The organism is Bradyrhizobium sp. AZCC 1678, from assembly GCF_036924765.1.
Taxonomy (GTDB): Bacteria; Pseudomonadota; Alphaproteobacteria; order Rhizobiales; family Xanthobacteraceae; genus Bradyrhizobium; species Bradyrhizobium algeriense.
Genome location: NZ_JAZHSE010000001.1, coordinates 965,396 through 1,021,424 on the forward strand (window position 1 = coordinate 965,396; position 56,029 = coordinate 1,021,424).

Annotated in this window: 54 protein-coding genes, 1 tRNA gene and 2 pseudogenes (1 of these 57 only partly in view); 23 read left to right on the forward strand and 34 right to left on the reverse strand. The window is 62.5% G+C overall.

The window, feature by feature from the left end:
* Both lpdA and V1294_RS04610 read left to right on the forward strand, forming a co-directional pair.
* Positions 1–679: the final stretch of a dihydrolipoyl dehydrogenase gene (lpdA, locus tag V1294_RS04605; protein WP_334488145.1), read on the forward strand. The gene continues 725 nt to the left of window position 1, outside the view; 679 of the gene's 1,404 nt are visible here — the last part of the coding sequence; the start codon falls outside the window, past its left edge; its stop codon occupies positions 677–679.
* Between the two features lie 163 nt (positions 680–842).
* Positions 843–1,373 carry a hypothetical protein gene (locus V1294_RS04610; RefSeq protein WP_334495442.1) on the forward strand — a complete coding sequence of 177 codons (531 nt, stop codon included), beginning with the start codon at positions 843–845 and terminating at the stop codon, positions 1,371–1,373.
* Positions 1,374–1,642: 269 nt separating this feature from the next.
* Here the strand turns inward: V1294_RS04610 and V1294_RS04615 are convergent, their stop codons facing one another.
* A complete protein-coding gene (locus V1294_RS04615) occupies positions 1,643–2,233 on the reverse strand; it encodes a DUF4337 domain-containing protein (protein ID WP_247782600.1) in 591 nt (196 codons plus the stop codon).
* A 149-nt stretch (positions 2,234–2,382) separates the two neighbouring features.
* On the opposite strand from V1294_RS04615, the gene V1294_RS04620 reads away from it, so the two are divergent.
* Positions 2,383–2,571, forward strand: a complete 189-nt coding sequence (locus V1294_RS04620; protein ID WP_334495444.1) for a hypothetical protein — start codon at positions 2,383–2,385, stop codon at positions 2,569–2,571.
* 132 nt (positions 2,572–2,703) lie between these two features.
* On the opposite strand, the gene V1294_RS04625 is transcribed toward V1294_RS04620, so the two are convergent.
* Positions 2,704–3,675 carry a tyrosine recombinase XerC gene (locus V1294_RS04625; RefSeq protein ID WP_334504487.1) on the reverse strand — a complete coding sequence of 324 codons (972 nt, stop codon included), beginning with the start codon at positions 3,673–3,675 and terminating at the stop codon, positions 2,704–2,706.
* 119 nt (positions 3,676–3,794) lie between these two features.
* Here V1294_RS04625 and V1294_RS04630 point away from each other — a divergent pair, with 119 nt between their 5' ends.
* A complete protein-coding gene (locus tag V1294_RS04630; RefSeq protein WP_334495445.1) occupies positions 3,795–6,005 on the forward strand; it encodes a primosomal protein N' in 2,211 nt (736 codons plus the stop codon).
* Positions 6,006–6,159: 154 nt separating this feature from the next.
* Here the strand turns inward: V1294_RS04630 and V1294_RS04635 are convergent, their stop codons facing one another.
* Positions 6,160–6,636: a septal ring lytic transglycosylase RlpA family protein gene (locus tag V1294_RS04635; protein WP_334488158.1), complete on the reverse strand. Its 477-nt coding sequence runs from the start codon at positions 6,634–6,636 to the stop codon at positions 6,160–6,162.
* 654 nt (positions 6,637–7,290) lie between these two features.
* On the opposite strand from V1294_RS04635, the gene V1294_RS04640 reads away from it, so the two are divergent.
* The 6 genes and pseudogenes from V1294_RS04640 (at position 7,291) to V1294_RS04665 (ending at position 14,225) form a co-directional block, all read left to right on the forward strand.
* A complete protein-coding gene (locus V1294_RS04640; protein WP_334488160.1) occupies positions 7,291–7,851 on the forward strand; it encodes a F0F1 ATP synthase subunit delta in 561 nt (186 codons plus the stop codon).
* Positions 7,851–9,380, forward strand: coding sequence for a F0F1 ATP synthase subunit alpha (atpA, locus tag V1294_RS04645; RefSeq protein WP_334488163.1), 1,530 nt, complete (start codon positions 7,851–7,853; stop codon positions 9,378–9,380). Before V1294_RS04640 ends, atpA begins: the two co-directional genes overlap by 1 nt.
* 141 nt (positions 9,381–9,521) lie before the next feature.
* A complete protein-coding gene (locus V1294_RS04650; protein WP_334488164.1) occupies positions 9,522–10,403 on the forward strand; it encodes a F0F1 ATP synthase subunit gamma in 882 nt (293 codons plus the stop codon).
* A gap of 55 nt (positions 10,404–10,458) precedes the next feature.
* On the forward strand, positions 10,459–11,901 hold the full coding sequence (gene atpD / locus V1294_RS04655; protein WP_334488165.1) for a F0F1 ATP synthase subunit beta: 1,443 nt from the start codon (positions 10,459–10,461) through the stop codon (positions 11,899–11,901).
* Positions 11,902–12,009: 108 nt separating this feature from the next.
* Positions 12,010–12,417: a F0F1 ATP synthase subunit epsilon gene (locus V1294_RS04660; protein ID WP_334488167.1), complete on the forward strand. Its 408-nt coding sequence runs from the start codon at positions 12,010–12,012 to the stop codon at positions 12,415–12,417.
* Positions 12,418–12,636: 219 nt separating this feature from the next.
* A pseudogene (locus V1294_RS04665) lies at positions 12,637–14,225 on the forward strand (adenylate/guanylate cyclase domain-containing protein).
* A 7-nt stretch (positions 14,226–14,232) separates the two neighbouring features.
* On the opposite strand, the gene V1294_RS04670 reads toward V1294_RS04665, so the two are convergent.
* The 17 genes from V1294_RS04670 to V1294_RS04750 form a co-directional block, all read right to left on the reverse strand.
* A complete protein-coding gene (locus V1294_RS04670; RefSeq protein ID WP_442895422.1) occupies positions 14,233–15,333 on the reverse strand; it encodes a Do family serine endopeptidase in 1,101 nt (366 codons plus the stop codon).
* Positions 15,334–15,492: 159 nt separating this feature from the next.
* Complete coding sequence (locus tag V1294_RS04675) at positions 15,493–15,816, reverse strand: hypothetical protein (protein WP_334488175.1); 324 nt, start codon at positions 15,814–15,816, stop codon at positions 15,493–15,495.
* An 85-nt stretch (positions 15,817–15,901) separates the two neighbouring features.
* A complete protein-coding gene (locus tag V1294_RS04680) occupies positions 15,902–16,402 on the reverse strand; it encodes an Hsp20/alpha crystallin family protein (RefSeq protein ID WP_334488177.1) in 501 nt (166 codons plus the stop codon).
* An 88-nt stretch (positions 16,403–16,490) separates the two neighbouring features.
* Positions 16,491–16,943: an Hsp20 family protein gene (locus V1294_RS04685; RefSeq protein WP_334495447.1), complete on the reverse strand. Its 453-nt coding sequence runs from the start codon at positions 16,941–16,943 to the stop codon at positions 16,491–16,493.
* A 754-nt stretch (positions 16,944–17,697) separates the two neighbouring features.
* Positions 17,698–18,195, reverse strand: a complete 498-nt coding sequence (locus V1294_RS04690; protein WP_334495449.1) for an RNA pyrophosphohydrolase — start codon at positions 18,193–18,195, stop codon at positions 17,698–17,700.
* Positions 18,196–18,342: 147 nt separating this feature from the next.
* Positions 18,343–18,849 (reverse strand): RNA pyrophosphohydrolase, encoded by a 507-nt coding sequence (locus V1294_RS04695; protein ID WP_108520585.1) that lies wholly within the window; start codon positions 18,847–18,849, stop codon positions 18,343–18,345.
* A gap of 196 nt (positions 18,850–19,045) precedes the next feature.
* Complete coding sequence (locus tag V1294_RS04700) at positions 19,046–20,245, reverse strand: divergent polysaccharide deacetylase family protein (RefSeq protein WP_334495452.1); 1,200 nt, start codon at positions 20,243–20,245, stop codon at positions 19,046–19,048.
* A gap of 124 nt (positions 20,246–20,369) precedes the next feature.
* Positions 20,370–21,734, reverse strand: a complete 1,365-nt coding sequence (locus tag V1294_RS04705) for a S41 family peptidase (protein WP_334488188.1) — start codon at positions 21,732–21,734, stop codon at positions 20,370–20,372.
* Positions 21,731–23,110: a murein hydrolase activator EnvC family protein gene (locus tag V1294_RS04710; protein ID WP_334495454.1), complete on the reverse strand. Its 1,380-nt coding sequence runs from the start codon at positions 23,108–23,110 to the stop codon at positions 21,731–21,733. The genes V1294_RS04705 and V1294_RS04710 overlap by 4 nt, the downstream gene beginning before the upstream one ends.
* 40 nt (positions 23,111–23,150) lie before the next feature.
* Entirely contained in the window at positions 23,151–23,633 is a 483-nt protein-coding gene (gene rlmH / locus V1294_RS04715; protein WP_334495457.1) for a 23S rRNA (pseudouridine(1915)-N(3))-methyltransferase RlmH, read from the reverse strand.
* A 113-nt stretch (positions 23,634–23,746) separates the two neighbouring features.
* Positions 23,747–24,100 carry a ribosome silencing factor gene (gene rsfS / locus V1294_RS04720; protein ID WP_108520572.1) on the reverse strand — a complete coding sequence of 118 codons (354 nt, stop codon included), beginning with the start codon at positions 24,098–24,100 and terminating at the stop codon, positions 23,747–23,749.
* Between the two features lie 229 nt (positions 24,101–24,329).
* The gene (locus V1294_RS04725) at positions 24,330–24,959 is read right to left on the reverse strand and encodes a nicotinate-nucleotide adenylyltransferase (protein ID WP_334488194.1); all 630 of its coding nucleotides are present in this window, start codon (positions 24,957–24,959) and stop codon (positions 24,330–24,332) included.
* A 31-nt stretch (positions 24,960–24,990) separates the two neighbouring features.
* Positions 24,991–26,283 carry a glutamate-5-semialdehyde dehydrogenase gene (locus V1294_RS04730; RefSeq protein WP_334495459.1) on the reverse strand — a complete coding sequence of 431 codons (1,293 nt, stop codon included), beginning with the start codon at positions 26,281–26,283 and terminating at the stop codon, positions 24,991–24,993.
* 117 nt (positions 26,284–26,400) lie between these two features.
* Positions 26,401–26,991, reverse strand: a complete 591-nt coding sequence (locus V1294_RS04735) for a GNAT family N-acetyltransferase (RefSeq protein ID WP_334488196.1) — start codon at positions 26,989–26,991, stop codon at positions 26,401–26,403.
* Positions 26,992–27,156: 165 nt separating this feature from the next.
* Positions 27,157–28,299, reverse strand: a complete 1,143-nt coding sequence (gene proB / locus V1294_RS04740; protein ID WP_334495461.1) for a glutamate 5-kinase — start codon at positions 28,297–28,299, stop codon at positions 27,157–27,159.
* Positions 28,300–28,392: 93 nt separating this feature from the next.
* Positions 28,393–29,445 (reverse strand): GTPase ObgE, encoded by a 1,053-nt coding sequence (gene obgE, locus V1294_RS04745; protein WP_108520815.1) that lies wholly within the window; start codon positions 29,443–29,445, stop codon positions 28,393–28,395.
* A 147-nt stretch (positions 29,446–29,592) separates the two neighbouring features.
* Positions 29,593–30,075 (reverse strand): MaoC family dehydratase, encoded by a 483-nt coding sequence (locus V1294_RS04750; protein ID WP_334495463.1) that lies wholly within the window; start codon positions 30,073–30,075, stop codon positions 29,593–29,595.
* A 219-nt stretch (positions 30,076–30,294) separates the two neighbouring features.
* On the opposite strand from V1294_RS04750, the gene V1294_RS04755 reads away from it, so the two are divergent.
* Positions 30,295–31,209, forward strand: a complete 915-nt coding sequence (locus V1294_RS04755; protein ID WP_334495465.1) for a DMT family transporter — start codon at positions 30,295–30,297, stop codon at positions 31,207–31,209.
* 183 nt (positions 31,210–31,392) lie between these two features.
* On the opposite strand, the gene V1294_RS04760 is transcribed toward V1294_RS04755, so the two are convergent.
* The 3 genes from V1294_RS04760 to rplU form a co-directional block, all read right to left on the reverse strand.
* Positions 31,393–31,989, reverse strand: a complete 597-nt coding sequence (locus V1294_RS04760; RefSeq protein WP_334495468.1) for a GNAT family N-acetyltransferase — start codon at positions 31,987–31,989, stop codon at positions 31,393–31,395.
* 125 nt (positions 31,990–32,114) lie between these two features.
* On the reverse strand, positions 32,115–32,384 hold the full coding sequence (gene rpmA, locus V1294_RS04765; protein ID WP_028348532.1) for a 50S ribosomal protein L27: 270 nt from the start codon (positions 32,382–32,384) through the stop codon (positions 32,115–32,117).
* A gap of 104 nt (positions 32,385–32,488) precedes the next feature.
* Complete coding sequence (gene rplU / locus V1294_RS04770; RefSeq protein ID WP_108520557.1) at positions 32,489–32,959, reverse strand: 50S ribosomal protein L21; 471 nt, start codon at positions 32,957–32,959, stop codon at positions 32,489–32,491.
* A 373-nt stretch (positions 32,960–33,332) separates the two neighbouring features.
* Between rplU and V1294_RS04775 the strand changes: the two genes are divergently transcribed.
* Positions 33,333–34,433 (forward strand): ROK family protein, encoded by a 1,101-nt coding sequence (locus V1294_RS04775; protein ID WP_334488207.1) that lies wholly within the window; start codon positions 33,333–33,335, stop codon positions 34,431–34,433.
* Between the two features lie 193 nt (positions 34,434–34,626).
* On the opposite strand, the gene V1294_RS04780 is transcribed toward V1294_RS04775, so the two are convergent.
* Positions 34,627–35,490: an alpha/beta fold hydrolase gene (locus tag V1294_RS04780; protein ID WP_334495470.1), complete on the reverse strand. Its 864-nt coding sequence runs from the start codon at positions 35,488–35,490 to the stop codon at positions 34,627–34,629.
* A 126-nt stretch (positions 35,491–35,616) separates the two neighbouring features.
* Here V1294_RS04780 and V1294_RS04785 point away from each other — a divergent pair.
* Positions 35,617–35,706: transfer RNA gene (locus tag V1294_RS04785), tRNA-Ser, on the forward strand.
* 154 nt (positions 35,707–35,860) lie between these two features.
* Here the strand turns inward: V1294_RS04785 and V1294_RS04790 are convergent.
* The 6 genes from V1294_RS04790 to V1294_RS04815 form a co-directional block, all read right to left on the reverse strand.
* Complete coding sequence (locus V1294_RS04790; RefSeq protein WP_334495473.1) at positions 35,861–38,431, reverse strand: hypothetical protein; 2,571 nt, start codon at positions 38,429–38,431, stop codon at positions 35,861–35,863.
* 507 nt (positions 38,432–38,938) lie between these two features.
* Positions 38,939–39,658, reverse strand: coding sequence for an ABC transporter ATP-binding protein (locus V1294_RS04795; RefSeq protein WP_334495474.1), 720 nt, complete (start codon positions 39,656–39,658; stop codon positions 38,939–38,941).
* On the reverse strand, positions 39,655–40,893 hold the full coding sequence (locus V1294_RS04800) for an ABC transporter permease (RefSeq protein ID WP_334495475.1): 1,239 nt from the start codon (positions 40,891–40,893) through the stop codon (positions 39,655–39,657). Before V1294_RS04800 ends, V1294_RS04795 begins: the two co-directional genes overlap by 4 nt.
* A gap of 5 nt (positions 40,894–40,898) precedes the next feature.
* The gene (locus tag V1294_RS04805) at positions 40,899–42,104 is read right to left on the reverse strand and encodes an efflux RND transporter periplasmic adaptor subunit (RefSeq protein ID WP_334495476.1); all 1,206 of its coding nucleotides are present in this window, start codon (positions 42,102–42,104) and stop codon (positions 40,899–40,901) included.
* Between the two features lie 16 nt (positions 42,105–42,120).
* Positions 42,121–42,855 carry a tetratricopeptide repeat protein gene (locus tag V1294_RS04810; protein ID WP_334495477.1) on the reverse strand — a complete coding sequence of 245 codons (735 nt, stop codon included), beginning with the start codon at positions 42,853–42,855 and terminating at the stop codon, positions 42,121–42,123.
* 696 nt (positions 42,856–43,551) lie between these two features.
* Positions 43,552–43,839, reverse strand: a complete 288-nt coding sequence (locus V1294_RS04815) for a hypothetical protein (protein WP_334495478.1) — start codon at positions 43,837–43,839, stop codon at positions 43,552–43,554.
* Between the two features lie 207 nt (positions 43,840–44,046).
* Here V1294_RS04815 and V1294_RS04820 point away from each other — a divergent pair, with 207 nt between their 5' ends.
* Positions 44,047–45,051, forward strand: a complete 1,005-nt coding sequence (locus V1294_RS04820; protein ID WP_334495479.1) for a glycoside hydrolase family 3 N-terminal domain-containing protein — start codon at positions 44,047–44,049, stop codon at positions 45,049–45,051.
* Between the two features lie 101 nt (positions 45,052–45,152).
* Entirely contained in the window at positions 45,153–45,359 is a 207-nt protein-coding gene (locus V1294_RS04825) for a hypothetical protein (RefSeq protein ID WP_214488408.1), read from the forward strand.
* Between the two features lie 40 nt (positions 45,360–45,399).
* Here the strand turns inward: V1294_RS04825 and V1294_RS04830 are convergent, their stop codons facing one another.
* On the reverse strand, positions 45,400–45,825 hold the full coding sequence (locus V1294_RS04830; protein ID WP_334504489.1) for a hypothetical protein: 426 nt from the start codon (positions 45,823–45,825) through the stop codon (positions 45,400–45,402).
* 607 nt (positions 45,826–46,432) lie between these two features.
* Between V1294_RS04830 and V1294_RS04835 the strand changes: the two genes are divergently transcribed.
* Entirely contained in the window at positions 46,433–47,053 is a 621-nt protein-coding gene (locus V1294_RS04835) for a helix-turn-helix transcriptional regulator (RefSeq protein WP_334495481.1), read from the forward strand.
* Positions 47,054–47,283: 230 nt separating this feature from the next.
* Here the strand turns inward: V1294_RS04835 and V1294_RS04840 are convergent, their stop codons facing one another.
* The 3 genes from V1294_RS04840 to V1294_RS04850 form a co-directional block, all read right to left on the reverse strand.
* The gene (locus V1294_RS04840) at positions 47,284–47,529 is read right to left on the reverse strand and encodes a hypothetical protein (RefSeq protein ID WP_334495483.1); all 246 of its coding nucleotides are present in this window, start codon (positions 47,527–47,529) and stop codon (positions 47,284–47,286) included.
* 219 nt (positions 47,530–47,748) lie between these two features.
* Positions 47,749–48,141 carry a response regulator gene (locus V1294_RS04845; protein ID WP_334488242.1) on the reverse strand — a complete coding sequence of 131 codons (393 nt, stop codon included), beginning with the start codon at positions 48,139–48,141 and terminating at the stop codon, positions 47,749–47,751.
* A gap of 288 nt (positions 48,142–48,429) precedes the next feature.
* The gene (locus V1294_RS04850; protein WP_334495485.1) at positions 48,430–49,200 is read right to left on the reverse strand and encodes a Crp/Fnr family transcriptional regulator; all 771 of its coding nucleotides are present in this window, start codon (positions 49,198–49,200) and stop codon (positions 48,430–48,432) included.
* A 743-nt stretch (positions 49,201–49,943) separates the two neighbouring features.
* On the opposite strand from V1294_RS04850, the gene V1294_RS04855 reads away from it, so the two are divergent.
* The 7 genes and pseudogenes from V1294_RS04855 to V1294_RS04885 all read left to right on the forward strand — a co-directional run bounded on the left by V1294_RS04855 (position 49,944) and on the right by V1294_RS04885 (position 55,978).
* Positions 49,944–50,360 (forward strand): response regulator, encoded by a 417-nt coding sequence (locus tag V1294_RS04855; protein ID WP_334488247.1) that lies wholly within the window; start codon positions 49,944–49,946, stop codon positions 50,358–50,360.
* A gap of 208 nt (positions 50,361–50,568) precedes the next feature.
* Positions 50,569–50,868, forward strand: a pseudogene (locus V1294_RS04860) (flagellin); the annotation flags it as partial.
* Between the two features lie 207 nt (positions 50,869–51,075).
* The gene (locus tag V1294_RS04865; protein ID WP_334495488.1) at positions 51,076–53,847 is read left to right on the forward strand and encodes a hybrid sensor histidine kinase/response regulator; all 2,772 of its coding nucleotides are present in this window, start codon (positions 51,076–51,078) and stop codon (positions 53,845–53,847) included.
* Between the two features lie 12 nt (positions 53,848–53,859).
* On the forward strand, positions 53,860–54,333 hold the full coding sequence (locus V1294_RS04870; protein ID WP_334495490.1) for a chemotaxis protein CheW: 474 nt from the start codon (positions 53,860–53,862) through the stop codon (positions 54,331–54,333).
* A gap of 28 nt (positions 54,334–54,361) precedes the next feature.
* Positions 54,362–54,751 (forward strand): response regulator, encoded by a 390-nt coding sequence (locus V1294_RS04875; protein ID WP_334495492.1) that lies wholly within the window; start codon positions 54,362–54,364, stop codon positions 54,749–54,751.
* 30 nt (positions 54,752–54,781) lie between these two features.
* On the forward strand, positions 54,782–55,654 hold the full coding sequence (locus V1294_RS04880; RefSeq protein WP_334495494.1) for a CheR family methyltransferase: 873 nt from the start codon (positions 54,782–54,784) through the stop codon (positions 55,652–55,654).
* Positions 55,655–55,657: 3 nt separating this feature from the next.
* Entirely contained in the window at positions 55,658–55,978 is a 321-nt protein-coding gene (locus tag V1294_RS04885) for a pilus assembly protein PilZ (RefSeq protein ID WP_108522291.1), read from the forward strand.
* Positions 55,979–56,029: the final 51 nt, after the last annotated feature.

Sequence of the window (56,029 nt, forward strand, 5' to 3'; positions counted from 1 at the left end):
TACGTCAGGCAAGATGTTGAAGGCGACGGTGGAGCCAGCGGCGGGTGGAACGGCGGAGACGCTCGAGACCGATGTCGTTCTCGTCTGCATCGGCCGCGTGCCCTACACCGAAGGGCTCGGCTGCAAGGAAGCCGGCATCGCGCTCGACAATCGCGGACGCGTGCAGATCGACGCGCATTTCGCAACCACCGTGAAGGGCGTCTACGCGATCGGCGACGTGGTGGCGGGACCGATGCTCGCGCACAAGGCCGAGGATGAGGGCGTCGCCTGCGCCGAGATCATTGCCGGCCAGGCCGGTCATGTGAACTACGACGTTATTCCAGGCGTGGTGTATACCACGCCGGAAGTGTCGTCGGTCGGCAAGACCGAGGAAGAACTGAAGCAGGCCGGCGTCGCCTACACCTCCGGCAAATTTCCGTTCACCGCCAATGGTCGCTCCAAGGTCAACCAGACCACTGACGGTTTCGTGAAGATTCTCGCAGACGCGAAGACTGACCGCGTGCTCGGCGTGCACATCGTCGGCCGCGAAGCCGGCGAAATGATCCACGAAGCCTGCGTTCTGATGGAGTTTGGCGGCTCCGCCGAAGATCTGGCGCGCACGTGCCATGCCCATCCGACCCGCTCGGAGGCTATCAAGGAAGCCGCGCTTGCGGTCGGCAAACGCGCCATCCATATGTGATCGGAACCCGGTACATACCGGGTAGAGCGTGATTGAAGAAGCGGGTATCCGCTTTCTCTCGCGACAAACGCTGAATGCGTTTGCGCGGAGATCATGCTTTGAACAAAGAGGTGGGGCGGAATGACGCTGGTATGAACGTCATTGCGCTCCAGAGACACAATAGATGATGCGCCGCCTGTTACAGCCGTTCTGGGTCCTGCTTGCGGTCATCTTCCTGATCGAAGCCTGGCTGTGGGATCATCTCGAGCCGATCGTCGAGCGCATCGTCGCACGGATCCCGCTGCGCGCCTTCAAGCAATGGCTGTCCGGGCGCGTCGATATGCTGTCGCCGGCGATGACGCTGATCGTGTTCGCGGTGCCGGTGATCCCGCTGTTCCCGCTCAAGCTGGTCGGCCTCTGGCTGCTGGCGAATGAATATTGGCTGAGCGCCGTCGTCGTCATCGTGTTCGGAAAACTCGTCGGTGTCGGCGTCACCGCCTTCATCTTCGACGTAACGCGCACAAAACTCCTGCAGATGGCGTGGTTCAGGACGATCTATGAATTCATCATGGCGATGCGCGCCAAGGCGGCGGAATTGGTCATGCCGATCAAGCTGCGCATTCGTGAAATGCTGCGTGGCGACGGCGAGGGCTGGTCGTCGCGGACGCTGCGGCTGATCGCGCGTTTCCGCAAGAGCGTGCACGAAGCGCGGTAGTCGCGCACCCGCCCCTGGAGGGGGTCGAGACGAGCGAAGCTCGCTCTTGGGTCGACGCGCGCATGGCGCGCGGCGGGGTGGGGTGACGGTCTCTCCACGTCCAACAGTGCCCGAGGGGAGAGACTGTCACCCCACCTCGGTTCGCATTTTATGCGAACCGATCCACGAGCGAGTTTTGCTCGTCTCGGACCCCTCCAGGGGAAGATGAAGGCAAGTCCGCCGCTGCGCTTGCCCACCGTCTGGATCACGGCTTGCCGCTCCGCGCAAACTCAATGCAAATGCAAGAGATGCGGCGCGTAGAGGCCGAGCGCCGTAATCGCGATGCCCGCGATCGCCAATATGCCTGACACCCAAGCCAGAGCGATCATGCCGGTGATGATGGTGGCCGAGGCCAGCACGATGCCGATCTGGAAGGCGGCCGAGGCGATTTCATAGTGGTGATACTTTGCCGTTGCGTCGTCGCGCTGGTGCTCGGCATGCTTGGCGCGTGCGGCGAGCTGTTCCGAACCCTCCCCGGTTTCCGGCTCCGAACGGTAACGTGCTGCGGTCTTGTTCCAGTCGTCGATCTGTTTTTGCAAGGCCGCTTTCGCAGCATCGTCGCCGATGGTCCCCAGGCTGAGCTTGGCGTGTTCCGCCGTGGCCTGAACCGTGGTGCGGCGGATGCTCTTGGCCTGGAAGAACGCCCACAGGTTGGAAGCCTCGACGTTCTTGCTGATGGCCTCGGTCTGCGCGCCCTTGCCCAGCGTTTCCGACAGCGCCAGAAACAAGGCGATCACGGCGATCAGCAACGCGATCTTCTTGTTCGAGCCCGAAGCGTGCTCGGCATGCTCCGCATGCTCCATGCTTTCATGTGCGCCCATGTTTGTCTCCCCAAGGTGAAATCGTTGCCACGATTGCCGAACGGCCTGTTCAACGCAAGAGTTAAGCGGATTTTGGGCCCGTTCATTAATGGATTATTCTATCCGTATTTCTAAGCTCTCAATATGACAACCGCCGATTTCGTCGCGGCATGCTTTTGGCCGCTGGTCATGTGCGCGGGCAAGGCGCGCGTCATGTCGAACACCTCGCCCACATCGCCGGCCGCACGGTAAAGGTGACGACCCCCGTCTATGAGCGGCTCAAATTCCTGCCTGTCGTCCGCATGGAGGTCGGTCGCGGATCGGACTATGTGTACCGGATTGAGTATCTCGCAAATTAGAGCGGGATGAGATCAGGCCGGGCCGTGACGACGGGCCATCTCGTGCTCTGGACGCAAGCGGCCTGAGTGCTGCGAACCGGGGTCCAATCTACTTTGCATGGGGTTGTTTTCGATATTTGTGTCTGGCCCGCGTTACCCCCGCGGATGCGCGCTCTTGTAGACTTCCAGCAGCCGTTCGCTGTCGATCCCGGTGTAGATCTGCGTGGTCGAGAGCGAGGCGTGGCCGAGCAGTTCCTGGATCGCGCGCAAATCGCCGCCACGGCTGAGCAGATGGGTCGCGAAGGAATGCCGCAGCGCATGGGGCGTGGCGCTGTCGGGCAGGCCGAGCGCACCGCGCAGCCGCTCCATGGTGAGCTGGATGATCCGCGGCGAAAGCGGTCCGCCGCGCGCGCCGACGAAAATCGGACCGGCGGGGGGAAGCGAATGCGGGCACATCGCAACGTAATCGGCGATCAGCGCCAGCACGTTTTGCAGCACCGGCACCATCCGGGTCTTGTTGCCCTTGCCGGTGACGATGAGGACGTCGCCTTCGCCCGGCTTGGGCACGTCGCGCCGTTTCAGTCCCAGCGCCTCGGAGATGCGCAGGCCCGAACCGTAGAGCAGCGCCATCACGGCGGCATCGCGCGCCCAGATCCAGGGGTCGCGCTCCTCGCCGGCGCGCTCGTCGGCATCCGCAAAACGCTTGGCGGCGTCCATCTGGATCGGTTTCGGCAGGCTCTTTGCAACCTTGGGCGCGCGGATGGCAGACAGGGCACCGACCTTGCCCTTGCCTTCGCGTTCGAGATAGCGCCCGAACGAACGCAAGCCCGCCAGCGCCCGCATCAGCGACCGCCCGGCAATGTCGTCGGCGCGGCGCATCGCCATGAAGGCCCTGACGTCGGTGGCCTCCAGCGCCGCAAACCCTTTCAGCGTGACCCTCCTGCCCCAGTGCTGGCTGAGGAAAGTCAGGCATTGGCGGAGGTCGCGGGCGTAGGCTTCGAGCGTCTTGGGCGAGAGCCGCCGCTCGGCGCGCAGATGCGTCAGCCAGCGCGCCATCTCCAGCGCGAGGCCCTCGTCTGCGCAGTCGAGCTCGATCGGTTGAGGTGCCGGAACTTGCTTGCCCATGACCTCTGCCTTGGAGACGGTGATTCCATCCATTATATCGCACCTCTTTCGTTTACCGTTCGCTAACTTGGCGGCGCGGCGCTAGCCTTGCCCTGGACACCTCGAGCCCGATTCCCCTGATGGACCACGCCACCCGCGAAACCACCTCATCCGCGTCGCCGACCCGCGTCGTCGACGTGCTGGTGCCGGTCGCGCTCAATCAGAACTATTCCTACCGGGTGCCGCGCGGCATGGAGCTGAAGCCCGGCGACGTCGTCTGCGTGCCGCTCGGTCCGCGCGAGGTGGTGGCCGTGGTGTGGGCGGAAAACGCCAATCCCGATCCGCGCCTGCACAACCGCCTGAAGGATGTCGGCGAAAAGCTCGATGTGCCGCCGCTGAAAGAGGAGTTGCGCAGCCTCGTCGATTGGGTTTCCACCTACACGCTGTCGGCGCGCGGCATGGTGCTGCGCATGGCGTTGCGGATGGGCGAAAATCTCGGGCCCGAGCGGATGCGGCTCGGCGTCCGGCTGGTGGGCGAGCCGCCAAGGCGTTTGACGCCGGCGCGGCGGCGCCTGATCGAGGTGCTGTCGGACGGCCTGCTGCACGGCAAGTCCGAAGCCGCGCGGGAAGCCGGCGTTAGTTCCGGCGTGGTCGACGGCCTGGTCGACGAGGGCACGCTTGCCGTCGAGGCGATGCCGCCGCCCTTGGCGCCGCCCGCGCCCGATCCGTCCTTCGCGCGGCCGGAGTTTTCTCCCCAGCAGCGCACGGCGGTCGATGCGATGCGCGCACTCGCGGCCGATGGCTCCTTCCATGTCGCGCTGCTCGACGGTGTCACCGGTTCGGGCAAGACCGAAGTCTATTTCGAGGCGATTGCGGAAATCATTCGGCGGGGCAAGCAGACACTGATCCTGATGCCGGAGATCGCGCTGACCGGACAATTCCTCGACCGCTTTGCCCAGCGCTTTGGCGTGCGTCCGATCGAGTGGCATTCCGAATTGACGCCGCGCACCCGGCAGCGCAATTGGGCGGCGATATCGGCGGGCGAAGCGCCGGTCGTGGTCGGCGCGCGATCGGCGCTATTCCTGCCCTATGCGGATCTGGGCCTGATCATCGTCGATGAGGAGCACGACCAGGCCTACAAGCAGGATGATGGCGCGCATTACCACGCCCGCGACATGGCGGTGGTGCGCGCGCATATCGCCAAGATTCCGATCGTGCTGGCGTCCGCGACGCCGTCGGTCGAAACCGAGGTCAATGCGCGCAAGGGCCGCTATCAGCGCGTCGCGCTGCCGTCGCGTTTCGGCGGCCAGCATATGCCGCATATCGAGGCGATTGATCTGCGCCGCGCCCCGCCGCCGCGCGGCCGCTTCATCTCGCCGCCGCTCGCCGAGCAGATTCAGTTCGCGATCGAGAAACGCGAGCAGGCGCTGTTGTTCCTCAACCGCCGCGGCTACGCGCCGCTGACGCTGTGCCGCGCCTGCGGCCACCGCTTTGCGTGCACCATCTGCGACGCCTGGCTGGTGGATCATCGTTTTCGCCAGCGTCTGGTCTGTCACCATTGCGGCTTCTCGATGCCGCGCCCGAACATCTGCCCGCATTGCCAGGCCGAGGAATCGCTGGTCGCGGTCGGCCCCGGCGTCGAGCGCCTGCAGGAAGAGGCCGCTTCGCTGTTTCCGAACGCGCGCACCATGGTGCTGTCGAGTGATCTCATCACCTCGATCGAGACCATGCGCAGTGAGCTGAACGAAATCGCCGAAGGCCGCGTCGACATCATCGTCGGCACGCAACTGGTGGCGAAGGGACATAATTTTCCGCGGCTCAATCTGGTCGGCGTCGTCGATGCGGATTTGGGCCTCGGTAACGGCGATCCGCGCGCCGCCGAGCGGACGTTCCAGTTGCTCAACCAGGTGATCGGGCGTGCCGGGCGCGAGCAGGGCCGCGGCGTCGGCTATCTGCAGACCCACCAGCCCGAACATCCCGTGATGAAGGCGCTGGTCGCGAGCGACCGCGAGGCGTTCTATGCCAGCGAGATCGAGGCGCGCGAACGCGCCGGCTACCCGCCGTTCGGCCGGCTCGCCAGCCTGATCATCTCCGCAGGCGACCGCCCGACCGCGGAAGGTTTCGCGCGCAGGCTTGCTGCCATAGCGCCGATCGACGAGCGCATTCAGGTGCTGGGGCCTGCCGAAGCGCCGCTTGCCGTGATCAAGGGCCGCTATCGCTTTCGGCTGCTGGTGAAGTCGCTGCGCAATGTCGATCTGTCGGAATATTTGCGCGAATGGCTTGCCTCCGGGCCGAAGACCAAGGGCAATCTCAAGCTCGAAGTCGACGTCGATCCGCAGAGTTTTCTGTAAGCTTTGTTCACCCTCACCTGGAGGGGGAGGGTGACAAAAAGGCCTGCCGTCATTTGCGACGGCAGGCCCTTGTTGCCGCGGAAAGTTCCGCGACGGTTACGCAACGCAACGCTTACTCGATCTGATGGACCGGAAACGGCGCGTGTGACGCGCGCTACATGACCTCGGCAGTGACGTGGCCGACGCCGGCGCCGGTCAGGCCGACGGCGCGGGCGGCACCCGTGGACAGGTCGAGCACGCGGCCCTTGATGAAGGGACCACGGTCATTGATCGTGACGACGACGCTCTGGCCACGATAGGTCACCCGGACCTTGGTTCCGAACGGCAGCGAGCGGTGGGCCGCGGTCATGGCGTTCTGATTGAAGCGCTGTCCGGAGGCGGTCTTGCTGCCGGATTCATTGCCGTAAAAAGAAGCCTTTCCCGAGAAGGAACCGGAAGAGCGGATCGAGGCATTGGCATCGAGCCAGTTGCTCTTGGCTTGATGCGAGTGGCTCGAGTGATGCCGGTGATGCCGGGATTTTGCAGAAGCTTCGGTGATGCTGCCGCCGACCAGGAGAGTTGCGGCAATCAAGGCGAAGGCCGTACGCGACCGGATTGCACGACCCGGCACTACATTATTGGTATTCAACATAAACTAGTCCCTCAGACAGTATTGCCACATGTGTGACAAGTGGAACCCCCGTCCCAGTTTCAGTGGTTGCCGTTTGGTGACGCAATAAGGCATGAATTGGGCAGTAAAGACGGTTTCTGGCCGACTGACATATCTTGTTACTGAGATCAACTAATCAAACGATATTCCGTAATCTTGGGCGTTAACAAAATTTTAACCTATTCAATACTGATTATTACTTATCAATACTGTAATCCTCGTTAAGGCGAAGATTTGTTCAAGTAATGTTCAAATGAAACGAAAAAGCCCGGTTCGTTCCGGCCCACTCCGCTCATGCCCGCTATGCAAATACGGGCGGAACTAATCCGACCGCGGTCGAGCGCGATGTTGGGTAGGGTGCGTCCAGGCGGATCCGGGGGCAGTCGATCGCCGTCAAGAACGACGTCTGGCCGGCCTGAAAATTGACGTGCGACAAGGCATCGCCTGAACGCGCGGTCATGTTGCACCTGCGCGCTCGCTATGTTAGCAAAGCCGCGATTTTAACGATCCCGGCACCCCGCGTGCCGGTCGAAAATCGAAGTCCCGCTTGAATTCCAAGGGCTTGGATCGCTAGGCGCCGCTACCCGTGGCGACGGTTTTTCCCTTGCGAGTTTAACAGCTGAAAAGAGCGTCTCTGTGGCTGCTGAAGATCCGTCCGTTTCGGGAGTGTCCGGCCGTTATGCTACGGCCTTGTTCGAGTTGGCGCGCGACGAGAAATCCGTCGATGCGGTCAGGGCCGATCTCGATAAATTCGAGGCCATGCTGGCCGATAGCGCCGATCTGAAGCGCCTCGTCCGCAGCCCGGTTTTCTCGGCAGATGCGCAGTCAAGGGCGCTCAATGTCGTGCTCGACAAGGCCGGAATTTCCGGCACCTCCGCCAAATTCCTTAAAGTCCTCACCGCCAATCGCCGGCTGTTCGCCGTGGCCGATGTGATCCGCGCCTTCCGCGCGCTGGTGGCGAAGTACAAGGGCGAGGCGACCGCCGACGTCACCGTCGCCGAACAGCTCAATGAAAAGAATCTCGACGCGCTGAAGACCGCACTGAAATCGGTGACGGGCAAGGACGTCGCGCTCAACGTGAAAGTCGATCCCTCCATCATTGGCGGCCTTGTGGTCAAGCTCGGCAGCCGCATGGTGGATAGTTCGCTTCGCACCAAACTCAATTCGATCAAGCACGCGATGAAAGAGGCAGGCTGATGGACATCCGCGCCGCGGAAATTTCCGCGATCCTCAAGGACCAGATCAAGAATTTCGGCCAGGAGGCTGAGGTTACCGAAGTCGGACAGGTGCTGTCCGTCGGTGACGGTATCGCCCGCGTCTATGGCCTGGATAACGTCCAGGCCGGCGAAATGGTCGAGTTCGAGAACGGTACGCGCGGCATGGCGCTGAACCTCGAAACCGACAACGTCGGTATCGTGATCTTCGGCGCCGACCGTGAAATTAAGGAAGGCCAGACGGTCAAGCGCACCCGCGCCATCGTGGACACGCCGGTCGGCAAGGGCCTGCTCGGCCGCGTGGTCGATGCGCTCGGCAATCCCATCGACGGCAAGGGCCCGATCCAGGCCGACAAGCGTATGCGCGTCGACGTCAAGGCGCCCGGTATCATTCCGCGCAAGTCGGTGAGCGAGCCGATGGCGACCGGCCTCAAGGCGATCGATGCGCTGATCCCGGTCGGCCGCGGCCAGCGCGAGCTGATCATCGGCGACCGCCAGACCGGCAAGACCGCGATCGCGCTCGACACCATTCTGAACCAGAAGCCACTCAACGCGCAGCCCGACGAGAACATCAAGCTGTATTGCGTCTATGTCGCGATCGGCCAGAAGCGTTCGACCGTCGCCCAGTTCGTCAAGGTGCTGGAAGAGCAGGGCGCGCTGGAATATTCGATCATCGTCGCCGCCACCGCGTCCGATCCGGCGCCGATGCAGTACATCGCGCCGTTCACTGGCTGCACCATGGGCGAGTACTTCCGCGACAACGGCATGCACGCCGTCATCATCTATGACGATCTGTCCAAGCAGGCCGTCGCCTACCGCCAGATGTCGCTGTTGCTGCGCCGCCCGCCGGGCCGCGAAGCCTATCCCGGCGACGTGTTCTATCTGCACTCCCGCCTGCTCGAGCGCGCGGCAAAGCTCAGCAAGGACCATGGTTCGGGCTCGCTCACCGCGCTGCCGGTGATCGAAACCCAGGCCAACGACGTGTCGGCCTACATCCCGACCAACGTGATTTCGATCACCGACGGTCAGATCTTCCTGGAAACCGATCTGTTCTTCCAGGGCATCCGCCCGGCGGTGAACGTCGGTCTGTCGGTGTCGCGCGTCGGATCGTCGGCGCAGACCAAGGCGATGAAGAAGGTCGCCGGCAAGATCAAGGGTGAGCTGGCGCAGTACCGCGAAATGGCGGCGTTCGCGCAGTTCGGCTCCGACCTCGACGCCTCGACGCAGCGCCTCCTGAACCGCGGCTCGCGCCTCACCGAACTCCTGAAGCAGCCGCAGTTCTCGCCGCTGAAGATGGAAGAGCAGGTTTGCGTGATCTGGGCCGGCACCAACGGCTATCTCGACGCGCTGCCGCTCGGCAAGGTCCGTGCGTTCGAGGATGGCCTGCTGTCGCTGCTGCGCGGCAAGAACGTCGAGATTCTCGACGGCATCCGTGACAGCCGCGATCTCTCCGATGATCTCGCCGGCAAGCTGAAGAGCGTTGTCGAAGGTTTCTCCAAGACGTTTGCTTAACTGTCATGGCCGGGCTTGCCCCGGCCATCCACGTCTTCGGGCGTGGATGACCAAAGACGTGGATGCCCGGCACAAGGCCGGGCATGACGAACGAGGGGTACGCGACCCGGTTGGAAAACAGGTCGCCAGGGTGAACTGAGAATGGCTTCACTTAAAGACATGCGGGTCCGCATCGCCTCGACCAAGGCGACGCAGAAGATCACCAAGGCGATGCAGATGGTCGCGGCGTCAAAGCTGCGCCGCGCGCAGAGCGCTGCCGAAGCGGCGCGGCCCTATGCCGAGAAGATGGACGCGGTGATTTCCAACATCGCCAGCGCCGCAGCCGGTTCGCCTGGCGCGCCGGCGCTGCTGGCCGGCACTGGCCGCGACCAGGTGCATCTGCTGCTGGTCTGCACCGGCGAGCGCGGCCTGTCGGGCGCCTTCAATTCCTCGATCGTGCGTCTGGCGCGCGAGCGTGCGCTGTCGCTGATCGGCCAGGGCAAAGAGGTCAAGATTTTCTGCGTCGGCCGCAAGGGCTACGAGCAGCTCCGCCGAACCTTCGAGAAGAACATCGTCGAGCACGTCGACCTGCGCTCGGTTCGCCAGCTCGGCTTCGTCAATGCCGAAGACATTGCCAAAAAGGTTCTGGCGCGCTTCGATGCCGGCGAGTTCGACGTCTGCACGCTGTTCTATTCGCGCTTCAAGTCCGTGATCTCGCAGATCCCGACCGCCCAGCAGGTCATTCCGCTGGTGGTGGAAGCACCGGCGGCGAATGCCGGCCCGCCGACGTCCTACGAGTACGAACCGGAAGAAGACGAGATCCTGACGCGCCTGCTGCCGCGCAATCTCGCGGTGCAGATCTTCCGTGCGCTGCTCGAAAACAACGCCTCGTTCTACGGCGCGCAGATGAGCGCGATGGACAACGCCACCCGCAACGCCGGCGAAATGATCCGCAAGCAAACCCTGGTCTACAACCGAACCCGTCAAGCCCAGATCACCAAGGAGTTGATCGAGATCATCTCCGGCGCCGAGGCCGCGGTCTAGCCGCACGAACCAACCGACGGTCGTTCAAGTACAGAATTTCGAAGGAGAGCAATTCATGGCCACAGCAGCTAACCAGATCGGTCGTGTCACCCAAGTCATGGGCGCCGTCGTCGACGTGCAGTTCGAGGGATATCTGCCCGCCATTCTGAACGCGATCGAAACCAAGAACGGCGGCAACCGCCTGGTGCTCGAAGTGGCGCAGCATCTCGGCGAATCCACAGTGCGTACCATCGCGATGGACACCACCGAGGGTCTGGTGCGCGGTCAGGAAGTCACCGACACCGGTTCGCCGATCCGCGTCCCCGTCGGCGCCGGCACGCTCGGCCGCATCATGAACGTGATCGGCGAGCCGATCGACGAAGCAGGCCCTGTCACCGCTGAAGACAGGCGTGCCATCCACCAGGAAGCGCCGACCTATACCGACCAGTCCACCGAAGCCGAAATTCTCGTCACCGGCATCAAGGTCGTCGACCTGCTGGCGCCTTACGCCAAGGGCGGCAAGATCGGCCTGTTCGGTGGCGCCGGCGTCGGCAAGACCGTGCTGATTCAGGAGCTGATCAACAACGTCGCCAAGGCCCATGGTGGTTACTCGGTGTTCGCCGGCGTCGGCGAGCGTACCCGCGAAGGCAACGACCTCTATCACGAGTTCATCGAATCCAAGGTCAACGCCGATCCGAAAAATCCCGATCCGAGCGTGAAGTCCAAATGCGCTCTGGTGTTCGGCCAGATGAACGAACCCCCGGGCGCCCGGGCCCGCGTCGGCCTCACCGGTCTGACGGTCGCCGAGCACTTCCGCGACCAGGGCCAGGACGTGCTGTTCTTCGTCGACAACATCTTCCGCTTCACCCAGGCCGGCTCCGAAGTGTCGGCGCTGTTGGGCCGTATTCCTTCGGCCGTGGGCTATCAGCCGACGCTCGCCACCGACATGGGCGCGCTGCAGGAGCGCATCACCACCACGCACAAGGGTTCGATCACTTCGGTGCAGGCGATCTACGTGCCGGCCGACGACTTGACCGACCCGGCGCCCGCGACCTCGTTCGCCCATCTGGACGCCACCACGGTGCTGAACCGCGCGATCTCGGAAAAGGGCATCTATCCGGCGGTGGACCCGCTCGACTCGACGTCGCGCATGCTCTCGCCGCTCGTCGTCGGTGAGTTGCACTATGAGACCGCGCGTATGGTCCAGCAGGTGCTGCAGAAGTACAAATCGCTGCAGGACATCATCGCCATTCTCGGCATGGACGAACTGTCCGAAGAGGACAAGATCGCTGTCGCCCGCGCCCGCAAGATCGAGCGCTTCCTGTCGCAGCCGTTCCACGTCGCCGAAGTCTTCACCGGCTCGCCCGGCAAGTTCGTCGATCTCGCCGACACCATCAAGGGCTTCCGCGCGATCTGCGAAGGCAAGTACGATCACCTGCCGGAAGCTGCCTTCTACATGGTCGGCACGATCGAAGAAGCCGTCGAGAAGGGCAAGAAGCTGGCGGCTGAAGCGGCTTAGTTACCTCGTCATTGCCGGGCTTGACCCGGCAATCCATCGCCAAGAAAACTTCTTTTGATGGACCCGCGGGTGAAGCCCGCGGGTGACAGTGGAAAGAACGGAACGACCATGGCCACCTTTCATTTCGATCTCGTTTCGCCCGAAAAGCTCGCCTTCTCCGGCGAAGTCGATCAGGTTGACGTCCCCGGCGTGGAAGGCGATTTCGGCGTGCTGTCCGGACATGCGCCGGTCGTGGCGGCGGTTCGCCCGGGCATCCTGACCATCACCAGCGGCGACGCCCATCAGAAGGTCATCGTGCTCGGCGGTCTTGCCGAGATGTCGGCAAACGGCCTCACCGTGCTGGCCGACGTCGCAACTTCGATCGCCGATGTCGATCGCGCGCAGTTCGCCGAGACCATCGCCGAGATGGAAGCCAAGCTGGCCGAGAAGGAAGGCACCGAGCTCGATCACGCCATCGAGCGGCTGGACCACTTCAAGAGCATCCAGATCGAGCTCAACGCGACCGCTATGCACTAAGCCCCGGGGCACCGCTCCGGGGCGCAATGAAGACCCGAGCAACAATCGGCGCTCGTCACAATGTGACGGGCGCTTTTTGTTTTGACCGCTTCCCGACGCCGACGAGCCGCCACCCCGGCGCAAGTCCGAGGCTACGCTTCGATCGAAATGCTGAGGTTGCGCCGGGGAACTTCTGGCGGCATTGTTCCGGATGCTGGTGTTGATCCGGGGCTGCTTTTCATGAAGCGCAAGATTGCAGCGATTTTTGCGGCCGATATTGCCGGCTACTCCAGACTGGTTGCCGAGGACGAGGAGGAGACGCTGCGTCGGCTCGCGTCCTACCGTCAGGTGACCGACGATTTCATCGCCAAGGGCGGCGGCCGCATTTTCAATACCGCTGGGGACGCCGTGCTCGCCGAATTTCCGAGCGCGGTCGAAGCCGTGCGCTGCGCGATCGACATCCAGGAAAGCCTGCGTACCCGCAACATGGCTTATCCGCCGAGCCGCCAGATGGCGTTTCGCATCGGCATCACGATCGGCGACGTGGTCGAACGGGACGGCGACCTGCTGGGCGATGGCGTCAACATCGCCGCGCGCCTGGAGGGCCTCGCCGAAGTCGGCGGCATCTGCATCTCGCGCGCGGTGCACGAGCAGGTCGCCAACAAGCTGTCGGTGCAATTTGCCGATATGGGCGCGCAGGAGGTGAAGAACATCCCGACGCCGGTGCACGCCTACATGGTGGCGATGCGCCGCGAGGACGGCACTTACGCGACGCCGCAGGTCAAGAAGCCCGCGAAGGCGCGAGGCGCGCCGCAGCCGAACTGGATGTGGCCGGTCGCGGTCACCGTGGTCAGCCTGGCCGCGATCGGTGTCGGGGGCTTTCTCTATTTCACCAAGCTCGAGACGTCGGCGCCGTCAAAGGTCGCCGCCCCAATCGGCGTTGCGAGCAGCGTTCCGAGTCCTGTCGCCGCGGCTCCGCCATCGCCGCCGATGGTCGTATCGTCAGAAAAATTCGCTGCCGCCAGCGTTCCCTTCATTAGCGACAAGGTCCGTGCCTCGCTCGCCTCGGACTACACGCCGGCTGCCGATTTCAAGGCGTTCTCGCTCAACATCGGCGGGTTCAATGCTTTCGTCACCGCCCAGCCGAGCGAGGAGGCGGCGAAGTCGGCCGCGGTGGAGCAATGCCAGAAGCGTGCGGATGCCGCGCAATCGCCGCGCAAATGCGAATTATACGCGGTCGGCGATGCCGTCGTTTATGCGCATGGCCGGCCGCCGATGTTGAGCCATTGCCCTGGATCCGGCATGACGCCGTGACCGAACAGCCCTTCGCTACCAAAAACGTCCCGCTCACCCGCGACGGCGGCAAGGCGCGGTTTGAAAACGTGTATACACCGGCGCGAAAGCACAAGGCGGTCGCGCTGGGCCCCGGCGGCGCGCTGTTCTTTCCCTTTGCCCTGGACAGTGTCGAGGAAGCAGTACGGCGTGCCCTGGAGTCATGCGGCGGGATCGCCGGCGTCCCCTGCATGATCGTGGCCCTCAACGATAATTTCGTGGTTCCGATTCCGACCACACTGAAGGTCGCCGGTTTCTTCAAGCCGGCCGGTAATACGATGATATCGGCCGACGCGCGCGACGACGTTGCGCGTCGGCTCGCGGATGCCTCGAGCGGCTGGAACGCCGTGGCGGTCGGTGCAGCCGGCCGCCCTGGGCTGGGCCTGAAGGCGGCGACCGAGCAGGCTGCGGTCAGCGGCGCGGTCGCGGAATGCGTCAAGCGCGACAACAATTGTCAGGTCATCGCCATCGGCCCGTTTTCGGTCGGACCGAACTAGCTGCACCTCAGCGTCCGCCAGCCTGCTGACGCTGTTGAACCGAGCGCTCGCCGTGATCGCTGTTCGCGTCGGAGGCCTGCCCCACCGCGACGGTGACGTTATGAGCCGTCCCGGAACGTTCAACCGTCAGGCGGACCTGTTCGCCGATGCGGGCAAGGCCGATCCGGTTTCGCAACTGCGCAGCCGAGTGTATCGGACGATCATCCGCCCTCAGCACGATGTCGCCCTTGCGCAGCCCGGCCGTTTCCGCGGGCGAACCGGGGCTGACTTCCGCAATCCGCGCCCCTTCGCTGCGTCCGCCGTCGGTGGCGGGATTTAGTTCGCGCAAGGAGATGCCGATCCGGCCGCGCTGGATGCGGCCAGTCTCGACGATCTGCTCCATCACGCGCCGCGCCATGCTGACTGGGATCGCAAAGCCGATGCCGACATTGCCGCCCGCCGGGGAAATGATCGCCGAATTGATGCCGATCAATTCTCCCTTAAGGTTGACCAGAGCGCCGCCGGAATTGCCGGGGTTGATCGCCGCGTCGGTCTGGATGAAATCCTCATACCCCTGCTTGCCAAGCCCGGTCCGGCCAAGCGCGCTGACAAGGCCGGAGGTGACGGTCTGGCCGAGACCAAAGGGGTTGCCGATCGCGAGAACGAAGTCGCCGACTTCGAGCGCATCGCTGTCGCCGAACGCGATTGCCTTCAAACCAGCGGGAGATTGAATCCGCAAGACCGCAATGTCGGTGGCGGGATCGCGCCCGACAACCTTGGCCGAAAACGGGCGGCCGTCTTTGGTCTTGATCTGAACGGAAGCGACCTGATCGACAACGTGATTGTTAGTCAGAACATAGCCCTTCTGCGCATCAACAATGACGCCGGAGCCGGTCGCGTTGATTTCCTTCTCGAACTGCTTCGGCACGTCGAAGAATTCCCGGAACAGCGGATCGCGATAGAGCGGGTTGTCCTGACGGACCTTGCCGCGGACGGCGATGTTGACCACGGCCGGGGTGACCTCGCGAACCAGCGGCGCCAGCGTCGGCACCGTGCCGCCGGTTCGCAGGTTCGGAATCTGTCCCGAAACCCCGGTTGCCGGGATCGTCGCGCCGAGCAGGCCCGCCAGCGCGATCACTACGAGTCGGTTCACTGGTTTTCTCATCCTGAAAAGGAGGCCGTATCAGGAACTGCCTTGTTGTGAATTAGTCCGCCTGTAGGGCGAGCCAGGGAGCGGCGCACAACGCGGCTGCTTGGCTGATCCATACGAAGGCCAGGATCGTGGGAATCAACATGACCAAAGCCTCCGCGTTTCGGTTGCCCGGCGCGGACGAAGCCATCGTCTGTCGATTTCCTCGCGCGCAGGATCGCCATCGAGCTGGCGCAAGGCGGCAAGAATGTCGGCCAGACGGAGGGTGTGGCCCATGCCCGGAATGTCACGCAGGCCCGGGCAGGATTCGACCGCAAATATGTCAGACGCCCAGGACGACAGGATGATTCGTTTCTCGGCGTCGGAAAGTTGCGGGTCGCTCAGGACTTCGTCGGGGGCATTGTAGTGTGCGGCAGGATGAAATAGCGCGAGTTCTGGGGCGTTCAATTTGGCCTTGCTCATCGATCTGTCCCCTTACTCTCCTTTCCAGTGAGACGTTTGGGCGATTATCGGAGGCAGCGGCGCTTTGGCGCCGCCGCCGTTGTCGTCATTGGCTGCTGATCGGGATGCGCTTGACGGCCGAACGGGCCTGTTCGGATTTCGGCAGCGTGATCGTCAAGACGCCGTCATGGAATTTGGCTTCGGCCTTGTCTTCCACAACTCCGTCGAGCGGAATCTGCCGCTCGAACGAACCGTAATAGCGCTCGGAGAAGTATCTGCCGCCATTATCGGTTCGCTCGGACTTCTTTTCTCCGCGCAAGGTCATGACGCCGTTGGCGATCTCGACCTGGACGTCCTTTTCCGTCAACCCGGGCAACTCGGCCGAAACGGTCAGCTCTTTCTCGGTTTCGTTGACCTCGATGCTTGGCCATCCGAAGCGACCTTCCATCAGCGGGCTGCCGAAGCGGGCAGGCGTCCCAAATCCGCGGAAGACATCGTCGAACAGCCGGTTCATCTCGCGGTGCAGGGTGAAGAAAGAATCGAAGCTGTCGCGCGCCGGCGCCAGCTCCTGATTTCTCGACCATGGGATCAGATTACGAAAAGCCATAGTGTCCTCCTTTTGGAAATTCCGGTGTTGCTTTGCAAGCTCGCGAGGCCGGCCATCCGCGCGCCAAGCCTCAATTGCCGAAGTGGCGTTAGGCCGCCTTCTGCTCGATCTGGCGGGATGTGCCGGCGTTCCCGATCGGGATACGCCGTGGCTTCATCGCGTCAGGTACTTCCCGAACCAGATCGACGATCAAGAGGCCGTCCTTGAACGAGGCCTGCTTGACCTGCACATAATCGGCAAGGTTGAACACCCGACGGAACGGCCGGGCCGCGATGCCGTGATACAGGTATTCGCGTTGTTCGGGGTCGGACTTCTTTCCCTCGATGATCAGCGTGTCCCGTTCTGCGGTGACGCCAATGTCGTCCATGCCGAAACCGGCAACCGCCAGCGAAATCCGGTAGGCGTCTTCGCCGCACCGTTCGACATTAAAGGGCGGATAATTGTCGTCGGCGGATTGCCGCAGATTGCTGTCGAGCAGATCGGCCAGATGGTCGAAGCCGATCGTGGAGCGCCACAGGGGCGAGAAGTCAAAGGTCCTCATAGCCAAGTCCTCCTAAGAGCAAGATGGATACGAAGGCGCGTCGGACACCGTCCGGCGCCCACTCAACTTGCCGGACCCGATCTGGCATCCGGCGCCGCCGTCAGCGGCAAAAATCGAATTAGAAAAATCTCGAAAAGTTTCAAGAGGCGAAGATCAGAATTTTTTCAAGGGCCGGCCGTTCTTGGCCGCGGCAGGCTTAATCCGGCGTAAACGGGTGGGCTGAAGGTGCGCCACATATGGCTCGACTTTTGGCTGGCCTGCCGCTCTGGACCCGTCTGCGATCGACCGATCTGCTGTCACGTCATCGCCCTCGGCCCGTTTCCGGTTGGACCTAACTAGACCACGACCTGCTGGCGCCTGAATTCGACTGGTCTGTTGTTGGGAAAGTCTCGGAAGTCCTGAAGGCAGTGGACCTCCGGCCGATGGCCAACAGCATGAACAGGCTCCGGTACCCCTGGTAGCGGGCAGCCGGACGGGTGCGTTCGCGCCCGTGCATGATCAGCGTGCCATTCTGGTGCACCCGCCACTCCCAACTCCGGCGGCGCTTGGTTACAGTCACATCCATCATGGGAGGCAAAACACCGGTGCGGGTTATTTCAAGCTGAGCCCGTTAGTCTGCCGTCGATCCAAAAAGGTTCGCTGACAAACCACCGACGGCATCAGGCGCATTTCTGGGAACTCGGCCGGCCGAAAAATATTCAGCGACAAATCGCCGTCAAGAGCCTCGTCCGCGACCGCGGCGAGACCATCCAATCTAGCGGGTGAATTCCGCAAATACCCGCGCCACCATCCGGTACACATCGCGCCGGAACGGCACCACGAGGTCGACGACGCGGTCGAGCCGCTCCCAGCGCCAGGAATCGAACTCGGCCGGCTGGCCGTTGCGCGGCGTCAGCGGGTCGATCTCGTCGTCGCGGCCGGTGAAGCGAAGCGCGAACCATTTCTGCCGCTGGCCGCGGAATTGGGCGAGGCGATGCGTGGACGGTCCGTCATAGGGCGGAAATTCATATTTTATCCAATCGGTCTCGCCGAGATATTCGGCGCTGACCGCCCCGGTCTCCTCCCAGAGCTCGCGGATGACGGCATCGCGCGGGTTCTCGTCGGCGTCGATGCCGCCCTGCGGCATCTGCCATTCTAATCCAGGAAGAATGATTTCTGGCCCATCGTCGCGGAAGCGACGGCCGATCAGCACCCGGCCCGAGGTGTTGAACAGCGCGATTCCTACGTTGGGGCGATAGGGTTTGTCGGACATTTTTCGTTCGCCGTCATTCCGGGGCGCGCGTGAGCGCGAACCTCAGATGCGCATTGCGCATCCGGGAATCTCGAGATTCCGGGTTCATGCTTCGCATGCCCGGAATGACGTGCATGGATGATGAGAACCGACCGCTGTCATTCTAGACTAGCCGCCCGCGAGGTTGGAGAATTCCTTGACCACGCGTTCATAGACCGGCCGCTTGAACGGCACGATCAGGTTCGGGAGATTTTTCATCGGCTCCCAGCGCCAGTTCACGAATTCGGCCTTGTGTCCGCCGCCGCCGGGGCTTGAAACGTTGATTTCGGCATCCTTGCCGGTAAAGCGCACCGCGTACCATTTCTGCCGTTGCCCGCGGTAGCGGCCCTTCCAGGCGCGACCGGCCACCGTGCGTGGAATGTCGTAGATCAGCCAATCCGGGACTTCGCCGAGTTTTTCCACCGAGCGGACGCTGGTTTCCTCGTAAAGCTCGCGCTTGGCGGCCTCCCAGGTGTCCTCGCCGGGATCGACGCCGCCCTGCGGCATCTGCCAGACGTGGGTTTGATCAACATGTTCGATGCCGCCGGCGCGGCGGCCAATGAAGACCAGCCCGGCTGCATTGATCAGCATCATGCCGACGCAGGTCCGGTAAGGCAGGTCCTCATAGCGCGCCATGTCCCTCACGGTTCCCTTGCTTGCATCATGTCCATCCGCAATCGGTCGGTCCAGCGCGGTCCGGGAAAGTCCGGATCGCCGCCATCAGCTTGATCTCTATAGCGTTTTCGAGCGAAGTGGATGCCGCTTCGCGTGAAGAAAACGCGTCAAAACAAGAATCTAGAGCTTCGGTTCCGATTGAATCAGAACCGAAGCTCTAGCCTGATTTTGATTTCAGCATCGCCGTTGTCAATGGCACAAGCATGATGCCGCGGCTGTCGAGGGTCTTGATCCAGGCGGCAAGCCGCTCGATCGAAATCGGCAGCGCCGAGGCGACGCCGACGGCCAGCCCCCGCTCCTTGGCCAGCGTCTCCAGCTTGACCAGCGTCCGGTCGATCTCGGCCGAGGTCGGCACGGCGTCGATGGTAAAATCGGCCTTGGCGAAGGGCATCGATTGGGCCGCCGTCAGGGAAGGCGCGGCGCTGCGCGGCGAGGAGCCGTCATCGAGATACCCAAGGCCGCGCTTGGCCGCCTCGCGGACGATCGGCTGCATCACGGCGTCGGTGGCCGTGAAACGCGCGCCCATGAAATTGGCGATCCCCGCATAGCCCTGGAACCGGCTGAGGTGCCAGTATAGCCGGTCGATGTTCTGCTCGGGCGTCAGCGTCGTGAGCAGGGTCTGCGGGCCGGGGTCATTGTCGGGATAGTCGAACGGCTCCATCGGAACCTGAAGCAGGATCTCGTGACGCTGCGCACGGGCCCGCTCGGCGAGCTTGGCGGGGTCTGCCCCGTAGGGGGTGAATGCCAGCGTTACGGCCGGGGGCAGCTTCATGATCGCATCGGCCGTCTTGGCGGCGCCGACACCGAGCCCGCCGACGACGATGGCGACGACAGGCATCTTGGCAGCCTTGGTGCGGTCGGCATCGGCGGCATAGACCGTAAAGGGCTTCAGGCCGTCGGCAACCACCGGAATCATGCCGTAACGGGACTTTTCCAGCAGCCGCTGGTCGATACCGGCCATGGCCATCGCCGGCGCAGGCTCTCCGCCGGTCTTGTCGGGGGTATCGCTGCCGATCACGACATCCTGGCGCTTGCCGCTGGAGCCGTCGATGATGGTGACGGTCTTGTTGTCGCCGGCCGGCGCCTGCTGGGCAGATTTCGCAGCCTTTTCGGGGTGGCTGGAGGCCGTTCCAGGCTGCTTTTCGTCCGCCGCTGGCGGGCGCAGCGCGATACGGGCGACCGGTTCGCCGCCGAACGGGTTGTCGGTGAAAAGGGCTATAGCGAGGAAGGCGACCAGGAACAGGCCGAGCAGCACAGCCAGCGCCTGTATTGCAGTGAAGGGCAGCCGGAACCGGCGCTTTTGGCGCTCTGTCTTCTGTCCGAGCGGCGTGCTCAGATCGTCGGTCATTTCCGTCATGGACTTCCCCGAATCACCGGGGCCGACGATACCACGGCGGAGCAGGGCCACGGCTATTCCGCCGCTTAGCAAAAAGGGCGACCCAAAGGCCGCCCTTTTTTCGAATGCTGGCCGGTGGAGCCGATCAGTTCGCGGCCTTGGTGGCCGGCTTATCGACCGCCGCCTTGTCACCGGTTGCCGGTGCCGCGGTCGCGGTCGACTTGATGCCGTGCAAGAGGTCGGCCGCCGTCTTCAGCGCCTTGTCGTCCTTTGCGTCCGGGGGGACGTAGGATTGCGAGCCGGTCTTCTCGTCGCCGTCGTTTGTCTTCAGGTGGCCGCGCAGCGAGGCTTCGCCCTTGGTGTCGGTGCGTGCCTTCAGCTCGTCCGGCACATCCTGCAGCACCTCGATGTCGGGCACGATGCCCTTGGCCTGGATCGACTTGCCTGACGGCGTGTAGTAGCGCGCGGTGGTGAGGCGCAACGCGCCGTTGCCGCTGCCGAGCGGGATGATGGTCTGTACCGAGCCCTTGCCGAACGAACGGGTGCCGACCAGCGTGGCCCGCTTGTGGTCCTGCAACGCGCCGGCGACGATTTCCGACGCCGAGGCCGAGCCGCCGTTGACCAGCACGATGACCGGCTTGCCCTTGGTGATGTCGCCCGAATGGGCGGCGCGGCGCTGGGTTTCCTCGGCATTGCGGCCGCGGGTCGAGACGATCTCGCCGCGCTCCAGGAAGGAGTCGGAAACGGTGACCGCTTCCTCAAGCAAGCCACCCGGATTGTTTCGGAGGTCGATGATGTAGCCCTTCAGCTTGTCGCCGATCTGGTTCGAGAGGTTGCCGATCTCGCGCTTCAGGCCTTCGGTGGTCTGCTCGTTGAAGGTGGTGACGCGGATATAGGCGATGTCGTCCTGTTCGACGCGGGCGCGCACCGAGCGGACGCGGATGTTGTCGCGCACCAGGGTGACTTCGATCGGATTGTCCTGGCCCTTGCGGATGATCTTGAGGCGGATCTTGGTGTTGACCGGTCCGCGCATCTTCTCGACCGCCTGATTGAGGGTGAGACCCTGCACGGCTTCGTCGTCGAGATTGGTGATGATGTCGTTGGCCATGATGCCGGCCTTCGACGCCGGGGTGTCGTCGATAGGCGAGACCACCTTGATCAGGCCGTCCTCCATCGTGACCTCGATGCCGAGCCCGCCGAATTCACCGCGGGTCTGCACCTGCATGTCGCGGAAGCTCTTCGCATCCATGTAGCTGGAGTGCGGATCGAGGCCGGCCAGCATGCCCGAGATCGCCGACTCGACGAGCTTGCTGTCGTCGGGCTTCTCGACATAGTCGCTGCGCACGCGCTCGAACACGTCGCCGAACAGATTGAGCTGGCGATAAGTGTCCGAAGTTGCAGCGCGCGCACTCGAACCCATCATCAGCACAGAGCGAGGCTGCGTGACAAAGAGCGTCAAAGCCGCACCGGTGGCGGCGCTAAGAAGAATTACAGAAGTCTTGCGCATCATCCGCGAACCTTTTCGCCTTCGTTAGCGGCCCACCATGGGCCTGAGTCGATTGGAGTGCCGTCCTTACGGAACTCGACATACAACACCGGCTGGCTCGCGGTCGTCGCGAGAATGGATGCGACCTGGGATGTCGAACCCATGGTCGCGACCGGCTCTCCCGTAAGTACAAACTGGCCGATGTTTACCGAAATGCGCTCCATCCCGGCGATCAGGACATGATACCCGCCCCCGGCATTAAGGATCAAGAGTTGTCCGTAGCTCCGGAAGGGCCCGGCGTAAACAACCCAGCCGTCACACGGTGTTGTGACCTGTGCCCCGGCCTTGGTTGCCAAGGAAATGCCTTTTTCTACGCCACCGGCACCGTCGGAACCGCCAAATTCGCGAATCTTGCGGCCAATGACCGGAAAAGCGAACAGGCCTCTGGCGGAGGCAAAAGCGATCGCCGGGCTTAATCGGGCAGGGTCCTTTAGCGCCCCCAGGTTGGGTTTACCGCTGGGCGCCGGCGGAGCGCCCCGCAGGCTGGCGGTTGCGGCCGCTTTGGCCGCACTCTTCAAATCCTGCTCCATTTTCGTGATCAGACCCTGCAGGCCCTCGACCTGCCTGGACAGGTTGATGGCGCGCGCACCTTCGGCCTCGACGTCCTTTTCGATCGCGCTCTGCTTGCGCTGCCGCTCTTCGACCAGCGCAGCCAGCCTGACAGAATCGTCCTTCAGCCTGTCGCGGTCCCGCGCCAGCGCGTCGCGCTTGGTGGCGATGTCCCTGCGCAAATTCACCAGCTCGCCGAGATCGGTGGCAAGTTTCTCCGCGCGTCCGCGCAGTTCGGGCACGACCGATCCGAGCAGCATGGCAGTGCGCAGCGATTGCAGCGCGTCTTCGGGCCGGACCAGCAGCGCCGGCGGCGTGCGCCGGCCAGCGCGTTGCAGCGCCGCCAGCACCTCGACGATTTCGGTGCGGCGTGAATCGAGCGAAGCCCTGACCTGCTGCTCGCGGCTGTCGAGCGGGCGCAGATCGGCCTCGGTCTGGCCGATGCGGATCTCGACGCCGCGCACCTGGGTGGCGATGTCGATCAGCTGTTGGTTGAGCTTGGAGCGGTCCTGACCGATCGCCGCGATATCGGCTTTTAGTTTTTGCTGAAGTTCGGCCGCCTTGCGCTGCTGCTCGCGCGTGGCCTCCAGTTCCTCCTCGCGCTGCTTGAGGGCATCGGGCGAAACGGCCGTCGCCTGCTGTGCGGGGGCTGCGGACTGCGCTACCGCCGGCGAAAGCGATGCCGCGGCGAAGCTTGCGGAAAGCAACAGCAGGGAAAGCGAGACAGCCGAAATCAGCGGCTTGCCGCGGCCGACGGTATCGAATGAATGAAAGCCCTGCGTTGAATGCATCCGGTCTATTCGGCTTTATCCGTATTCACGTCACCGTGCCTTACGCACGATGGTATGGGTGGCCGGCCAGGATGGTCGCGGCCCGGTAAATCTGTTCAAGAAGCATGACGCGGACCATTTGATGCGGCCAGGTCGCCGAGCCGAACGCAATGCGTAATTTAGCCTTGCGCTGCAAATCGGGCGAAAGTCCGTCCGCGCCTCCGATCGCGAAAATTGTGTTGGCGATCCCCTGATCCCGCCAATCGCCGAGCTGCCGGGCGAAGGTCGCGCTATCGATGCCCTTGCCGTGCTCGTCCAGTGCCACCAGCACGGATTTCTCCGGTATCGCCGCCGCAATCGCCGCGGCTTCCTCCGATATCCGGGTCGCGGCGTCGCGCGCGCGGCTTTCCGGAATTTCATGGATCGCAAGGCCGCGAAAGCCGAGCTTGCGGCCGATGTCCTCGAAGCGCTCGCGATAGCGTTCGGCCAGTTCCTGCTCCGGGCCCTGCTTCAGCCGGCCGATTGAGACCACGACAAGGCGCATGAATGCTGTTTCTGGCGTGCAGTTTCTTCTGGCGTGCACTTTCCGGCACGCGCGCTTTTCGCGCGCGCCAGGCAGACTACATGCGCTTCAGCCGATTCGCATCGGCCGAGCGTTCAGATCGCCGCCGCCGCCGGGTTTTGCGTCCACAATCTTTCGAGATTGTAGAATTCGCGCACCTCGGGTCTGAATACGTGCACGACCACATCGCCGGAATCGATCAGCACCCAGTCGCAATTGGGCAAGCCCTCGACATGGATGTTCCTGATGCCGTTTTCCTTCAGGGCTTTCGTGACGTTTTCCGCGATCGCGCCGACGTGCCGGTTGGCCCGGCCAGTGGTGACGATCATGTAGTCGGAAAAGGCGGATTTGCCGCGAAGGTCGATGGTGATCGTTTCTTCCGCCTTCATATCGTCGAGGCGGGAGAGGATCATATTCAGCGTCTTGTCGGCGTCGGGTTGCGCCTTCAAGGCCGCAGCTTTTGTCGATGTTTTACGCGGGGTCTTGGCAGACTTGCCAGCAGTCTTGTTACCAGTCGCCTTGGGTAAAACAGACTTGGACAATACAGATGTGGCCAGGGACCATTCCTTTCACTGTATCGCGAACGCCGAATCCCGGCGTCCGCCGACTATATTAGGCATGTGGGGTTAATGGTTTCAATATTCTAGTGAGCCCCGCTTGCCGGTTCGAGCCAGATTGTCACTTCTTTGCCTTCCAGCTCCCGTCCGGGTTCCGCAAGCCGGTGGACGACATGTCCAGTTTCAGGCCGGTCAGGAAAGCCCAGGCGGGAGCATGCTGATCTGCTAGCCGGGCCGCCTGATTCTCAGGCAGCCGATAGCGCGCCAAAGCCTGCGCGGCGGGTGCGGCAAGCGCCCGAAAACTCTGTGGCGGACGGTCGATCACCGCAATCGGCACCTCTGCGGCGATGCGCCGCCAGTTTTGCCAACGATGAAATTGCGCGAGATTGTCAGCGCCCATGATCCAGACGAAGTGCACGCCGGAAACACGGCGGCGCAAATGGATGATCGTGTCGACAGTGTATCTGGTGCCGATGACAGCTTCGAGACAGCTGACGTCGATGCGCGGATCGTCGGCGACATCAAGCGCGGCATCGACGCGTTCGGCAAGGCCATGCAGCCGGCCGTTGTCCTTGAGCGGATTGCCCGGCGTCAGCAGCCACCAGACGCGATCGAGCTTCAGGCGCTTGATCGCAAACAGGCTGATGGCGCGATGCGCCGCGTGCGGCGGATTGAACGAGCCGCCGAGCAGGCCTACGCGCATGCCGTTGGTATGGAAGGGAATGGCTTGCGCGGCGGATTGCAATTGCATCAGCCGGGTCACCGCGTGCACTGGCTGGCGTTCACGGCCGCGTCTGCCCGGTGCCGTGAACACGATATTTGAAGCTCGTCAGTTGCTCGGCGCCAACAGGGCCGCGGGCGTGGAATTTGCCGGTGGCAATACCGATCTCGGCGCCGAAGCCGAACTCGCCGCCATCGGCGAACTGCGTCGAGGCGTTGTGCAGCACGATCGCGGAATCGACCTCGCTGAGGAATTTCTCGGCGGCCTTTGTATCCTCGGCCACGATCGCGTCGGTGTGGCGCGAGCCGTGGTCCTGGATATGCGTGATCGCAGCATCGACGCCGTCGACGACGCGCGCGGCGATGATGGCGTCGAGATACTCGGTGTCCCAATCCTCGTCGGACGCGGGTTTCACGCGCGTATCGATCTTCTGCACGGCCGCGTCGCCGCGCACCTCGCAGCCGGATTCGATCAGCATCTCGACCAGCGGCTTCAGCGTGGTTTCACCAGCCGCGCGATCGACCAGCAGGGTCTCGGCCGCACCGCAGACGCCGGTCCGGCGCATCTTGGCATTCAGCACGATCGACTTCGCCATATCCAGATTGGCGGAGCGATCGACATAGACGTGATTGACGCCTTCGAGATGCGCGAACACCGGCACGCGGGCTTCCGCCTCGACACGTGCGACGAGGCTTTTTCCCCCGCGCGGTACGATGACGTCGATGCCGCCGTTCAAGCCGCTCAGCAGCAGGCCCACGGCGGCGCGATCGCGCGTCGGCACCAGCGTGATCGCCGCTTCGGGGAGACCCGCCTCGCGAAGCCCCTGTACCAGGCAATCGTGAATCGCACGGCAGGAGCGGAAACTGTCGGAGCCGCCGCGCAGGATCACCGCGTTGCCGGATTTCAGGCACAGCACGCCCGCATCGGCCGCGACGTTGGGACGGCTTTCGAAGATCACGCCGATCACCCCGAGCGGCACGCGCACGCGCTCGATGGTCATTCCGTTCGGGCGCTGCCAGCTCTCGGTGACGGTGCCGACGGGATCTGCGATCTGACGCACGGTGGTGACGCCGTCGGCCATCGCCTCGATGCGCGCCGGCGTCAGCGACAGGCGATCGATGAAGGCTGATGTCGCATCGCCGGCGCGAACCTCGGCGACATCCTCGGCATTGGCCGCGAGAATGGCCGGCGTATGGCTGCGGATGGCGCGTGCGATGGCGTCAAGCGCGCGGTTCTTCTGCTCGGGCGAGGCGAGCGCCAGCACCCGCGCGGCGGCGCGGGCGCGGGCAGCGAGATCGGTCATCAAAGCGGGCAGATCGGCGGTGCCGTCGATTGCCTTGAGCGGCGCGGTCATCAGAGGTCTCGGGTCTTGAGTTAAGGCCATGTCCTAGCACGGAAATTGAAGGTTTGGCGAGGTGCCGAAGGGGCATGGCTGGCGGTCGATGGGCCCGCGGGAGGCGGGCTTGGTCCGTCAGCGTGCCGGGCGAAACATCGGAAACAGCGGTGGCGATGACCCTGCCTGGATGGTGCCCCGGAGCTCGAAGCCATGCCGTTGATACAGCGTGATATTGGCTGGATTGGTGGATTCAAGGTAAGCCGCGACATGATCCTGATCGCACCGGCGAAGGGTGTCTTCCAGGAGAGCTGCGCCGTAACCGTTGCGATGGCGGGCCGGATCGACGCCGATCAGCGGCAGGTACCAATGCGGCTCCTGCGGATGGTAGGCAGCCATCGCTTCGAACACGGCGGCAAACTCGCTTTCCCGTTCCGGCGGCAAACTTGCCCCGATCGCCGCGTCATCGAGCTCGTTACCCGGCGGGAGCCAAAGCGCGGCTCCCGCGAAGTTCTCGACGTGACGCGCAGTTCCTTCGGTGAAAGCGCCGCCGCCAAACGCGCGCACCAGTACCGGGAAGCGGGCCAGATACTGCGCAGGCTCTGGATAGGTCCAGCGGGTTACCGGATCCGCACTGAAGGCGAGCGTAAGGACGGCGACTGCGCGTTCGATATCGGCCGGTGCGACGGCGGCTACGGTCGGAATGGTAAGTGACTTCGAAGGGCTCATGAGGCGCCTCGCGGTGGCAGTTTTACGGAGATGGTGGTTGTTTGATTGCTCCGCCACGCCATTTCGAATTCTTTGCGCTCCGACGCGAACTACGATTTGATTTCCAGCGAAACAATCAGGGTTACTGACGTAACGATGCCGGCACTCGGCAACTCGGCCAATGGCCTACTTTGCCGGAATTGCCCCGCTCGGGCCCACCACCAGATCGTCTCGGTGGATCATCTCCGCCCGGCCTGAGATGCCGAGGATCGCCATCACGTCCGGTGAGGAGCGGCCTTTGATCTTTTCGGCATCCTCCGCGTCGTAGGCGACGAGGCCGCGGCCGATCTCGTGGGTGTCGGGGCCGCGCACCACGACCGCATCGCCGCGGGCGAACTGGCCCTCGATCCGGATCACGCCGGCCGGCAGCAGGCTTTTGCCTGCGCGGAGTGCGGCGACTGCGCCGGCGTCGATGGTCAGCGTGCCCTTCGGCTCCAGCGAGCCCGCGATCCAGCGCTTTCGCGCGGTGACGGGATTGGCCGGCGTCAGGAACCAGGTGCAGCGGCCGCCATCGGCAATGGCCTGCAGCGGATGCTCGATCTTGCCCGACGCAATCAGCATATGCGTGCCGGATGTCGTCGCGATCTTCGCCGCCTCGATCTTGGTGAACATGCCGCCGCGCGACAGTTCGGATTCGGCCGCGCCCGCCATGCCCTCGATCTCCGAGGTGACGGATTCGACGATTGGAATCAGTTTGGCGTTGGGATTGGCGCCGGGCGGCGCGTCATAGAGGCCATCGATATCGGACAACAGGATCAAGAGATCGGCGCTTGCCATGGTGGCGACGCGCGCGGCGAGGCGATCATTGTCGCCATAGCGAATTTCGTTGGTTGCCACCGTGTCGTTCTCGTTGATCACGGGCACCGCGCGCCATTCCAGCAATTTGGCGATGGTCGAGCGGGCGTTGAGATAGCGGCGGCGCTCCTCGGTGTCCTGCAGCGTCACCAAAATCTGTCCGGCGCCGATGCCGTGAGCCCCAAGCACTTCCGACCAGATCCGCGCCAGCGCGATCTGGCCCACCGCGGCGGCACCCTGGCTCTCCTCGAGTTTCAGGGGGCCGCGCGGCAATTTCAGGCGGCTGCGCCCAAGCGCAATCGAACCCGACGAGACCACCAGAACGTCGCGGCCTTCGCCGTGCAGCTTGGCGATATCGGCCGCCAGCGCCGCCAGCCACGCCGAGCGAACCTCGCCCGCATGGGAGTCGATCAGGAGCGCGGAGCCGACCTTGACGACGATGCGGCGAAAGTTTTTGAGCGCGGGGCGTTTCATGGGTGCGGTCGAATGAGGCGGATGGTCGGGAAGCAATACGCGCCAGTTCGCTTGTTTGGAAGTGGCGCGGGCCGCGGGAAGGCGAAGTTTGCGTCAGCCCTGCGGCGTTGCCGGTGCCCACGGCTCCGCCTGGCCGCCCTTGGCCTTCAGCGACACCGGCGCTTCGCCGATCACCTCGACCAGCGCCTTGAGTGCTTCCGGCACGCCTTCACCGGTCACGCCCGAAAGCAACAGCGGCGTCTTTTTCGCGGCGCGTTTCAGCCGGTCTTTCTGCTTCTTCAATTCGTCCGGCGCAACCGCGTCGATCTTGTTCAGCGCCACGATCTCGATCTTGTCGGCGAGATGTCCTTCATATGCCTCGAGCTCGGTCCGCACCGTCTTGTAGGCCTTGCCGGCATGTTCGCAGGTGGCATCGATGAGATGCAGCAGCACGCGGCAGCGCTCGACATGACCGAGAAAGCGGTCACCGAGCCCTGCGCCTTCATGCGCTCCCTCGATCAGCCCGGGAATGTCGGCGAGCACGAATTCGCGGCCCTGCGCATTCACGACGCCGAGCTGCGGATGCAGCGTCGTGAACGGATAGTCGGCGATTTTCGGCTTGGCCGCGCTGACGACGGAGAGGAAGGTCGACTTGCCGGCATTGGGCAGGCCGACGAGGCCGGCATCCGCAATCAGTTTCAGCCGCAGCCAGATCCAGCGCTCCTCGCCTTCCTGGCCGGGGTTGGCGTTGCGCGGCGTGCGGTTGGTGGAGGATTTGAAATGCGCGTTGCCGAAGCCGCCATTGCCGCCTTCGGCGAGCACGAATTTTTCGCCGAGCTCGGTGAAGTCATGGATCAGCGTTTCGCGATCCTCATCGAAAATCTGGGTGCCGACCGGAACCTTGAGCACGATCGATTTGCCGTTGGCGCCATGGCGGTCCTTGCCCATGCCATTGGTGCCCTTCGGCGCCTTGAAGTGCTGCTGGTAGCGATAGTCGATCAGGGTGTTCAGCCCGTCGGCGACCTCGACGATGACGTCGCCGCCACGGCCGCCATTGCCGCCGGAGGGTCCGCCGAACTCGATGAACTTCTCGCGGCGGAACGCCACGCAGCCGTTACCGCCGTCGCCGGAGCGGATATAGACCTTTGCCTCGTCAAGGAATTTCATGATGGCCACTAGGTAAGGCAGGGGGGCCGTCGCGGCAACCCTCAAGCGGCCCAACATTGGCGAAAAGCCTTAATTTTCGGGCCTTTTTGCGGCCTCGAAACCGGAAGCCAGGGCTTTTGAAGCCAGAGCTTTTGAAGCCACGGCTTCTTATGAGGCCGGCCGCCGGCGGATGAGAAACTTCTGCATCCCTTCCAGCACCAGGTCCTTGCGCTGGTTGAACACGGTCGAGCGCAGCGTCACCACGCCGGTGCTGCGGCCGGGGGCGAGCTCGATGACTTCGAGCGCGGGATAAAGGGTGTCGCCGGCGTAGACGGGTTTGAGGAACTTGCTCGATTGTTCGAGGAATCCCACCAGCGATTCCTCGACGATATAGGGAAACAGCCCGGCGCCCGGCGCGGTGTGGACTAGGGTCTGAAAACCATGCGCGAGCAGGTCCGGCATGCCGCGGGCGTGGCAATATTCGACGTCGTAGTGGATCGGATGGGTATCGCCGCTCGCCGTCTGGAACGCGGCGAACACCGCCGAGGTCTGGGTCCGGCTCGGGATTACGAAGCGTTCGCCGAGCACGAAATCCTCGAACCACCGCTGTTCACCCATCATGCGATGCTGTGCGGGGTCGAAGTCGGTCATGTCGGTTTCCTGACGTTTCTTTTCGATGTGATCTACCGGTACCGCAGGGGCAGGGCTGCGACAATTGACTCAATTCGTCGTGCCCGGGCGGTAGCGCGAAGCGCGTCTTCGCGCTAGATGTCCCGGGCATCCACGTCCTTAAAACAGCGACACAAAGAACGTCATGGCCGGAACAAGTCCGGCCATGACGGAGAAACGGCAGGAAGCGTCGCATCCCCAATGAGTCTGTTCGCCAAAATCTCCACCTATGACGAGCGTTCCGCGCGCATGGCCGGCATCGGCTTGATGCTGCTGTCGATCTTCATGTTCTCGTTCGGCGATGCGCTCGGCAAATACATGGTCGCGACCTATTCGGTCGGGCAATTGCTGTGGCTGCGCGCCTGCGCGGCGCTATTGGTGCTGTTGCCGGTGATCTGGAAGCAGCGCGCCGAATTCACCCGTCTCGAACGGCCGTGGCTGCAATTGCTTCGCATCACGCTGTCGACGCTGGAAGTCGCCGCCTTCTTCCTCGCCACCGTCAATCTGCCGCTCGCCGACGTCATCACCTATTACCTTGCCTCGCCGATCTTCGTCACCGCGCTGTCGGGCATCGTGCTCGGCGAGCACGTCGGCTGGCGGCGCTGGACCGCGATCCTGATCGGGTTCTGCGGCGTGCTGATTGCACTGCGCCCGTCCACGCAAACCGTGAGCTGGCCTGCGATGATCGCACTCGGGGGCAGCCTGTCGTTTGCGTTTCTGATGCTGATCACTCGCTCGCTGCGGGCGACGCCGGATATCGTGCTGACGACGTCGCAATTCGGCGGCACGTTTCTGCTCGGCGCGCTGATGTCACCGATAGGCTGGGTGACGCCGACGATTGGCAGTCTGGCCCTGTTCGCCGCGGCGGGAGTTACTTCGGTCGTCGCGCTGCTGTGCATCAACCGTTCGCTGAAACTGGCGCCGGCCAGCGTCGTGGTTCCCTATCAATATTCGATGATCGTGTGGGCGGTGATCTTCGGCTTCGTGGTGTGGGGCGACGTGCCGTCGATATCGACGCTGATCGGCGCGGTGATCATCATCGGCGCGGGCATTTATATCTTCCTGCGAGAACAGCAGCTCGGCCGTGAGGAAACGGTGGTCAATCCGCCGGCGTGACTCCTTCTTCACCCTCCCCTGGAGGGGGAGGGTCGACGCTCATGAAATGAGCGGCGGGGAGGGGTGACGGTCTATCCTCTCGAACAGTGCCCGAGTTGAGGATCACCCCACCCCGTCTCGCATTTCGCTTCGCTCAATACGAGCCGACCCTCCCCCTCCAGGGGAGGGTCAGAGACTTGCCGCTCATCTCCTCGTCGAGTTTCCCCAGTTCTTCAGCGACGACCAGACGCCGCGCGTCAGGCGGAAGCGGTCGACCGGGGTCGAGGATCCCAGCGCCTCGAAGCGGTGCAGTTCGACGCCGCTCCACTGGAAGCCGCATTTCTCCAGGATGTTGCGCGAGGCCGGATTGGCGACGCGGGCGCCCGAAATCAGGTGCTCGGCATCGAACTCCTCGAAGAAGAAATCGATCACCGCACGCGCGGCTTCGGTGCCGAAGCCCTGGCCCCAATGCGCGACGCCGAGCCAGTAGCCGAGCTCCGGCGCGTCCTGTTCGCTGCGGTCGATGCCGACCATGCCGACGGGCGAATAGTTCTGTTCGATCAGGAACACGGTCTCGGTGTTATCGGTGGACGTCGCGCGCACGAATTCGACCGCGTGGTCCTGCAGATAGGGATGCGGCAGGCGGCGGGTGTTTTCCGCAATGCGGCGATCGTTGGCGAGATGCGCAATCGCTTTTACGTCCGCGAGCGTCGGCCGGCGCAACGTCAGCCGTTCAGTCTCGAGGACGCAGCTACTTGTCCCGCGCAAGGCCGGGGTTGGGATCGGGATGTCCTGCAACATGTCGGGCTCCTGATTGCGAAAATGCGCAAAATAAAAAGGGGAGGCCGGTTTCCCGCCTCCCCTTGGAGCCCTTTTCGACTCCGCCGGTTCAACAGGACCCGGCGGACTCAAGATGTGTCCACCGTCTATTCGGCCGCCTCCGTCATCGGAACTACCGATACGAAAGTGCGACCGTTGGCTTTTGCACGAAATTCGACATGACCTTCGACCTTGGCAAAGAGAGTATGGTCGGTGCCCATGCCGACATTAAGGCCGGGATGCCAGGTGGTGCCGCGCTGACGCGCGATAATGTTGCCAGGAATCACGTGCTCGCCGCCATAGGCCTTGATGCCCAGGCGCTTGCCCGCTGAATCGCGTCCGTTTCGCGATGAACCGCCTGCTTTTTTGTGAGCCATGGCCCGTCTCCGACTTCGCTAATATTTAGATCAATTCCTTGACGGAATCATTTCACTTTTTGTCGCGCTTCAACTTTTCGTTGAAGCGCATCACTTCTTGTCGCTCAGGCCTTTTTGGCCGGAGCCTTCTTTGCGGCGGGCTTGGCCGCAGCTTTTTTCGCGGGCGCCTTCTTCTTGGCGGCCTTCGGTGCCTCGTCGTCGCCCTCAGCGGCGGGCGCTACGACCTTTTCCCTCTTCGGCCGCGGGCCGATCGAAGGTTTGGCGTTATCGGTCAGGATCTCGGTGATGCGAAGCACCGTGATCTCGTCGCGATAGCCGCGCTTGCGGCGCGAATTCTTGCGGCGACGCTTCTTGAACGCGATCACCTTGGGGCCGCGCTTGTGATCCAGCACTTCGGCCGCAACGGAAGCGCCTGCCACCGTCGGCGTGCCCAGCACCGGCGTATCAGCGCCGACCACCAGAACTTCACCAAGCTGCACGATCGTACCGACATCGCCGGCGATCTTGCCTATCTCGAGCACATCATCCGGAACGACGCGGTATTGCCGGCCGCCGGTTTTGATGACTGCGAACATCGTTTTTTTCCTTCGTGTTCGATCCCGGCCTCGGACATATTCCCAACAGGGCTGCCCGGGTCGGCTTTTTGGTCAGTCGTTATGGGTACGATTTTCGCGCGGCCAGGGTGCGAACCCCACAGAACAGGGGCGAGCGCCTTCAGAATTCGCGCAAAAACAAGCGGCGCGAGAAATCCCGCGCCGGATGCGGGGACTTATAGCCTGAGAAAGCCGTGAGTCAAGGCAAACAGCCCGTAAAACCGGCCAAAAATGCAGGATTTGGCGCATTTCCCGGTGATCCGGCCTCCCGCAGCGGCTTTGCAGCGAGCCTCCCATGAAACCAATGGGTTCCCCGCCCGTTGTCGCCAGCGAAATCCGGCAGGGGCTTGGGCACATGGCAGAGGACACCATAACGACCACGGGCATCGCCCGCCACGGCGCCACCCGGCTGCCGTCGGTCGAGGTCGATAGTTTCAACATCGAACTGAAGGATGACGAGGGCTTTCTCGGCGACCGCGCCAGCAAGGGGGCTTTCCGCAAGATCCTGGACGGCTTGCGCAAGCCGCTGAAGAAAAACGGCGACGATCCCTTAGGGAAAAAGCCGGCCGGCGAGATCGCCAAGCCCGAGCTCGACGAGGCGCTGATTGGCGACGATATCGGCGCCGCGGCCCTGGTGCATGGAGCGATCGAGGAATTCGCCCAGGAGCTGGCCTATGTGACCGGGCGGTTTCTCAAGACCAAGGCGTGGGCCGATACCGAGCGCATCGTGGTCGGCGGCGGTTTCCGGCAGAGCCGTGTCGGCGAGCTCGCCATCGCCCGCACCAACATCATCCTCAAGGCGGAAGATTTCGACGTCGAACTGGTGCCGATCCGCTTTCATCCCGATGACGCCGGCCTGATCGGCACGCTGCATTTGGCGCCGTCGTGGATTTTCGAAGGCCATGACAGCATCCTTGGCGTCGATATCGGCGGCACCAACATCCGCTGCGGCGTGGTGGAGACGCGCTGGAAGAAGGCGCCCGATCTTTCCAAGGCCGACGTCTGGAAGTCCCAGTTGTGGCGGCACGCCGACGATGAGCCGACGCGCGAAGGCGCGGTGAAGCGGCTGGTCAAGATGCTGAAGGATTTGATCACGGCGGCCGAAACCGAAGGCCTGAAGCTCGCGCCCTTTATCGGTATCGCCTGTCCCGGCGTGATCGACGAGGACGGCTCGATCGAAAAGGGTGCGCAGAACCTGCCGGGCAACTGGGAGAGCAGCAAGTTCAACCTGCCCGCAAGCCTGGTGGAAGCGATCCCGCAGATCGGCGATCACGATACCGCCGTGCTGATGCACAATGACGCCGTGGTGCAGGGCCTGTCCGAAGTTCCCTTCATGCAGGACGTCGAGCGCTGGGGCGTGCTGACTATCGGCACCGGCCTCGGCAATGCGCGCTTCACCAATCGGCGCAAGGACAATGGCAAGGACGAGAAAAAGCCGAAAAAGGCGCGGGATTGACGCCTCCCGCGGGCGGTAAGGTTGACTGGTTAGGTTAAAATCGGGTTCGCGTTGTCGTTTCCGCCGCGGTTGCTACCGTCATTTCGTCGCTCCGGCTGGCCGGCGAAGCCGCACTTCCCGGCCAGAATTTCAAAGCAGCGGCACGGGACCGCCGGTTTTTTGTCGCGTCTGGCGGTCCCACCCCATTTTTTCTTCAGCCCCAGCCGATGCGCGTAAAGAACGCCGCAATCTCCGATGTTGCGCGATCGGGATCTTCGCTATGGGGAAAGTGACCGACATCCGGAAACATCGCGAGATCGAGATTTGTAAAGGTCTCGCCGAGCCGGTCGGTCCATTGATAGGGAAACAGCGGATCATGCTCGGCCCAGCGAACGCAGGTCGGCACGCCGATCGGCGGGAGCACTGGGGCTTCACCCTTCATCATCCTGATCCGGCCCGCATGGGCTGCGCGGTAATGCGCGAAGCCACCGGCAAGGTTTCCGTCCTTGAGGAAATTGTCGGTGAAGGCCTCGAGTTGATCGTCAAAGACGTGCTTGCGATGCGACCAGGCTTTCAGGAAATGCCCGATATAAAGCCGGCAGCTTTCGCGGTTCGCGCCGACGAGGGCAGGCGCCATCTCCATCTGGTGAAAGGATTGATACCAGATGTTGTTGAGGCGCTCTGGTTCTGCCATCCGGGGCCCTATTCCAGGATAGACGAAATCGAAGAAGAACAGGCCGGCGATGCGTTCCTGCGCCAGCCGCGCCAGCGGCTGCATCAATGCACCGCCGACATCGTGACCGATGATGCCGGCCTGCGGGAGGCCAAGCGCATCCATCAATGCCAGCATGTCGGCGGCCTGCTGGTCGGGTCCGAACGGCCCCTCCGGCTTGTCGCTGTCGCCGAAGCCGCGCAGGTCGGGCGCATATAGCGTGAAGCGATCGGCGAGCCGCGTCATCACCGGCTCCCAGGTCAGCCAGAATTCGGGCCAGCCATGCAGCAACAGCAGCGGCCGCCCGGCGCCCATGCGGGCCACGTGAAACGCCGCGCCATTGGCCTGAACCGTCAAATGCTCCATTTTCGGCTCCTTTTTTTGCCTCCCAGCGCGGAGACGGATTTCTTGGCCCCGCGCCTTGTCTGGCCCGCCTTCCTCGCCTAGAACTCGCCCCGACCGCGGGTCGAGGAATCACCCGTCATGGCGCCTGGAGAGGTGGCAGAGTGGTCGAATGCACCGCACTCGAAATGCGGCATAGGTGCAAGCCTATCGGGGGTTCGAATCCCTCCCTCTCCGCCAGCAAACCCGAAAACAGCCGAGAAAATAGCGGACCTTTTGAAATCAAAGGGTTTTTCGGACCACCGTTGGTCCGCGACGCTCAGCAGCGAACAAGCTAGAAGCCGCAGCTTAGGGAAGCTAAGGCGAAAGGCGGATACCAGCAATGTGGAGCGGATCAACTGATCTGCGAGGAGTTCGTTTCCAGCATCTCGGGGGTCAACTCAAGCAATTCAACCTTAATCTCGTCACCGACGGTCGTCTGGATTTGCGAAGCGGCGGCTTTCATACCTGAAGAGATTTTGTCCGTGCATGAAATCAGGATAACGTCGGGGCGTATCCTCTCGGCGGCTGAGATTAGCTGCGCTATCTGTTGCGCGCTGAGGCCCGCGGAGGTCTTAGCTTCACAAAGATAAAGCGCTCCATCAACAACAGCCAACGCGTCTACTTCTACGTCTTCTTGAGCTTGTCTACCCTCTGGGTAGGTTTCCCAAAGATTGAGCGAGGGAGCGAAGTAAAATGACGAGCGCGCGTTGTTCCATAAACGCCAAAGCGTCCAGATAACAGGCTCGATTCCGTGCTCGCGATATGAAGAGACGATGAAGCTGTTTGGCTTGAAGTCCCACTCCCCAGATACCGGCGCCGAAGTCTCTTCCTTGCAGACCTCGCAGAGCAACACGCTCCGGAGATCGTCAATCGATGTCCAGTTCTTGTTGAAGCAACGCCGGCATGTCCAGTCCCTGCCCTGGAAGAAAAGCTTCCTCCTGCACACAAGCTGTAGCGCGTGATTGAGGCGCTCGGGGTCCTCATAGTGAGCCCTATCATCTTCGGAAAGGTGAGGCGTCTCTTTCATTTCTGCGCTTACAAGAGCAGACCATTTGTCGAAAAACGCCTTGTAGTTCGTTGTACGCTCTGACGTCCCAGCCTTCCTGCCATAGCGAATAGCTTCGCTCGCCAAGCGGTCCAATTGCACATCGTTCTCGAAACGCAATGGGCCGCCTCGCTGACCTAAGCGCTTTCTCAAGGTAACGATGAGCTCAGCGCGAAGCGCCTCATTCTTTTCAACGGGAACGGCCCCCAGCGACATGAGGGCATCTCGCCAAAACGTATGCATGAGAATGCCGAACGCCTCGGAAAGGTTCTCAAAGTGCTGAAGCACCTCGATGAGGTACCTGCCTTTGTCCGAGATTTGAGCGTAAGCGTATCTCTGCCGGCCAAACATGGTTTGACTGTGGTCGGCCACGTTCCATTCACGTTCGAGGCAAAGGGCCCGTCTAAAGGCAGAGATGTCGTCGGGAAGCTTCAGGCTGACGGACGGCGCGCCGTATTCGGCTGGAATAGCTAACGATCCGTATCGCGCAACGCGCGTGACCTGCTTGTAGTAACCCTGCACATCCTCGGGCCAGCTTATCGTGATTGCCTTCTCCAAGTGCAGGCGTCGAGGAAACGTCCAAGATTCACGAACATTGGTAGCGCGGTTGTTGTCGTTTATCCGGCTGATATCGAGAGCAATCATCCAGCAGCCTCGGCGTAACTCCTGAGGCGGCAGCGCTTCGCGTAGATGCCACGGTAACGAGCGCGGCACATGAACTCTATCTCCCGAAAACTCGGTGGACTCGGAGTTTCTCAGGCCTGAATGAATCGTGCTGTAGCGATGGTATGGCGCATGGTGACGATCGAATTTGGGTATGCATGCATTCAAAGCCAATTGCGGTCTGACGAGTATGGTCGGCCAAAATCCCGGCTTCCGTAGAATCTCGGCGAGCTCAGACAACTTGTCCGTCGGGACCGAGCACGACTTGAGAGTAATGATGGGATGACCCGACGAGCGGAGCGCTCTCCGCAAGAGAAGTCGTTGGAGAACGGCGATAAAGTCTGGGTCGGCGAGCTTTGCGAGCGATATCCTCAAGCACGATATTGCGCTTTGCCAATCCTCGTCGCGCCATTGGTGTTGGTTCCAGTAGAGCAGGCGATCATCAACGCTGTCACCAATCACAAGGGTGACGCCGTCCGACCACTCTCCGTGCGGGAGTGCCAAATAAGGCGTTAGGAAGTCTGAGGCTAACGAGAGCGTCCAAATAGGACGATCTTTGGCGAGTTCCTCAAGGAGCGCGACTTCCGTGGTGACATACTGGGCTGCCGGATCTTTTCCCATACGAGGATCGGCAAGCGTTTCTTCGGAGATCAGTGCCAAGCTGCCGAACAACTCGGGATAAAGCCGAGACACATTGGTCTGGTAGGAGCCTAAGACGAAGCCAAAGTTCTCTTCGAGGAATTGGCTTTCGCTCCTGTCATAGTACTTGTCGATGATCTTGAGATCGGAAATCTTCCCGGTCAGCATGTTGCGTCGATTGAGAAGCGCTGTAACCAGAGAAAGACTGCCGAGCCCTTGAATGGGTAACTCTACGCGCCATAAATCAGCGGCTTGCTCAGGCCGAGCGGCCGATGAGTCAATTTTGAGGTGGGTGGGACAATATTTCTCATGGATGCGCGCTATCGCATCCTCGCTGAGCGCGACGAAACTGTAGATAATGTCTGGATCGTAGTGCCAAAGCCAATCGACATATTCTTTGTCAATGCCGTCCGATTTGGCGGGCACGATCAGCGTTCTGCGTCCGCCCCAGCGGCCGTAACACTCGCGGAAGATGGCAGCGAGGACATGCCCAGCGCATCCGTCCCGATCGATGAGATACGCCACCCTAAGCGGGCGCGCAGTGGCGGTAATGGTCGGCGGTGGCTTGGTCCACATGCTTCAAGTTGGCATTCTTGAACGGGCTCTGTCACGATCTAAGGCACAAACTTTCGGCGGATAACAGAGCGTCAGACGCGGCGGTCTTTCGTACTGGGTGGGGCTGTCTTGGACAGATCCGGCTAAGCCATTTCCGCTGATAAAAGTTTCAAATCCGGTGTCGGTCGTGATGGCGGACCTTCTCGTGCCCCGAACACGAGCGGCGCAGGTTCGGCGAGCCAGGGGCCGATCCTACTTTGCATGGGGTTGTTTTCGAGATTTTTGTTTCAGCCCGGTCGTGATCACGCGCTCGATTGCTTTTCACAGTTGGTCGCAACAGGCCAACTCGTTGCTTTCACCCACGAAAATGGTCGAAGCTGGCGGCAAACATGAGGTGTCCGTTGGATGACGCTTGTCCCCAATGCTCATATTTGACGGGACGAGACCGGTGGACCGGGGCGCTGGACCAGGGTTGATGGTGGTCCTCGGAGAGGAACTCAGAATCCCTCCCTCTCCGCCCTGCTCTGATTAACCTGCCACCTCACAAACCAGCTCGCCGCCACTCCGTCCGGTGATCTCCGCGATCTTGCCGTCGACGATGTGGATGCGGCGGTCGGCGCGGGCGGCGAGCGCTGGATCGTGGGTCACCACGACCACGGTCTGGCCCCGGTCCGCGATGTCGCGCAGGATCGAAAACACCTGTTCCGTCGATGCCGTATCGAGCGCGCCGGTCGGCTCGTCGGCCACGATGATCTCGGGGCGATTGGCAAGCGCGCGGGCGATGGCGACGCGCTGGCGCTGGCCGCCGGAGAGCGCGTTGGGGCGCTTGTTGGCGTGCTCGGCAAGTCCAAGCGAGTCCAGTAGCGCAAGGCCGCGCTCGCGCATCTCGCCTTCAGCCATAATGCCCGCGGCCCGCATCGGCAGCAGCACATTGTCGAGCGAGGTGAACTCCGGCAGCAGGAAATGGAACTGGAACACGAAGCCGCATTTGGTCAGGCGGACATCGGCCCGGTCCGATTCCGACAATCTCGAGGTCGGCTGACCGCAGATAATGACCTCGCCTTCGCTGGGCGCATCGAGCAGGCCCAGGAGATAGAGCAGCGACGATTTGCCCGATCCCGACGGCCCGGTAATGGCGACGAACTCGCCCTTGTTCACCGCAAGATCAATGCCGTTGACGAGGGTGTGCGAAACAGCGCCCTCGATGCGGCGAACCAGCTCCACCGCCTGCAAAGCGACCTCGGTCATGATGCCCCCCGGATGATGTCAACTGGATGCACGCTGGTTGCCTTGCGCGCCGGGAAATAGGCCGCCCCTGCGCAGCAGACAAGGGATATGCCGCCGGCGATCAAATAATGCGTCAGCGAGTAATAGATCTGCAGCGGAACGGTCGAGCCCGTCAGCGGATTGAAGATCGTGATCTTCGACCAGCCGTAGCAGAGCAGATAACCGAGGATCCACCCGAACAGGATGCCGACCACGCCGATGATGGCGGCTTCGATGATGAAAATCCGCCGCACCGCATACTCGCGCATGCCCAGCGATTTCATGATCGCGATGTCCTGGCGTTTTTCGTGGGTGATCGTCGAGATGATGTTGTAGGTGGCAAAGGACGATGTCAGCAACATCGCGCCCATCACGGTGAGCACGATGAAATCGCGCACGGTAAAGGATGACAGCAAGTCGGCATTGGCTTCCTGCCACGACACCGACTTGTAGCCGGTCTGCGCTTCGACCTGGGCTGCGACCTTTTGCGCCGCCATCGGATCGTTCAACCGCAGTCGCAGCTGGTTGACGACCCCGCTTTGTCCCATCATGACCTGCGCCGGCCCCATCAGCGAATAGATCTGGCTCTCATCGACACGCTTCAGGCCGGAGCGATAGAGCCCGGCCACCGTCGAATTCAGCTGGACGCCCTGGCCGCCGATCAGGAGGACGGTGTTGCCGGTTTTCACGCCGAGTTTTTCGGCCAGGGCCTCACCCATGATGATGCCGTTCGGCGCGCGTGAAAGGTCGTCGAGCTTTCCCTCACGCATTTGCGTGGCGAGTTTCGAGACCTGAACCTCGCGGCGGGTGTCGATGCCGGTCAAGGTGATGCCGATGCGCGCGCCGCCGTGATTGATGATCGCGGTGGTCTTGGCCGAGGGAGCCACGTCGCCAGGTATCCAGGAGCGCAGTGAGCTCATCGCAGATTCCGGATATTTGATTCCGGCACGTTTGCCGACATTGGCGATATCAGGCATCTGGACCGCCGCATATTCCTGCTCTGCGGGTTGCGTCGGCACGGAGCGCCGCTCATCCTCGACCGTGATATGCGGCATGGTGTCGACGAGCTGCCGCAGGAAGTCGAGCTGCGAACCCTGCATCAGGCCCGCCATCATGATGGTGAAGCCTACCCCCATGGACACGCCAGCCATGCCCACGAGGGTCTGCCGCACCCGGGTGCTGACATGGGTCCATGCGATGTTGAATATAAGTTTCACGGCGGCTACCGGCTGTTGCTGATGAAGTTGCGACGCGCGTCACTGACCACGGAATCGATGTGGGCGGTCATGGCTGCCGAAATCACCGCATCATCGGGATCCGAAGGCGCTGTGGTGGCCGAGGCTACCACGGCCGCTTCGGGCGTTGCGCCAGGCTGATCGGCCGGTTCGCCCACGGCCGCCGGCTCCGCGGCTCTGGTCAAGCTGTTGTCGATGCGAATCCTGGCGCCGTCAGCGAGATCCCTGCGTGCAGGCGAAAGCACGGTGGTACCCTTGGATACGTCGCCGATGATCTCGGTGTTGCGGCTGCCGCGGATGCCGACCGTTATGGGCACGCGCTTGATCCGGCCGTCATCGACCATCTGAACTGCATCGCCTGCGATGGCCTCTGCCGGCACCACGATGGCCGACAGCTTCTCGCGGAAAATGATGTTGGTCTCGACGGACATGCCGATCCGCAGCGGCGTATCCTGTGGCAGCCGCAAATAGACGCGGAAGGTTTTTCGGGTCGGGTCGCCCTTGGGCGTGATCTGGGAGACCGTGGCGCGCAGCGCCCTTCCGGGAAAAGCCTCGCTGCGCAGAAAAGCCTTCTGGCCGGCCGCGATGCGGTTGATCTCTTCCTCGTTGATTTCGGCGACGACCTGCATCGGCGCAGGCGGTCCCACCCAGAACAGGACATCGGTGGGACCGGCGATCTCGCCGACCTCGCTGTCGCGCCGCAGGACCATGCCGTCGAGCGGAGCTCTCAAGATCAGCGAGTCGAGCCGCACCTTCTGCGCGGCGATCCGCGACTTTGCTTCCTCGAGCTTGGTCCAGCGCTGCTCGTACTCGGTGCGCGCGGCGTCGTTCTTGTCGCGATCCTTCTCGGCGCGCGTCAGATCACGTTCGAGCTGGCCTCGATTGATTTCCATCTGCTCCAGCGCGCTGCGCTCCTCGGCGTCGTCCTGGCGGCCGAGGATCTGGCCGGACTTGACCACCTGTCCCTCGCATCGGCAAAGGTCGACCAGCCGGCGGCGCTGCAGCGGCACCACTTTGGCCCAGCGCTCGGGCTCGACCGTGCCGGTTCCGTAAACGGCTTCGGAAACCGCCGCGAGGCTCGCATAGCTGGTGGTCACCAGCGGTGGATGAAGCAAATGGGAGTAGCCGTAATAGCCGGCCCCTGCGGTGGCGATGGCCAGAATTCCGGTTGCGACGAGATGCTGCAATTTCATGGTGCGTCCCCTTAAATCAGAAGCCAAATCGCTTGCGCAGGCCCGGAGGAACCTGGTCGAGCAGCTCACGAGCATCATCTCGCTTTGCATTCTTCACTGGAGCTGCCGACGTGGCCTTGGGAGATGCCGGCAATACCGTGACGTTGGATGAAGCCGGTTGCGAGACCGCGGGTGCCGCCGAGGCTGCGGGCGCCGGCTGCACGACCGCGGGCGCAGGAGGGGGCGCCGCGGGCGAGGCCTGGTCCTGCTCAATAGCTCTTTCGATATTCGCAGCCTTGGTCGCGCCAGCAGTCCGAACGGCGCGCCAGGCTCTCGCGGCCACTACTGCACGGCCGATCTCATCGCTCGTCATCTTCTTCATGAGCAGCGACATCAGTTGCCGCGCACCGTTGCGGTCCTCGTCGAGCTTGCTCGCCGAGGCGACGATGTAGGCCCAGCTATAGGCCTTCACGTTGTCCTTCGTTGTGCCACGCCCGCTCGCGTAGAGGCCGGCAACGATCAAACTGGCGTGGGCGTGCCCCTGATCGGCAGCGCGCGAGAACCAGCGAAATGCCTCCGCGTCGCTACGCGTACGGCCGACGCCCGCGGAATGAAGCGCCCCAAGATAGAACTGGGCATCGTCATCGCCCGCTTGCGCCGCCTGTTCGTAGTGATTGGCCATTTTCTGATCGGACGCGGTGTCGGCAAGGGCAGTGTGGGGGGCGATCAGCAGCGCGGAGCAGCAGGCCATTATGACTACTGCCCGCTTCATGGCCGCCGAAATCGCGTGGCGAAATCCTCGCCGCAATGATCGGCTTGAGACCGGGTCGATCGATCGGAAATTTGGGATGCGCCGCATTGTTGTACGCTCTCAGCTGTGTGCTTGGTGCCAGAAAGGCGACTGACGCGGGCGAAGTCTCCCCACCGCACCTCTCGCGAATTGAAGCCTAGCCCACCTGCGCGCCGACAAATGTGCGAGGCATCACATATCCAGCTTGCCGCAGCCGGAACCCGGCTTTCTTTGCCAATTCCGTTCGACGCGCATCGAACTCGAAGCCAAGACACGCGAGCCGAGACACGCGAGCCAAGACACTCGAAACCAATGCGATGAAGGGCGTGTGCGTTCACGGAGGCGGTGCTTGCGGAGCAAGCCTTGAGGCTCAAGCTGCCATCGAACCTGCGGCTTCGAGGGCCGGCCGATCCTGGTGAGGTTTCGTCAGGATCGGACAGCTGGCGCTAAACGGGCACAGCGCAGAGCCGGCAGATCACCCAGCCGCCGCCAATGCATTTGGCGCAGCAGGGGGGAGCCAGGATGGTGACAGGCAAATGCTTGCTGGCGGTGCGGCAGGCCGATGAGTGCAACGAGATTGGTTGCTGGGCCCAGGCAGACGATCACGGCGATCATCATGGAATCGAGAACCTCGCCCGAGCCGCTCGGCCCGGGCGAGCTTCTTTTCTTGGTCTCGAATCAGTAATAGCGGTAGCAGACGTTGACCGGGCCGTAGGGGCTCCATTTCCAGCAGCTGTTATAAACATGGAAATGATGGCGATGGCCGTGGTGATGATGACCATGCCCAAAATGACCATGGCCAAAGTGACCATGGCCATGCCCGTGATGGCCGTGCCCGTGGCCACCGTGGCCATGTCCACCGTGACCATGACCTCCCGCGAAAGCCTGACCCGGGATGGCCAAGGAAGCGGTGGTCAACGCCAGAGCAGCAATCGCGGCGGTAATGATCTTGTTGATCTTCGTCATGCACGTCTCCTTAGGTTGGGCAGAGCGGGGATCGCTCTGCGATGATCCACCCCTAAAGGCGCCGGCTGCGATGCGATGTGATCAGGATCACCCAATTGGCAGGGTCACCAATTGGTATGGTCCGGGGAGTGAGCTATCTTCCTCATGCGTGGCGCGATGATTTGCTGAACCTGGCCTAACCGAAAGCGCCACGCCTGAGGCTATCGCATGCCCATCGGCGAACTCTTCATCCTCGGCTTCTTCGGCAAGACCGTCCCGGTTTGGCTGAAGGAGTTCGCTGCCCGCCACGGCCTCGGCGGCGCGATCCTGTTCGACTATTCCTGCCGGACGCAACAATACGACAACAACATCGAATCGCCCGAACAGGTGCAGCGCCTCTGCGCGGAAATTGCAGCATTGCCGTCAGGCCCGATGGTGTTCATCGACCAGGAGGGTGGCCTGGTGCGGCGGCTGAAGGAAAGCCGCGGCTTTGCGCCGTTGCCGAGCGCAAGGGAATTCAACCATCTTGCGCCGGATGAGAAGCGCGCGATCCTCACCGCGAGCTTTGCCGAGATGCGGCGGCTCGGCATCCACTATGATTTCGCGCCGGTGATCGATGTCGATTACAATCCCGAAAATCCCAATATCGGCAGGATCAAGCGTTCCTTTTCCGCCGACATCGCCGAGGTGGAAGCCAATGCGCTGCTGGCAAGCGAAGTGGCGCGGGCGCAGCGCATCGGACTTTGCCTGAAGCACTTCCCCGGCATCGGCGGCGCGGCGGTGGATTCGCATCAGGAATTCATGGATATTTCCGATGCGTTTGTCCCCGAACAGGAAGAGCTGTTCTATTCGCTCGCGCCAATGATGTTCGGCGATGCGGTGCTGGTCAGCCATGCCATCGTCAGGCAATGGGACCGGGATCGCCCGATGACGCTGTCCGCGGCGGGGCTTGGCCGTTTGCGCAAGCGCCTTCCGGATACGCTACTGATCACCGACGACATGCAGATGCAGGGATTGCAGAAGGCCCTGGGCTCCAGGGAGGCCAGCCTGCAATCGTTGAAGGCCGGCATGGACATGCTCTGCATCGGCAACAACCTGTTCGATCAGGAGCACGAAATGACCGCGATCGCCGAAGACGTCGAACAGAGCCTGCGCGACAAGACCTTGTCCGGTTCGGCAATCGAGCAATCGATCGCGCGGGTGGCTAAGCGAAAGGCGCTCTTGATGGCCTGACGGGTGGAACCCGAGATTATCTCGGGTCAAATCCGCCGAACGATCTGTTGCCTTGCGAGGCCGTTGAGTCTACAAGCCTTTTTTCAACGGAAAGACCGGCGATGGCCCATAATTTCGCGATCAATGACGACGTTCACCACCAGCAGCAGGGCCCGCAGGGCCGCGCCACGGCGAAGGAACGCAGCATCTACACCATCGTGACCTGCCTGCCGATCGAGGCCGACGGCCGCCCGCGCTATCGTATCAAGAGCAAGACCGAGAACATCGAGCGCGTCGTGACCGAGGAACAGATCTCCAGGCTCGGCTGACCCCTCGGGGTCATTACGATCGGAATTGTTCCGCGCCGCGCTACTGCGCTTTCTCGTGTGCCGCGATGCCGATCGCCTTGTAATCATAGGTCGGATAGAACTCGGTGCGGTAGCTGCCCCAGGCGGTGTTCTCGAGGATACGGTTGACTTCGCGCAACCGGGACGCCGGCAGCCGCAGCGTCACCACCTGGCCTATTCCCATCATCACATACCAGCTCACGACCTCGACGCCATCAGGCGGGAAAGCCTTGTAATATCCCTGGCGCTGGAGCTGCGCGTTGAGCTCGCTCAGCGGCCGCGACTGGTCGTGCTTTAAGAAAACGGTCAGCATCACGGCATTGTCGGCCGTCGGCGCCGCGTTCTCCGCCGGTGGCGATGCGGTTTGTGGCGGCGCGGTTTGTGCCGTCGCGCCCGAACTGAACGCCAGGACGCTAGCCAAGCCGCCGGCCAGCACGGCTATTCTCATCCATGATCCCTTTGCTAGCGACATCGCGGTCTCCTTTTTGGATTTCGTTGCGGGATGATTTGGGCCTTGATCATTGCGAGGTGACTGCGGCCTGTAAATCGGAATCGGCGGAACAGGGCGGCGTTGTCTCCCCGCGTTTTCGCGGCCGGTTGTGAAACAAATCATACGCAACTGACGGCGCTTGCGCTATTCCGCGGCGAAGTGCGGCCGCCTCAGTCTGTCTGTCCCAGTCTGCAAGGATCGAACCGGACGACCGCCGGATCCTGCTCTCATCCCCTCAGCCCGACGATCCCCCACTCCGGGCGATGCCCAGGCGCGCGGAAATGTTGCGTCGGAGCGGGGGCGCGGACTCGCGCGTCTAACGGGCTCGGAAAGCGGGAACCAGGTTGAAGTCCATTAACAAAGTAAATGCGGTTACCGTAGAAATGCGGGGGTAACGGGCTACGATATTTACCTTTCGACCACCCATTTTGATCCAAAATAGCCGATTTCGAGTTGAATTTCGGCCAGTTTCGGCACGCCAATAGGACTCGCTGATCGATTTCTCCGTATTCATACTGGCCCTGAAATTAACCATGAAAGAGCGTGGAGCCGATAAAAAAGTTATATGTCAGGACAAGACCATCGCGCCGCTGATTCGCACTTCACGAAGTGGATGGAAAGCATCACACCTCTCGAAGAGAATCCTGAGATCGTCCAACTGTCCGCCGCGCGCTCGCATGCTGCGGAAGAGGCGAGCGCTACTATTGCCCGGCAGTTGAACGGACCCCTGACGGCACTGCTGCTCTACATGAATGAGATCAAGCAGCACAGCCACCAGTTTTCGCAAGCGTCCGGCAACCGGCTCTATCTGCAACAAGTGGTGGAGAATGCGCTTCAGCAGACCGAGCGCGTCTGCGCGCTGGTGAAGCAGATGTCGGACAATCATCCGGTGCCGGCCTGCGATGCCGGCGGCAAGCAGACAAGCGAGGTCCGGGCCCGCCAACCCGCGGATGGAGCCCGCAGGGCGGGCCTGATGTTCGCCGCGGAGACCGGCCAGAAGCCGCTGACCAAGCGCGAGCGCGAGGTGCTGAGCCTGATCAGTGAAGGCTGCTCCAACAAGCAAGGTGCCTTGCGGATGAGTATCAGCCCAAGGACATTCGAGAGCCATCGCGCCGAGGCCATGCGCAAGCTTGGCGCCCGCAACACCGCAGATCTTGTCCGCAAGGCGTTGCTGCAGCCCGCCTGATTTTTTCTGAAAATGATGCCTGCGACGCGCCGCTGAGCGGCGCGGTTTCAAGCTATCGATGTGCCGGAAGCGGGCAGGCTTGCTAGAGCATGATCCGGAAAAGTGGCCTCTGGTTTTCCCTCGGGACAAACGCGGAGCGTTTGCCCGGAGATCATGCTCAAATCAAAGAGATAGAACGGGATGACGATTCGAAGAAAAGTCATCCCGCTCTAGATCGCGCGTTCTGCCGTTCAGCAGAGGTCTTCCATATAGGAGCGAGCGCGCGGCGCGGGCCGCAATGCGAGGGTAGGCCTGGGCTCTTCCGGGATGATCGTGATGGTCCACGCCGCCGGAACGCTCGACTTGCTTTCCACGATCGATCGAACGTGGCCTGTGACCGCCGATCCGGCCGAGCGCACGGTTGCGGTCCTGCCATTGAACTGGGCGATACGGAAACGCCGCACTTCCTTCTGATCGCTCGTTTCAAACGTGAACATGAGGGCACTCCGTTGGTCCCTGCACTATCCTCAGTCAACGTTATCCGGAGGTGAAAATCTCAAACCGTAGAAGTACGGCTAGCCCGCGTCGGCGGCGCGGAGCGAACCGGCTCTCGAAAAGATAATCTTGTGAGGTGCGCCGCTTGCAGGTCGTTGCATCGGCATCGGCGACGGACGTGCGGCGTGGCCCTGGAGGCAGCGATACGCTCCCGGCGGATGTCAGTCGGCTGAACCGGGAAACACCGCTTCCATCTTGGTCTTCAGCGTCGCGGCATTGAAGGGCTTGACGATGTAATTGTTGACGCCGGCCTTCTTCGCGGCAATGACGTTTTCGGTCTTGGATTCAGCCGTAATCATGATGAAGGGCGTCTTGGAGAATTCCGGGCTGGCGCGGACTTCCTTGAGCAGGTCGTAGCCGGTCATCGGCTCCATGTTCCAGTCGGAGATCACGAGGCCGTACCGCTTGGTCTGCATCTTGGCGAGCGCGGTCGATCCGTCGCTGGCCTCGTCGACATTCTCGAATCCCAGCTGCTTCAGAAGGTTGCGGATGATGCGGATCATGGTGCTGTAGTCATCGACCACCAGGATCGGCATCGACAAGTCAAAAGCCATGTTCCTTAACTCCGCGCAAACAGCAAGCCGCCGAACACAGGTGAATGCGCGTTGAACGCGAAAAGAGGATCGATTGTCTTTCCCGAACCCGCACCCGTCAGCACCGTGACAAGTATCAGGGCTCATTGAACAGCGCGTTAACTCGGCGCCGGGGTCGAAACGCCGCAGAGGCGGCGATCGGCCGTAACAATACGGTAAGATATCGGGGGATTGCGCAATCCTCGCGCGCAACGACGGCGAGATGCGTATCACAGATCGGGCTGCGCCGCCGTCGATCTCGGGAAGCGGTCATGCGGCCGCGCAGTGGATGCGCGGATGCAGCAGCCTCGTGTACTGCGACTTGACCGTCGCGTAGCACTCGCAGGAAGTCTTGATCAGGCCGTCCACGTTGGTGATTTCGATATGTCCGCGGCTGTAGTGGATGAAGTTTGCCTGCTGCAGCGTGTTGGCCACCAGCGAAACGCTGTTGCGGCGCGCGCCGATCATCTGGGCCATCGCTTCCTGGGTCAGGACGAGCTTGTCGCTGCCGGAGAGGTCACGCGTATGCAACAGGCATCGCGCCAGCCGGGATTCCACCGTGTGCGAGGCGTTGCAGCCGGCGGTCTGCTGGATTTGCGCATAGACGGCGAGGCCATGCCGCGTCAGCGCGGTACGCAACGTGGCGCTCTGGTCTGCCGCAAGACGAAGCTGGTCGAGATCGATCGTCGAGGCGGCGCCGGGCACCAGCACCTCGGCGGTATTCAGTGCGACGGGGTCGCCGAGCGCGGAGAATGCACCGAAGATGCTGTCGCGGCCGATCATCGCGATCTGGACATGCTCGCCCCGTGCGAGCTTGACGACCAGCGAGATGACGCCCTTGTGCGGGAGGTATGCACGCTTGAGCGTTTCGTCGACTTCGACCAGCACCATGTCCTGGCTGAGATCGGCGGCGCGCAGATGCGGACGAAGCAATTCGAAATCGTCCGCGGTCAGCGAGGACAAAAATCCATTCTGAGAACGAGGGGCTGAATCCAAAGCAGTCTCCTGCCTTACGGGCCAAGCCGGTCTCTGACGTCTCATGCGTACAATCGGAAATGCAGCATGATCCTTGCATATTTTATTGGCAAGAAAAATTGGCAAATAGCCGCACGCCGTCGGCGCCGCGGTCGGGCCGTATTATAAAGCCGGATTATAAGGATAAAGAGGTGAGCGCCCGGCGGTCCCCGCCGCGATCGAGGCCGCGGTCCGTGCACGCCGATTATCCGTGCGAGGACTTCCTGGATCGGCGGCAGTGCCTTGCCGTCGCGCAAATTCCGCGCGGGCAACAACAGGCGCGACGAGCGGGGCTCGACCGGGTGAGACGCATTTGCGCGCAGCAGATCGCCAGGCATTTCATCAGCCGGGGCTGCATGCCGTGCCAGGTGTTTTCGCTCCGCTGGCTGCGGCCCGATCCGCGACGACGACGGCGGCCGTGCCGGCGCGACAATGGTCGCATTGGTCAGCGCCGACCCGTCGTCAAGTACCGCCGAGGCGGTTTCGAGATGCGGGCAGGGCGGCGCGAACGCCAGAGAAGCCGCGACAATCGAGAGGGCACAATGCCGCTTTCATCGAAGGCGATCGAACGTGTCTTGTCGGCCCGACGGCACGGTTATGGAACCGGCCTTATATACTGTAGAGGGCAGACAGACCGGGCGATTTGCGGCGCGATGGTGCACTGATTCGCAAGGCAAAACTGCCCTCGCGATTGGGTGGACGGTTGTCCCTTTTGGCAGGGATGGCTGAAAAGGCGCATTGAGCGTCCGACGCGGCGAGGGAGGTGGCTCATGCGGCGCATCTTGGTGGTCGATGACGATCCCATGGTCTGCGCGGCGATCGAGATCTATCTCGAGCGTCACGGCTTTGACGTGACGATAGCCGATGGCGGCGACGCCGGGCTTCGTGCGCTGGAAGACGCCGGCTTTGACCTGATGCTCGTCGACATCTTCATGCCGCACATGCGCGGCTTCGAATCGATCAGGATATTCCACGAGCGCGCGCCGACGATCCCCCTGATTGCGATGTCGGGATACGCCTTTGCCAACCTCGACTCGCCGGCGCCGGACTTTTTGCGCATGGCGCTCGAACTCGGCGCCGCGCGCTGCCTGCGCAAGCCGTTCACGCCGGGGGCGCTGCTGGCGCTCGTTAACGAATGTCTTGCCGAAGCCCGGTCCCGCTTCAGCGGCGTCGTCCAGTCGAACTAGCGGCTCGTCGCCGATCTTTCGCTGTCGGCCGGCGAGCGCTCGTTCGACGGCTCGATGCGCGGCTATCGGAGGCCTTTCGCAATCTCCCGCCTTGCGCGGCATCCGCCGGCGTCGTCGCCGCGACGGGGAGGAGAGCCTGCATCGTAGAACTCTGTTTACCATAAATGACATTGCTTCGGTTCGCCAGAACCTCCTCTCGCTGCAGTCGACTGACTTCTTCGACAACTCCGCTACCAACGAGGTTATTGCCAACCTGAGCAGCGCCTCGACCCTGCTGCGCTCCCAGGCTTCTGCCCTCGGTTCGAACCTGTCGATCGTGCAGATCCGTCAGGACTTCTCGAAGAACCTGATCAACGTGCTGCAGACCGGCTCGTCGAACCTGACGCTGGCCGACACCAACGAGGAAGCGGCGAACAGCCAGGCGCTGTCGACCCGCCAGTCGATCGCGGTGTCCGCGCTGGCGCTGGCCAACCAGTCGCAGCAGAGCGTGCTGCAGCTCCTGCGCTAAGCGGGATGGCGACGTCAGGCTACAAGGCTACGGCTTCATCGTCGTCGGTCGCGCAAGTGTCGTCGACCGTGCCGCCGCGAACGGCCCATGACGATATTTCGTTCACCATGTCCGTATTAGCACGGACAGCAAAATTAACGTAGCCGTGAAATCCGAAGGGTTAGTTTGCAGAAGGCCGATATTTGATTTCTTGGAAGGCATGCTCATATGGACGACCTGTTGCGGGAGTTCCTGACGGAGACCAGCGAGAGCCTGGATACGGTCGATAATCAGTTGGTGCGGTTCGAGCAGGACCCGAGCGACGCGAAGATCCTGGATAACATCTTCCGGCTGGTCCACACCATCAAGGGCACCTGCGGCTTCCTGGGGCTGCCGCGGCTGGAAGCGCTGGCCCATGCCGGCGAGACGCTGATGGGCAAATTCCGCGACGGCATGCCGGTCAAGGCCGAAGCCGTGACGCTGATCCTGTCCTCGATCGACCGCATCAAGGAAATCCTCGCCGGCCTCGAGGCCACCGAGACCGAACCCGAAGGCACCGACGAAGACCTGATCGAGAAGCTGCATGCGATGGCCGAAGGCGCCAAACATGCGGCGGCCGAAGCGCCCGCTCAACCCGCACCTGTCCCCGTGGTCGCCGCACCGCCGGTGCAGCCCGCGATGACTGCGGGCACGCTGGTGGACCAGGTGCTGGAGCGCCCCTTGCGTCCCGGCGAGGTCTCGCTCGACGACCTCGAACGCGCCTTCCGCGAGACCGAGATCGAAGCCGCGCCCGCGCCCAAACCCGCGCCGGCCCCCGTCGCCAAGCCGGCCGCACCGGCGCCCGCCGCCGCCAAGCCGGCCGCGCCGGAAGCCAAGGAAGTTTCCAAGGAAGCCGCGAAGGCAAAGCCGGCCAGGCGCGCCGCTGTCGCCGACACCGACGTCCAGGAAGCCGACAAAATCGCCAACCAGTCGATCCGCGTCAACGTCGACACGCTCGAACATCTGATGACCATGGTCTCCGAGCTGGTGTTGACCCGCAACCAGCTTTTGGAAATCTCCCGCCGCAACGAGGACACCGAGTTCAAGGTGCCGCTGCAGCGTTTGTCGAACGTCACCGCCGAGCTGCAGGAAGGCGTCATGAAGACGCGGATGCAGCCGATCGGCAATGCCTGGCAGAAGCTGCCGCGCATCGTCCGCGACCTCTCCGGCGAACTCGGCAAGCAGATCGAACTCGAGATGCACGGCGCCGATACCGAACTCGATCGCCAGGTGCTCGACCTGATCAAGGATCCGTTGACGCACATGGTGCGCAACTCCGCCGACCACGGCCTGGAGACCCCGGCCGAGCGCGTCGCCAACGGCAAGGGCGAGCAGGGCACCATCCGGCTGTCCGCCTATCACGAGGGCGGCCACATCATCATCTGCATCGCCGATAATGGTCGTGGGCTCAACACCGAGCGGATCAAGGCCAAGGCGCTGCAGAACGGTCTCGTCAGCGAGGCCGAGCTGGAGAAGATGACCGAAGCCCAGATCCACAAGTTCATCTTTGCGCCGGGCTTCTCAACGGCCGCCGCCGTCACCTCGGTCTCCGGCCGCGGCGTCGGCATGGACGTGGTGCGCACCAATATCGACCAGATCGGCGGCACCATCGACATCAAGAGCGTGGCCGGCGAGGGCTCAAGTGTCACCATCAAGATCCCGCTGACGCTGGCCATCGTCTCGGCCCTGATCGTGGAAGCCGCCGGCGACCGCTTTGCGATCCCGCAATTGTCCGTGGTCGAGCTGGTGCGGGCGCGCGCCAACTCCGAACACCGCATCGAGCGCATCAAGGACACCGCGGTCCTCAGGTTGCGCAACAAGCTGTTGCCGCTGATGCACCTGAAGAAGCTCTTGAAGATCGACGACGGCTCGTCGTCCGATCCCGAGAACGGTTTCATCGTGGTGACGCAGGTCGGCAGCCAGACCTTTGGCATCGTGGTCGACGGCGTGTTCCACACCGAAGAAATCGTGGTCAAGCCGATGTCCACAAAACTGCGGCACATCGACATGTTCTCCGGCAACACCATCCTGGGCGATGGCGCCGTGATCATGATCATCGACCCCAACGGCATTGCGAAAGCGCTCGGCGCCTCCGGCTCCTCGGCCCATGAGCTGGCCGACGAGGCCTCGGCCGCGCATGCGATTGGCGGCGAACAGCTGACCTCGCTGCTGGTGTTCCGCGCCGGCTCGAGCCAGCCCAAGGCGGTGCCGCTCGGGCTCGTCACCCGGCTGGAGGAGATCGCCACCGACAAGATCGAACTCTCCAACGGCCGCCACATGGTGCAATACCGCGACCAGCTGATGCCGCTGGTGCAGATGGTCGGGGTCACCGTCCAGACCCAGGGCTCGCAGCCGATCCTGGTGTTCGCCGACGATGGCCGCTCGATGGGGCTCGTGGTCGACGAGATCATCGACATCGTCGAGGAGCGGCTGCACATCGAGGTCGCCGGCCAGCAGGACGGCATTCTGGGTTCGGCCGTGATTAAGGGCCAGGCCACCGAGGTGATCGACGTCGGCCACTTCCTGCCGATGGCGTTTGCCGACTGGTTCTCGCGCAAGGAGATGCGGGAGTCATCGACGGCGCGATCGGTGCTGCTGGTCGACGACTCCGCGTTCTTCCGCAACATGCTGGCCCCGGTGCTGAAGGCCGCCGGCTACAAGGTGCGGGTCGCCGTCAACGCGCAGGAGGGGCTTTCCGCGCTGCGCTCGGGCCACACCTACGACGTGGTGCTGACCGACATCGAAATGCCGGACATGAACGGCTTCGAGTTCGCCGAAGTGATCCGCGCCGACCACAATCTGAGCACGATGCCGATCATCGCGTTGTCCTCGCTGGTGTCGCCGGCGGCGATCGAGCGCGGGCGGCAGGCCGGCTTCCACGATTACGTCGCCAAGTTCGACCGTCCCGGCCTGATCGCGGCGCTGAAGGAACAGACCGCCGAGACCAGTCGCGCGGCCTAGGGGTAAACAGTGATGACAACCAAGACCGAGACCATCGAGGGCACCGTAGCCGAATACGTCACCGCCGTGATCGGCGGGCAATTGTTCGGCCTGCCGATCTCGCGGGTGCAGGACGTGTTCATGCCGGAACGGCTGACGCGCGTTCCCCTGTCGTCGGCCGAGATCGCCGGCGTGCTCAACCTGCGCGGCCGCATCGTCACCGTGGTCGACATGCGCGCTCGCTTAGGCGTACCCAAGAACGACGACGGCAAGCCGCCGATGGCGGTCGGCGTCGACCTGCGCGGCGAATCCTACGGCCTCTTGATCGACCAGATCGGCGAAGTCTTGAAACTCCACGATAACGGCCGCGAGGAAAACCCCGTCAACCTCGACCCCCGCATGGCCAAGCTCGCCGGCGGTGTTCACCGTCTCGACGGCCAGCTCATGGTCGTCCTCGACATCGATCGCGTTCTGGAAATCGTGCCAAAAACAACCCTCGCAGCGTAACACCGCGCGTCAAACAAGGAGGCCTGAAATGAAAACCTGTCTTGTGGTCGATGACTCCAGCGTCGTGCGAAAGATCGCGCGCCGCATCCTGGAAGATATGGACTTCCAGATCACCGAGGCCGAGGACGGCGAGCAGGCGCTTGCGTTCTGCAAGGAGGCCATGCCTGACGCGGTTCTGCTCGACTGGAACATGCCGGTCATGGACGGCTACGAATTCCTCGGCAATCTGCGCCGCCTGCCCGGCGGCGACGCGCCCAAGGTGGTGTTCTGCACCACCGAGAACGGCATGGATCATATCTCGCGTGCGCTGCATGCCGGCGCCAACGAATACATCATGAAGCCGTTCGACAAGGACATCGTTACGGCAAAATTCCAGGAAGTCGGTCTGGTCGCGCTTAACGAACAGAGCTCGGTCTAAATCTTATCCGCTTGCCCTTGAGAGGCCACCGTGACCCCGCCAGACTATGAGTATCTGCGTAAGCTCCTGAAGGATCATTCCGGTCTCGACCTGTCCGCAGACAAGCAATATCTGATCGAAAGCCGCCTGCTTCCGCTGTCGCGCAAATGCGGTGTGCCGGGCATCGGCGAACTCGTGCAGAAAATGAAGGGCGGATCGTCGACGATCATCGCCCAGGTGGTCGAAGCCATGACCACCAACGAAACCTTCTTCTTCCGCGACAAGGTGCCGTTCGAACACTTTCGCGATACGATCATGCCGGAGATGTTGAAGGCGCGCGCCAACCGCAAGAGCATCAGGATCTGGTGCGCCGCCGGCTCGACCGGCCAGGAGCCGTATTCGCTTGCCATGTCGCTGAAGGAAATGGGCGCGGCGCTGGCCGGATGGCGCGTCGAAATCATCGCGACCGACCTGTCCACCGAAGTGCTCGAGAAATCGAAATCGGGCATCTATAGCCAGTTCGAGGTCCAGCGTGGCCTTCCGATTCAATTGCTCGTCAAATATTTCAAGCAGAACGGCGAGCTCTGGCAGATCAGCCCGGAGCTGCGGGCCATGGTTCAGCACCGGCAACTGAACCTGCTGCATGATTTCTCCCAGCTTGGCACCTTTGACGTCATCTTCTGCCGCAACGTCCTGATCTATTTCGATCAGGACACCAAGATCAATATCTTCGGCCGCCTCGCCAAGGCGATGGAAGGCGATGGCTTCCTGGTGCTGGGCGCGGCGGAAACGGTCGTCGGCCTGACTGATGTCTTCAAGCCGTTCCCGGACAAGCGCGGTCTCTATCGGCCGAGCGGCGCGCGTGCCGGGTCCGCGCAGGCCGCAACGTCGATGCCAAAAATTGCGGCGATGGCGGGACGGTGAGCGATGACAGAGGACGGCAAGAGCTTGGATCGAGTCACGTTCAGCCGGGGCTATGACGTCTGCATCATGGCGATCGACGGCACCTGGCGCAGGGACTGCCAGCTTAACGCGATCTCGGACACCGACGCCGAGTTGACCGTGGAAGGCTCCATTCAGGGCCTCAATCTCAAGGAGTTCTTCCTGCTGCTGTCGTCGACCGGTCTCGCCTATCGCCGGTGCGAACTGGTTCGCGTCAACGGCACGGAAATGGACATCCGCTTCCTGAGAGGCAAGCACGCCAAGAAGCGGCCGGGCGCCTCGTCAAAAGAAGAAATGATGAACTGAGCCGGTAGCGCCGGCGGGGCCAAATGCTCCGGCGCAGCGCAGACGGTTCGC

Coding starts and splice junctions, on each gene's coding strand:
- rpmA (WP_028348532.1), bottom strand. CDS start 32,384: ATGGCTCACAAAAAAGCAGGCGGTTCATCGCGAAACGGACGCGATTCA.
- V1294_RS04850 (WP_334495485.1), bottom strand. CDS start 49,200: ATGAGACGTCAGAGACCGGCTTGGCCCGTAAGGCAGGAGACTGCTTTG.
- V1294_RS04760 (WP_334495468.1), bottom strand. CDS start 31,989: ATGTTGCAGGACATCCCGATCCCAACCCCGGCCTTGCGCGGGACAAGT.
- V1294_RS04685 (WP_334495447.1), bottom strand. CDS start 16,943: ATGAGGACCTTTGACTTCTCGCCCCTGTGGCGCTCCACGATCGGCTTC.
- V1294_RS04795 (WP_334495474.1), bottom strand. CDS start 39,658: ATGACCGAGGTCGCTTTGCAGGCGGTGGAGCTGGTTCGCCGCATCGAG.
- V1294_RS04695 (WP_108520585.1), bottom strand. CDS start 18,849: ATGGCGCGCTATGAGGACCTGCCTTACCGGACCTGCGTCGGCATGATG.
- V1294_RS04650 (WP_334488164.1), top strand. CDS start 9,522: ATGGCTTCACTTAAAGACATGCGGGTCCGCATCGCCTCGACCAAGGCG.
- V1294_RS04870 (WP_334495490.1), top strand. CDS start 53,860: ATGACAACCAAGACCGAGACCATCGAGGGCACCGTAGCCGAATACGTC.
- V1294_RS04845 (WP_334488242.1), bottom strand. CDS start 48,141: ATGGCTTTTGACTTGTCGATGCCGATCCTGGTGGTCGATGACTACAGC.
- V1294_RS04805 (WP_334495476.1), bottom strand. CDS start 42,104: ATGAAATTGCAGCATCTCGTCGCAACCGGAATTCTGGCCATCGCCACC.
- V1294_RS04680 (WP_334488177.1), bottom strand. CDS start 16,402: ATGGCTTTTCGTAATCTGATCCCATGGTCGAGAAATCAGGAGCTGGCG.
- V1294_RS04735 (WP_334488196.1), bottom strand. CDS start 26,991: ATGAGCCCTTCGAAGTCACTTACCATTCCGACCGTAGCCGCCGTCGCA.
- V1294_RS04725 (WP_334488194.1), bottom strand. CDS start 24,959: ATGCAATTGCAATCCGCCGCGCAAGCCATTCCCTTCCATACCAACGGC.
- proB (WP_334495461.1), bottom strand. CDS start 28,299: ATGAAACGCCCCGCGCTCAAAAACTTTCGCCGCATCGTCGTCAAGGTC.
- V1294_RS04825 (WP_214488408.1), top strand. CDS start 45,153: ATGGCCCATAATTTCGCGATCAATGACGACGTTCACCACCAGCAGCAG.
- V1294_RS04625 (WP_334504487.1), bottom strand. CDS start 3,675: ATGGGCAAGCAAGTTCCGGCACCTCAACCGATCGAGCTCGACTGCGCA.
- V1294_RS04700 (WP_334495452.1), bottom strand. CDS start 20,245: ATGACGGAAATGACCGACGATCTGAGCACGCCGCTCGGACAGAAGACA.
- V1294_RS04780 (WP_334495470.1), bottom strand. CDS start 35,490: ATGGAGCATTTGACGGTTCAGGCCAATGGCGCGGCGTTTCACGTGGCC.
- V1294_RS04755 (WP_334495465.1), top strand. CDS start 30,295: ATGAGTCTGTTCGCCAAAATCTCCACCTATGACGAGCGTTCCGCGCGC.
- V1294_RS04820 (WP_334495479.1), top strand. CDS start 44,047: ATGCCCATCGGCGAACTCTTCATCCTCGGCTTCTTCGGCAAGACCGTC.
- V1294_RS04815 (WP_334495478.1), bottom strand. CDS start 43,839: ATGACGAAGATCAACAAGATCATTACCGCCGCGATTGCTGCTCTGGCG.
- V1294_RS04610 (WP_334495442.1), top strand. CDS start 843: ATGATGCGCCGCCTGTTACAGCCGTTCTGGGTCCTGCTTGCGGTCATC.
- V1294_RS04865 (WP_334495488.1), top strand. CDS start 51,076: ATGGACGACCTGTTGCGGGAGTTCCTGACGGAGACCAGCGAGAGCCTG.
- V1294_RS04730 (WP_334495459.1), bottom strand. CDS start 26,283: ATGACCGCGCCGCTCAAGGCAATCGACGGCACCGCCGATCTGCCCGCT.
- V1294_RS04835 (WP_334495481.1), top strand. CDS start 46,433: ATGTCAGGACAAGACCATCGCGCCGCTGATTCGCACTTCACGAAGTGG.
- V1294_RS04660 (WP_334488167.1), top strand. CDS start 12,010: ATGGCCACCTTTCATTTCGATCTCGTTTCGCCCGAAAAGCTCGCCTTC.
- rplU (WP_108520557.1), bottom strand. CDS start 32,959: ATGTTCGCAGTCATCAAAACCGGCGGCCGGCAATACCGCGTCGTTCCG.
- rlmH (WP_334495457.1), bottom strand. CDS start 23,633: ATGCGCCTTGTCGTGGTCTCAATCGGCCGGCTGAAGCAGGGCCCGGAG.
- V1294_RS04710 (WP_334495454.1), bottom strand. CDS start 23,110: ATGCATTCAACGCAGGGCTTTCATTCATTCGATACCGTCGGCCGCGGC.
- V1294_RS04855 (WP_334488247.1), top strand. CDS start 49,944: ATGCGGCGCATCTTGGTGGTCGATGACGATCCCATGGTCTGCGCGGCG.
- V1294_RS04840 (WP_334495483.1), bottom strand. CDS start 47,529: ATGTTCACGTTTGAAACGAGCGATCAGAAGGAAGTGCGGCGTTTCCGT.
- V1294_RS04690 (WP_334495449.1), bottom strand. CDS start 18,195: ATGTCCGACAAACCCTATCGCCCCAACGTAGGAATCGCGCTGTTCAAC.
- V1294_RS04875 (WP_334495492.1), top strand. CDS start 54,362: ATGAAAACCTGTCTTGTGGTCGATGACTCCAGCGTCGTGCGAAAGATC.
- atpA (WP_334488163.1), top strand. CDS start 7,851: ATGGACATCCGCGCCGCGGAAATTTCCGCGATCCTCAAGGACCAGATC.
- obgE (WP_108520815.1), bottom strand. CDS start 29,445: ATGAAATTCCTTGACGAGGCAAAGGTCTATATCCGCTCCGGCGACGGC.
- V1294_RS04630 (WP_334495445.1), top strand. CDS start 3,795: ATGGACCACGCCACCCGCGAAACCACCTCATCCGCGTCGCCGACCCGC.
- V1294_RS04830 (WP_334504489.1), bottom strand. CDS start 45,825: ATGAGAATAGCCGTGCTGGCCGGCGGCTTGGCTAGCGTCCTGGCGTTC.
- V1294_RS04790 (WP_334495473.1), bottom strand. CDS start 38,431: ATGTGGACCAAGCCACCGCCGACCATTACCGCCACTGCGCGCCCGCTT.
- V1294_RS04885 (WP_108522291.1), top strand. CDS start 55,658: ATGACAGAGGACGGCAAGAGCTTGGATCGAGTCACGTTCAGCCGGGGC.
- atpD (WP_334488165.1), top strand. CDS start 10,459: ATGGCCACAGCAGCTAACCAGATCGGTCGTGTCACCCAAGTCATGGGC.
- V1294_RS04750 (WP_334495463.1), bottom strand. CDS start 30,075: ATGACCGACTTCGACCCCGCACAGCATCGCATGATGGGTGAACAGCGG.
- V1294_RS04810 (WP_334495477.1), bottom strand. CDS start 42,855: ATGAAGCGGGCAGTAGTCATAATGGCCTGCTGCTCCGCGCTGCTGATC.
- V1294_RS04675 (WP_334488175.1), bottom strand. CDS start 15,816: ATGAGCAAGGCCAAATTGAACGCCCCAGAACTCGCGCTATTTCATCCT.
- V1294_RS04635 (WP_334488158.1), bottom strand. CDS start 6,636: ATGTTGAATACCAATAATGTAGTGCCGGGTCGTGCAATCCGGTCGCGT.
- V1294_RS04620 (WP_334495444.1), top strand. CDS start 2,383: ATGCTTTTGGCCGCTGGTCATGTGCGCGGGCAAGGCGCGCGTCATGTC.
- V1294_RS04705 (WP_334488188.1), bottom strand. CDS start 21,734: ATGATGCGCAAGACTTCTGTAATTCTTCTTAGCGCCGCCACCGGTGCG.
- V1294_RS04615 (WP_247782600.1), bottom strand. CDS start 2,233: ATGGGCGCACATGAAAGCATGGAGCATGCGGAGCATGCCGAGCACGCT.
- V1294_RS04775 (WP_334488207.1), top strand. CDS start 33,333: ATGGCAGAGGACACCATAACGACCACGGGCATCGCCCGCCACGGCGCC.